62 protein-coding genes, 1 tRNA gene and 1 pseudogene (2 of these 64 cut by a window edge) are annotated in these 56,859 nt (G+C 38.6%); 31 read left to right on the top strand and 33 right to left on the bottom strand.

Features of this window, described 5'->3' with window-relative positions; translation table 11 throughout:
* The 9 genes from CVS84_RS01790 to CVS84_RS09775 all read right to left on the bottom strand — a co-directional run.
* On the bottom strand, positions 1-230 hold the 5' portion of the coding sequence (locus tag CVS84_RS01790; RefSeq protein WP_021090925.1) for a CheR family methyltransferase. 595 nt of this gene lie to the left of the window's left edge; only the first 230 of its 825 coding nucleotides appear in the window; its start codon is at positions 228-230; the stop codon falls past the left edge of the window.
* On the bottom strand, positions 217-786 hold the full coding sequence (locus tag CVS84_RS01785) for a CheB methylesterase domain-containing protein (RefSeq protein ID WP_021090732.1): 570 nt from the start codon (positions 784-786) through the stop codon (positions 217-219). Before CVS84_RS01785 ends, CVS84_RS01790 begins: the two co-directional genes overlap by 14 nt.
* Positions 787-898: 112 nt before the next feature.
* Positions 899-1,159, bottom strand: a complete 261-nt coding sequence (locus tag CVS84_RS01780) for a FlhB-like flagellar biosynthesis protein (protein WP_021090972.1) — start codon at positions 1,157-1,159, stop codon at positions 899-901.
* Positions 1,159-2,790: a flagellar hook-length control protein FliK gene (locus CVS84_RS01775; protein WP_199906092.1), complete on the bottom strand. Its 1,632-nt coding sequence runs from the start codon at positions 2,788-2,790 to the stop codon at positions 1,159-1,161. The genes CVS84_RS01780 and CVS84_RS01775 overlap by 1 nt, the downstream gene beginning before the upstream one ends.
* Before the next feature lie 21 nt (positions 2,791-2,811).
* The gene (locus CVS84_RS01770; protein ID WP_107690908.1) at positions 2,812-4,056 is read right to left on the bottom strand and encodes an MFS transporter; all 1,245 of its coding nucleotides are present in this window, start codon (positions 4,054-4,056) and stop codon (positions 2,812-2,814) included.
* A complete protein-coding gene (locus CVS84_RS01765; protein ID WP_234411882.1) occupies positions 4,046-4,606 on the bottom strand; it encodes a hypothetical protein in 561 nt (186 codons plus the stop codon). Before CVS84_RS01765 ends, CVS84_RS01770 begins: the two co-directional genes overlap by 11 nt.
* Positions 4,557-4,835, bottom strand: coding sequence for an AtpZ/AtpI family protein (locus tag CVS84_RS01760; protein ID WP_084108504.1), 279 nt, complete (start codon positions 4,833-4,835; stop codon positions 4,557-4,559). The genes CVS84_RS01765 and CVS84_RS01760 overlap by 50 nt, the downstream gene beginning before the upstream one ends.
* Entirely contained in the window at positions 4,835-6,118 is a 1,284-nt protein-coding gene (gene hemL / locus CVS84_RS01755; protein WP_107690906.1) for a glutamate-1-semialdehyde 2,1-aminomutase, read from the bottom strand. The genes CVS84_RS01760 and hemL overlap by 1 nt, the downstream gene beginning before the upstream one ends.
* Positions 6,115-6,720 (bottom strand): c-type cytochrome, encoded by a 606-nt coding sequence (locus CVS84_RS09775; protein WP_107690905.1) that lies wholly within the window; start codon positions 6,718-6,720, stop codon positions 6,115-6,117. The genes hemL and CVS84_RS09775 overlap by 4 nt, the downstream gene beginning before the upstream one ends.
* 83 nt (positions 6,721-6,803) lie before the next feature.
* Here CVS84_RS09775 and folD point away from each other — a divergent pair, with 83 nt between their 5' ends.
* From folD to CVS84_RS01735, 3 genes are read left to right on the top strand one after another with little or no spacing between them, the layout of a single operon-like run.
* Positions 6,804-7,664, top strand: coding sequence for a bifunctional methylenetetrahydrofolate dehydrogenase/methenyltetrahydrofolate cyclohydrolase FolD (folD, locus tag CVS84_RS01745; protein WP_107690904.1), 861 nt, complete (start codon positions 6,804-6,806; stop codon positions 7,662-7,664).
* A gap of 2 nt (positions 7,665-7,666) precedes the next feature.
* Positions 7,667-8,572, top strand: coding sequence for a signal peptidase I (lepB, locus tag CVS84_RS01740; RefSeq protein WP_107690903.1), 906 nt, complete (start codon positions 7,667-7,669; stop codon positions 8,570-8,572).
* On the top strand, positions 8,559-9,218 hold the full coding sequence (locus CVS84_RS01735; RefSeq protein WP_107690902.1) for a site-2 protease family protein: 660 nt from the start codon (positions 8,559-8,561) through the stop codon (positions 9,216-9,218). The genes lepB and CVS84_RS01735 overlap by 14 nt, the downstream gene beginning before the upstream one ends.
* Positions 9,219-9,236: 18 nt before the next feature.
* Here CVS84_RS01735 and CVS84_RS01730 read toward each other — a convergent pair whose 3' ends face one another.
* Entirely contained in the window at positions 9,237-10,622 is a 1,386-nt protein-coding gene (locus CVS84_RS01730; RefSeq protein WP_107690901.1) for a DUF4139 domain-containing protein, read from the bottom strand.
* Positions 10,623-10,732: 110 nt separating this feature from the next.
* On the opposite strand from CVS84_RS01730, the gene rpiB reads away from it, so the two are divergent.
* The 6 genes from rpiB to ychF are packed head-to-tail and all read left to right on the top strand — an operon-like array spanning position 10,733 to position 15,216.
* The gene (gene rpiB, locus CVS84_RS01725; protein WP_107690984.1) at positions 10,733-11,176 is read left to right on the top strand and encodes a ribose 5-phosphate isomerase B; all 444 of its coding nucleotides are present in this window, start codon (positions 10,733-10,735) and stop codon (positions 11,174-11,176) included.
* Complete coding sequence (locus CVS84_RS01720) at positions 11,173-11,505, top strand: hypothetical protein (protein WP_002939538.1); 333 nt, start codon at positions 11,173-11,175, stop codon at positions 11,503-11,505. The genes rpiB and CVS84_RS01720 overlap by 4 nt, the downstream gene beginning before the upstream one ends.
* A gap of 20 nt (positions 11,506-11,525) precedes the next feature.
* On the top strand, positions 11,526-12,074 hold the full coding sequence (gene apt, locus CVS84_RS01715) for an adenine phosphoribosyltransferase (RefSeq protein WP_103604695.1): 549 nt from the start codon (positions 11,526-11,528) through the stop codon (positions 12,072-12,074).
* A gap of 1 nt (position 12,075) precedes the next feature.
* Positions 12,076-12,681 (top strand): DedA family protein, encoded by a 606-nt coding sequence (locus tag CVS84_RS01710; RefSeq protein ID WP_021083652.1) that lies wholly within the window; start codon positions 12,076-12,078, stop codon positions 12,679-12,681.
* Complete coding sequence (locus CVS84_RS01705) at positions 12,662-14,113, top strand: leucyl aminopeptidase (protein ID WP_107690900.1); 1,452 nt, start codon at positions 12,662-12,664, stop codon at positions 14,111-14,113. Before CVS84_RS01710 ends, CVS84_RS01705 begins: the two co-directional genes overlap by 20 nt.
* Positions 14,113-15,216 (top strand): redox-regulated ATPase YchF, encoded by a 1,104-nt coding sequence (ychF, locus tag CVS84_RS01700; protein ID WP_107690899.1) that lies wholly within the window; start codon positions 14,113-14,115, stop codon positions 15,214-15,216. Before CVS84_RS01705 ends, ychF begins: the two co-directional genes overlap by 1 nt.
* A 36-nt stretch (positions 15,217-15,252) precedes the next feature.
* Here ychF and CVS84_RS01695 read toward each other — a convergent pair whose 3' ends face one another.
* From CVS84_RS01695 to mscL, 6 genes are all read right to left on the bottom strand, one after another.
* A complete protein-coding gene (locus CVS84_RS01695) occupies positions 15,253-16,050 on the bottom strand; it encodes a phosphatidylserine decarboxylase (protein ID WP_107690898.1) in 798 nt (265 codons plus the stop codon).
* 1 nt (position 16,051) lies between these two features.
* Positions 16,052-17,164: a metallophosphoesterase gene (locus CVS84_RS01690; RefSeq protein ID WP_107690897.1), complete on the bottom strand. Its 1,113-nt coding sequence runs from the start codon at positions 17,162-17,164 to the stop codon at positions 16,052-16,054.
* A 192-nt stretch (positions 17,165-17,356) separates the two neighbouring features.
* The gene (locus CVS84_RS01685) at positions 17,357-18,724 is read right to left on the bottom strand and encodes a multiheme c-type cytochrome (RefSeq protein WP_021090702.1); all 1,368 of its coding nucleotides are present in this window, start codon (positions 18,722-18,724) and stop codon (positions 17,357-17,359) included.
* A 9-nt stretch (positions 18,725-18,733) separates the two neighbouring features.
* Positions 18,734-19,306, bottom strand: coding sequence for a cytochrome c3 family protein (locus tag CVS84_RS01680; protein WP_107690896.1), 573 nt, complete (start codon positions 19,304-19,306; stop codon positions 18,734-18,736).
* Between the two features lie 120 nt (positions 19,307-19,426).
* Positions 19,427-20,065, bottom strand: a complete 639-nt coding sequence (locus tag CVS84_RS01675) for a Crp/Fnr family transcriptional regulator (RefSeq protein ID WP_087585620.1) — start codon at positions 20,063-20,065, stop codon at positions 19,427-19,429.
* Positions 20,066-20,168: 103 nt separating this feature from the next.
* A complete protein-coding gene (mscL, locus tag CVS84_RS01670) occupies positions 20,169-20,570 on the bottom strand; it encodes a large-conductance mechanosensitive channel protein MscL (protein ID WP_107690895.1) in 402 nt (133 codons plus the stop codon).
* A 145-nt stretch (positions 20,571-20,715) separates the two neighbouring features.
* Between mscL and gltX the strand changes: the two genes are divergently transcribed.
* Genes gltX through CVS84_RS01655 form a run of 3 tightly spaced genes read left to right on the top strand, consistent with a single transcriptional unit; the run spans position 20,716 to position 23,928 of the window.
* Complete coding sequence (gltX, locus tag CVS84_RS01665; protein ID WP_107690894.1) at positions 20,716-22,011, top strand: glutamate--tRNA ligase; 1,296 nt, start codon at positions 20,716-20,718, stop codon at positions 22,009-22,011.
* A gap of 8 nt (positions 22,012-22,019) precedes the next feature.
* On the top strand, positions 22,020-22,313 hold the full coding sequence (locus CVS84_RS01660) for a YggT family protein (protein ID WP_103648839.1): 294 nt from the start codon (positions 22,020-22,022) through the stop codon (positions 22,311-22,313).
* Positions 22,291-23,928 carry a lytic transglycosylase domain-containing protein gene (locus CVS84_RS01655; RefSeq protein ID WP_107690893.1) on the top strand — a complete coding sequence of 546 codons (1,638 nt, stop codon included), beginning with the start codon at positions 22,291-22,293 and terminating at the stop codon, positions 23,926-23,928. The genes CVS84_RS01660 and CVS84_RS01655 overlap by 23 nt, the downstream gene beginning before the upstream one ends.
* Here CVS84_RS01655 and CVS84_RS01650 read toward each other — a convergent pair.
* Positions 23,849-24,328 carry a hypothetical protein gene (locus CVS84_RS01650; RefSeq protein ID WP_107690892.1) on the bottom strand — a complete coding sequence of 160 codons (480 nt, stop codon included), beginning with the start codon at positions 24,326-24,328 and terminating at the stop codon, positions 23,849-23,851. The two genes, CVS84_RS01655 and CVS84_RS01650, sit on opposite strands and share 80 nt — an antisense overlap.
* Positions 24,329-24,448: 120 nt before the next feature.
* Between CVS84_RS01650 and mobB the strand changes: the two genes are divergently transcribed.
* From mobB to CVS84_RS01625, 5 genes are read left to right on the top strand one after another with little or no spacing between them, the layout of a single operon-like run.
* Positions 24,449-24,928, top strand: coding sequence for a molybdopterin-guanine dinucleotide biosynthesis protein B (gene mobB, locus CVS84_RS01645; RefSeq protein ID WP_107690891.1), 480 nt, complete (start codon positions 24,449-24,451; stop codon positions 24,926-24,928).
* The gene (locus tag CVS84_RS01640) at positions 24,928-25,791 is read left to right on the top strand and encodes a class 1 fructose-bisphosphatase (RefSeq protein ID WP_234411881.1); all 864 of its coding nucleotides are present in this window, start codon (positions 24,928-24,930) and stop codon (positions 25,789-25,791) included. Before mobB ends, CVS84_RS01640 begins: the two co-directional genes overlap by 1 nt.
* Positions 25,791-26,009: a hypothetical protein gene (locus CVS84_RS01635; protein ID WP_107690889.1), complete on the top strand. Its 219-nt coding sequence runs from the start codon at positions 25,791-25,793 to the stop codon at positions 26,007-26,009. Before CVS84_RS01640 ends, CVS84_RS01635 begins: the two co-directional genes overlap by 1 nt.
* Positions 26,010-26,024: 15 nt before the next feature.
* Entirely contained in the window at positions 26,025-27,950 is a 1,926-nt protein-coding gene (gene metG, locus CVS84_RS01630) for a methionine--tRNA ligase (protein WP_107690888.1), read from the top strand.
* On the top strand, positions 27,951-28,934 hold the full coding sequence (locus CVS84_RS01625; RefSeq protein WP_107690887.1) for a ferrochelatase: 984 nt from the start codon (positions 27,951-27,953) through the stop codon (positions 28,932-28,934).
* Here CVS84_RS01625 and ybeY read toward each other — a convergent pair.
* Positions 28,931-29,374, bottom strand: coding sequence for an rRNA maturation RNase YbeY (ybeY, locus tag CVS84_RS01620; RefSeq protein WP_107690886.1), 444 nt, complete (start codon positions 29,372-29,374; stop codon positions 28,931-28,933). The genes CVS84_RS01625 and ybeY overlap by 4 nt on opposite strands.
* A gap of 24 nt (positions 29,375-29,398) precedes the next feature.
* Between ybeY and queC the strand changes: the two genes are divergently transcribed.
* Positions 29,399-30,112 carry a 7-cyano-7-deazaguanine synthase QueC gene (gene queC, locus CVS84_RS01615; RefSeq protein WP_107690885.1) on the top strand — a complete coding sequence of 238 codons (714 nt, stop codon included), beginning with the start codon at positions 29,399-29,401 and terminating at the stop codon, positions 30,110-30,112.
* 223 nt (positions 30,113-30,335) lie between these two features.
* On the opposite strand, the gene mrdA is transcribed toward queC, so the two are convergent.
* The 13 genes from mrdA to CVS84_RS01550 all read right to left on the bottom strand — a co-directional run bounded on the left by mrdA (position 30,336) and on the right by CVS84_RS01550 (position 41,953).
* A complete protein-coding gene (gene mrdA, locus CVS84_RS01610; RefSeq protein WP_107690884.1) occupies positions 30,336-32,174 on the bottom strand; it encodes a penicillin-binding protein 2 in 1,839 nt (612 codons plus the stop codon).
* Positions 32,171-32,662, bottom strand: a complete 492-nt coding sequence (locus CVS84_RS01605; RefSeq protein WP_103593357.1) for a hypothetical protein — start codon at positions 32,660-32,662, stop codon at positions 32,171-32,173. Before CVS84_RS01605 ends, mrdA begins: the two co-directional genes overlap by 4 nt.
* Position 32,663: 1 nt before the next feature.
* On the bottom strand, positions 32,664-33,278 hold the full coding sequence (yihA, locus tag CVS84_RS01600; protein ID WP_021090939.1) for a ribosome biogenesis GTP-binding protein YihA/YsxC: 615 nt from the start codon (positions 33,276-33,278) through the stop codon (positions 32,664-32,666).
* Entirely contained in the window at positions 33,275-33,751 is a 477-nt protein-coding gene (gene lptA / locus CVS84_RS01595) for a lipopolysaccharide transport periplasmic protein LptA (protein WP_085657638.1), read from the bottom strand. Before lptA ends, yihA begins: the two co-directional genes overlap by 4 nt.
* The gene (locus CVS84_RS01590) at positions 33,724-34,251 is read right to left on the bottom strand and encodes an LPS export ABC transporter periplasmic protein LptC (protein ID WP_085657639.1); all 528 of its coding nucleotides are present in this window, start codon (positions 34,249-34,251) and stop codon (positions 33,724-33,726) included. Before CVS84_RS01590 ends, lptA begins: the two co-directional genes overlap by 28 nt.
* Positions 34,242-34,730, bottom strand: coding sequence for a KdsC family phosphatase (locus CVS84_RS01585; protein ID WP_021090575.1), 489 nt, complete (start codon positions 34,728-34,730; stop codon positions 34,242-34,244). Before CVS84_RS01585 ends, CVS84_RS01590 begins: the two co-directional genes overlap by 10 nt.
* On the bottom strand, positions 34,727-35,302 hold the full coding sequence (gene hisB, locus CVS84_RS01580; protein ID WP_199906095.1) for an imidazoleglycerol-phosphate dehydratase HisB: 576 nt from the start codon (positions 35,300-35,302) through the stop codon (positions 34,727-34,729). The genes CVS84_RS01585 and hisB overlap by 4 nt, the downstream gene beginning before the upstream one ends.
* 15 nt (positions 35,303-35,317) lie before the next feature.
* A complete protein-coding gene (locus tag CVS84_RS01575) occupies positions 35,318-36,175 on the bottom strand; it encodes a septal ring lytic transglycosylase RlpA family protein (RefSeq protein WP_107690882.1) in 858 nt (285 codons plus the stop codon).
* On the bottom strand, positions 36,162-37,373 hold the full coding sequence (locus CVS84_RS01570; RefSeq protein ID WP_107690881.1) for a lytic transglycosylase domain-containing protein: 1,212 nt from the start codon (positions 37,371-37,373) through the stop codon (positions 36,162-36,164). The genes CVS84_RS01575 and CVS84_RS01570 overlap by 14 nt, the downstream gene beginning before the upstream one ends.
* A gap of 64 nt (positions 37,374-37,437) precedes the next feature.
* Positions 37,438-38,223 (bottom strand): TatD family hydrolase, encoded by a 786-nt coding sequence (locus tag CVS84_RS01565; RefSeq protein ID WP_107690880.1) that lies wholly within the window; start codon positions 38,221-38,223, stop codon positions 37,438-37,440.
* Complete coding sequence (locus CVS84_RS01560; protein ID WP_107690879.1) at positions 38,220-39,476, bottom strand: diguanylate cyclase; 1,257 nt, start codon at positions 39,474-39,476, stop codon at positions 38,220-38,222. Before CVS84_RS01560 ends, CVS84_RS01565 begins: the two co-directional genes overlap by 4 nt.
* Before the next feature lie 88 nt (positions 39,477-39,564).
* Positions 39,565-41,085 carry an AAA family ATPase gene (locus CVS84_RS01555; RefSeq protein ID WP_199906090.1) on the bottom strand — a complete coding sequence of 507 codons (1,521 nt, stop codon included), beginning with the start codon at positions 41,083-41,085 and terminating at the stop codon, positions 39,565-39,567.
* Positions 41,078-41,953, bottom strand: coding sequence for an NAD(+) kinase (locus tag CVS84_RS01550; RefSeq protein WP_107690983.1), 876 nt, complete (start codon positions 41,951-41,953; stop codon positions 41,078-41,080). The genes CVS84_RS01555 and CVS84_RS01550 overlap by 8 nt, the downstream gene beginning before the upstream one ends.
* Before the next feature lie 92 nt (positions 41,954-42,045).
* Here CVS84_RS01550 and aspS point away from each other — a divergent pair, with 92 nt between their 5' ends.
* From aspS to CVS84_RS01525, 5 genes are all read left to right on the top strand, one after another.
* On the top strand, positions 42,046-43,803 hold the full coding sequence (gene aspS, locus CVS84_RS01545; protein WP_107690878.1) for an aspartate--tRNA ligase: 1,758 nt from the start codon (positions 42,046-42,048) through the stop codon (positions 43,801-43,803).
* Between the two features lie 188 nt (positions 43,804-43,991).
* Positions 43,992-44,561 (top strand): adenylate kinase, encoded by a 570-nt coding sequence (locus CVS84_RS01540; protein ID WP_107690877.1) that lies wholly within the window; start codon positions 43,992-43,994, stop codon positions 44,559-44,561.
* A 109-nt stretch (positions 44,562-44,670) separates the two neighbouring features.
* Positions 44,671-45,006 (top strand): NirD/YgiW/YdeI family stress tolerance protein, encoded by a 336-nt coding sequence (locus CVS84_RS01535; RefSeq protein WP_107690876.1) that lies wholly within the window; start codon positions 44,671-44,673, stop codon positions 45,004-45,006.
* 70 nt (positions 45,007-45,076) lie between these two features.
* Positions 45,077-45,595: an inorganic diphosphatase gene (gene ppa / locus CVS84_RS01530; RefSeq protein WP_107690875.1), complete on the top strand. Its 519-nt coding sequence runs from the start codon at positions 45,077-45,079 to the stop codon at positions 45,593-45,595.
* Positions 45,596-45,718: 123 nt separating this feature from the next.
* Positions 45,719-45,795: transfer RNA gene (locus tag CVS84_RS01525), tRNA-Ile, on the top strand.
* Between the two features lie 108 nt (positions 45,796-45,903).
* Here CVS84_RS01525 and CVS84_RS01520 read toward each other — a convergent pair.
* Entirely contained in the window at positions 45,904-49,566 is a 3,663-nt protein-coding gene (locus CVS84_RS01520) for a S6 family peptidase (protein ID WP_107690874.1), read from the bottom strand.
* 320 nt (positions 49,567-49,886) lie between these two features.
* On the opposite strand from CVS84_RS01520, the gene CVS84_RS01515 reads away from it, so the two are divergent.
* From CVS84_RS01515 to nifB, 3 genes are read left to right on the top strand one after another with little or no spacing between them, the layout of a single operon-like run.
* The gene (locus CVS84_RS01515; protein WP_107690873.1) at positions 49,887-50,747 is read left to right on the top strand and encodes a substrate-binding domain-containing protein; all 861 of its coding nucleotides are present in this window, start codon (positions 49,887-49,889) and stop codon (positions 50,745-50,747) included.
* The gene (locus CVS84_RS01510; protein WP_107690872.1) at positions 50,740-51,552 is read left to right on the top strand and encodes a 4Fe-4S binding protein; all 813 of its coding nucleotides are present in this window, start codon (positions 50,740-50,742) and stop codon (positions 51,550-51,552) included. Before CVS84_RS01515 ends, CVS84_RS01510 begins: the two co-directional genes overlap by 8 nt.
* The gene (nifB, locus tag CVS84_RS01505; RefSeq protein ID WP_107690871.1) at positions 51,552-52,379 is read left to right on the top strand and encodes a nitrogenase cofactor biosynthesis protein NifB; all 828 of its coding nucleotides are present in this window, start codon (positions 51,552-51,554) and stop codon (positions 52,377-52,379) included. The genes CVS84_RS01510 and nifB overlap by 1 nt, the downstream gene beginning before the upstream one ends.
* Before the next feature lie 512 nt (positions 52,380-52,891).
* Here nifB and CVS84_RS01500 read toward each other — a convergent pair.
* Positions 52,892-53,065 (bottom strand): annotated as a pseudogene (locus tag CVS84_RS01500) (ATP-binding protein); the annotation flags it as partial.
* Between the two features lie 376 nt (positions 53,066-53,441).
* Here CVS84_RS01500 and fdhD point away from each other — a divergent pair.
* From fdhD to CVS84_RS01475, 5 genes are all read left to right on the top strand, one after another.
* Positions 53,442-54,224 (top strand): formate dehydrogenase accessory sulfurtransferase FdhD, encoded by a 783-nt coding sequence (fdhD, locus tag CVS84_RS01495; protein ID WP_107690870.1) that lies wholly within the window; start codon positions 53,442-53,444, stop codon positions 54,222-54,224.
* Positions 54,217-54,984: a winged helix-turn-helix domain-containing protein gene (locus tag CVS84_RS01490; RefSeq protein WP_107690869.1), complete on the top strand. Its 768-nt coding sequence runs from the start codon at positions 54,217-54,219 to the stop codon at positions 54,982-54,984. The genes fdhD and CVS84_RS01490 overlap by 8 nt, the downstream gene beginning before the upstream one ends.
* A gap of 27 nt (positions 54,985-55,011) precedes the next feature.
* Positions 55,012-55,200, top strand: a complete 189-nt coding sequence (locus CVS84_RS01485) for a hypothetical protein (protein WP_002951016.1) — start codon at positions 55,012-55,014, stop codon at positions 55,198-55,200.
* A gap of 182 nt (positions 55,201-55,382) precedes the next feature.
* The gene (locus CVS84_RS01480; protein ID WP_107690868.1) at positions 55,383-56,708 is read left to right on the top strand and encodes an aminotransferase class V-fold PLP-dependent enzyme; all 1,326 of its coding nucleotides are present in this window, start codon (positions 55,383-55,385) and stop codon (positions 56,706-56,708) included.
* Between the two features lie 56 nt (positions 56,709-56,764).
* On the top strand, positions 56,765-56,859 hold the 5' portion of the coding sequence (locus CVS84_RS01475) for a hypothetical protein (RefSeq protein ID WP_107690867.1). The gene runs 1,108 nt beyond the window's last position; 95 of the gene's 1,203 nt are visible here — the first part of the coding sequence; it begins with the start codon at positions 56,765-56,767; its stop codon lies off the right edge, out of view.

The following is a 56,859-nucleotide window of genomic DNA, read 5'->3' as shown; positions in this document are numbered from 1 at the left end:
TGTCGCAAGCTTGAGTTATATCTTATCATTGAAACAAGATCTTTAAAGCTTTTTATCTGGCGATCCCTAATAAAAATGGTAATTCGCTGCAATGTAATATCTCTTTTTGGCTCCAGATCAACTCCGCAAAGAGTTTTGATAACATTCATAAATTCATTAAAACTATCCATATCTTGTGAAGTATTTGTTTGCATTGTTTTTGTATCTTTTGCGTCATTAGTTAATAGCATTTAAAAAATCCTCCAGCTCTTTTTTTATCATAGTTAGATTTAATGATTTTAAGCTTTGATTTAGCTCTTTTGCACGTTTTGGCATACCATAAACTATCGCGCTCTCTTCATTTTCAGCTATACATTTTGCTCCAGCCTTATAAAGCTTATCAAGCCCAGATGCACCATCGTCTCCGATGCCAGTTAGTAAGATAGCTAACACATTTGCGCTCTTACAAATTCCAACTCCAGATTTAAACAACACATCAACATTTGGCGTATATATAGTCTTTTCTTCTGTATTTGGCTTTGCACTGATTGGTAAATTTGGTGATACCACTACATTTTGTTCACAGACATATACGGTATTTTCTTTTAAAATTTTCCTCTCATTTAAAATTTCAACATCCAAGCCACACTCTTTTCCGATTTGCATAGCAAAAGAGTTTATAAACATTTTATTCATGTGCTGGGCTATCACGATAATAGCTCCATTTAGTTTTACGTTTTTTAGTAACTTTTTTAAATGCCCAGGCCCGCCAGTAGACGCCCCTATTAATATTAATTTTTGTGCCACAAATAGCCTTTAAAATTTTAATTTAATATTTAGCTTACGCCATTTTTTTGTATATCGTCAATATCCCAGCCACTCTTTATATGCCTTGCTAATTTTTAAGCAAATTTATAGATCATTTCTTTGTGATCTTATATAAAAAGCTAAAAATTTCAGCAACAGCTTTATATAAATTTGGCGGAATTTCTTGATCAACTTCAACCTTGCTTAAAATTTCAATAAGATCAGGATCCTCTTTGATCGGTATATCATGCTCTTTTGCAAGATCAATTATTCTATTTGCTATCTCTCCAGCGCCACTAGCCAGCACTCTTGGAGCATTGTCTTTAGATCTGTTGTAGCCAAGAGCTACTGCTTTTTTCTTATTTACTTGCATTAAATTTTCTTATCAAAGCCCACATCAAGGCCACCAAATTTTTTAAATCTATCATTTAGCTTTACTTTTGACAAAGTTTTTATATTAAAGTTTGAAACTATAAGTCCAAGCTTTGATATTGCTTGTTTTAATTCGCTAGAGTTTGAGAGGATTAGCTCCTTAAACTCATTTGTTTGCGTAGCTACCGAAAGATCAATGTACCTTTTATCAATAAGTCCAACCATCACATTTATCTGTCCAAATTTCTTAAAATTTAGATCGATCTGAGCGTAAAATTTATCCTTTTTGCCTTGCTTAAATGCGATATTTCCACCCTCAACGCCGTCCCAAATATAAGGCATATAAGTTTGGATCCCGCCTTGAAGACTTGATATCATTTGATGCATCTCGATCTGTGAAATCATCTTATTTGCAGCATTTATGCTTTGTGGGTTTTGACTCTTTTCACTGATATTTAAAAGCGTACTTTTTATATCTTGGCTTAGTACCTTTGAAATTTCGCCACTATTTTTAGTCGTAATGTTATTTATATCGTTTGTGGCGAGATTTAGTTGTTTTAAAAGTGCCTTGCTCTCACTTAGCTCATTTTTAGCCAAACTTGCCTTAGCATCAGTAAGACTTAGGCTATGAGAAAGACGTCTCGCCGCGCTTTGGAGCTTATCTTGCAAGCTGCCATCCTTTGAAACATCGCTCATCTCATTAAACGCTTTTACAAGCCCTGCTTCATCGCCTATGTTATTTAGCGTTTTTAGATCGTTTTTTATGCTATCGAGGATAGTTTTTAGCTCTTTGTGATTTTGACTAAAACCAAAATTTTGATTTAGCTTTTCATTTGCCAGGCTTGCGACTTTTTCACTTAAATTTGAGATGAAATTTTGTATTTTGCCTATTTGATTTTTTACTAGCTCGCCATTTTGATCTTTTGAAAAATTTTTATCTAAAAATTTAACCACATTATCAAGCTTATCAACATCTTTTAAAAGGGTTTTTATATTTGAGTTATCAAGGATGTTTTTTGCGTCACTACTCGCTTTTTCAAGTATAGAAGCAAGTTTTGAAAAAGAGTTTTGATTGTCTAATTTTTCATCATTTAGGGTTAAAATTTGATTTAGCAAATTCCCGCTTGAGAGATTTTTTATATCGCTTAGTAGCTTCTGAACCGAGCTTGGAAGCTTTTCTGGACTAAGTGCATCTTTTAAATTTGCTTCAAGCATTACGCCTGAGTTTTTGATCTGATCATTTAGTGAGCCAGCCTTTAGATCGGCTATTGGTTTTAGAAATTCTTTTAGCTTTAGTGCAAGGCTCTTTATCTCAGGGCTTTCATTTTGCGCTGCTTCAGCCTCTAAGCTTTTTGCAAGGTCCGATAGCTCGCTGGCTAAATTTGGAGCGATTTTTGTATCTTTTGCCTGAGATAAAATTTGTTCAGCCTTGCTAAGACTTGAAGCGCTTTTTAGATCATCAAGCACTCTTGCAACGAGTTTCCCAACATTATCAAGTGTCTCTGAAATACTCTGCTCATTAGGCGTTTGTACGCTTGGCTGATTTTTAAAAAGCGAGCCTTCATTTTTACGAACTGGCACATTTTGAGTAGTATTTTGTCCAGTCTGAACCGAAGTATTTGATATATTCAAAGAATTTCCTATGTCCATTTTTCACTTTTTATTTTTTCTATCGGCAAAATTTCCATTTTGCTCAATAGTAGCGATGCCAGCCGTTCTTGCAACGAGCCTGTCGTTATACTCTTTTCTCATGTGCTGTGGTATTGTCTTTTGCGTTAGTGCAAATAAAATAAGCCCAGTAAAAAGCACCAAATAAACATAGATAAAGCCAAATGCTCCAAAAATTTTCATCGCATAGCTCATAAGAAGCGGTGAGAAAAGCGAAGCCAAAGAGTAGCTAAACAACAAAGCACGTGCGACTTGCACACTCTTTGTCTTGTCTGTGATCTCGTCATTTGCTCTAGCCAGAGAAAGCCCATAGGTGCAAAAAATTCCAGCCCCAAAAAAGAATGAAAGTAGATATTCAACCATTAAATTTTTGCCATTTAGCAAAAACAAAACCGCGCTTATTAAAGCTACGCTGCTACAAAGCAAAATAGCTGGCCTTCTGCCATATCTATCAGAGAAACTACCAATAAAAACTTGAGCTAAAAAGCCACCGATCATCGCAACCGTCATAAAAAATGACGCCTCTTTTGTGCCGTATCCTTGAAGCAAGACAAAAAGGCTTGCCATCGAAAAAAAGCCATTTATTGCTAAGCCCGCAATGAGCGCGCCAACAAGAGCGAGCGGGACGATACCAAAAATTTTTGGGATGTTTATGGGCTGACGCTCTGGGATTTGAGGCTGATTTATACGGATCAAATTTAATGGAATGCTTGAGAGCATGATAAAAGCTGCGCTTATGATGAAAATTTCAAAGGTATTAAGATCAAGCGCTAAGATCAAAATGCCAAGTCCAAAACTCGTGTAAAAAACGCCTTCATAAAAGGCTATCACGCGAGATCTTATTTTATTTGGAATTTTTGCATTTAGCCAGCTTTCTATAACCATCAAAAGCGCGTAGTAGCAATATCCCAAAAATGCACGCAATATCGCCCAAAATACTAAATTTTGATTTACCGCATGAAGCATAGCTGAGACTGCAAAAATGGCTGAAAAGATGGCAAATGCTCTAATGTGGCCAGTAGTTGAGATGACTCTGTGGGCTGTAATAGTGCTAATTAACGCACCCACAAAAAAGCCTGTATTGATTAATCCAATCTCTAGCTCACCCACTCCATTTTGCTTAAGCAGTGCACTACAAGATGCGATGACTAGGCCATTTCCGATAAAAAGCAAACTCATGCCCAAAAATAGCGGTCCCATCGAGCGGATAATCCTAAAGCTACTTGCCATCTGCATTCCTTGTTAAACTATGTTTATTTTGTATTATGCCAAAAATAAACGCTCCAATGGGCATGGGAGCAAGCCCAACTAAAAAGCCAGACACGTTTAGTAAATTTTCATTTCTTAAAAATAAAAATCCAAAGAATAATGCTGCGTAAGCAACCAAGCGGTAAGGCATAAATGCTGCCACATAGCTCTTATCCTTAAATGAAAATTTCTGCTTTTTTAGCCTTGCTTTCTCATCTTTTAGGTTAAATTCTTTTATCTCTTCTTGAGGAGAAATTTCATCCTCCTCATCCTCGTCCTCTTCTTTTATTGTGGCTAAAATTTCATCTCTTGCATTTTCTAGCCTTGAGTTTATGCGGTTTTTATAGGCAAAAAAACTAGCCGTTAAGATAATGAGCGAGGTAAAAAATGAAATTTGCGAGCTTATAAAAAATTGATTTGATATAAATTTGCCAACCGCGCTAAGAGCTAGCCAAAGCGCAAAATAGCAAATCAAAAGCCTACTAATCGTCCTCATCATCGTCTTTTGTGTAGCCTTTGTATCTGCTTTCATCTTTTAGCTCATCTAGGCTTTTTATCTGTGCTTTGTAAGCTTTATAGACATTTAAAATAGCAGCTGCAATGCCAATAGCAAAGCCTATCCAAAGAGCTGGTGTAAAATTTGTAGCCTTTTTTACAAAATACCCTAGCCCAGTGCCAAGCAAGATCGCAACTACGATTGAAACGCCAAGACTTAGTTGCTCAGCACCTGCTACGATATCTTTTATCTTAAATTTTGCCATTAGGCTTTTATCTCCAAAAAAGCCTCTTTAGCTGCGCTTACCGCTAGATCGATATCGGCTTCACTCATCGCATCGCAGACAAATCCAGTCTCAAACTGACTTGGCGCTAGATAAATTCCACGCTTAAGCATCGCTTGGTGAAATTTAGCAAATAGCTTTGTATCGCTCTTTAACGCATCGTCGTAGTTTTTCACGACATGATCTGTAAAAAAGTAGCCAAACATCGAGCCACGAACATCGGTTTGTATAGCGATGCCAGCGCTTTTTGCTGCCTCTTTGAAGCCGTCCATTAGTTTTTTAGCTAGTTTTTCAAGTCTAGCATATAAATTTGGATCGCTATTTATCTTTGAAATCGCCGCTATACCAGCACTCATCGCCACTGGGTTGCCACTTAACGTACCTGCTTGATATACAGCGCCCTCTGGGCTTAAACAGTCCATTATCTCGGCCTTACCACCAAATGCAGCGACGTTCATACCTCCGCCTATAACCTTGCCAAATGTAATGAGATCAGCGCCCACCTCGTGAAATGGATATGAGCCAAGGCGAGAAGCTCTAAAGCCACTCATAACCTCATCAAGGATGAGTACTGCACCAAATTTATCGCACACTACTCTAAGCTCTTCTAAAAATTTCTTATCGCCTGGCACAAGCCCCATATTTCCAGCGATAGGCTCGATTATGACAACGCCGATCTTATCTCTATTATTTTCAAAGATGGCTTTTACGCTTTCTATATCGTTATAAACTGCTAGATAAGTGTTTTTCACAACATCTTGTGGTACGCCGCTGCTTGAAGCGTTGCCGTATGTCGTTGCACCGCTTCCTGCTTTGATAAGAAGTGCGTCGCTGTGTCCGTGGTAGCAGCCTTCAAATTTTATTAGACCATCTTTTTTGGCATATCCTCTAGCCACTCTAATAGCGCTCATGGTAGCCTCTGTGCCAGAGCTTACGAAGCGAATTTTATCTATTTGTTTAAACTCATCACATATTAGCTTTGCTAGAGCTGTCTCTTTTGGAGAGGGAGCGCCGTAAGATACGCCTTGTTTTACAGCAGAGATGATAGCTTCTTCGATATCTTTGTCACAGTGGCCAAATATGAGCGGTCCCCAGCTTTGGATGAAGTCAAGGTATTTTTTACCCTCGACATCGTATAGATAAGCGCCCTTTGCGTGATCTATCATCACAGGCTCGCCACCAACGCTACCAAATGCACGAACTGGTGAATTTACGCCACCTGGGATATATTTTTTAGCTTCGCTAAATGCCTCTTTATTTGTCATTTTTTATCCTTTTGATTTTGTGTTTTTAAATTTGTCTTTTGATTATCTTTTTGATTTATTGCTGGCTTTGCTGGTGACTTTGGTGCTTGTGTAGTGACGGTTTTTGCTGACTCAGATGGTTTTACTGGGGCAGTTTTAGCTAACTCTGCTGGTTTTGTAGCAGGGGCGGCTTTGGAAGATTGCTCTAGCTGTTTTTGCGTCGTATCGGTGGAAACTGGCTTGCTTAAATTTTGCGCTTTTACTGCTTTTGAAGGAGTATTTATCTTATTTGTAATGTACTCATAAAGAATCGTAGTCTCCTCGTCTGTCAAAAAGTAGCTTGGCATGACACCTTTTGGCTTAGTTAGAGCAGCTTTAAAGCTTTCAAAATCTATATCATTTATCTTTGGCGCTCTAAGCTCATCGTCAACCGTTTTGTTTGCCTTTTTGTCAAAGTGTTTGTATTTGGAGATTAGACTGCCCTCGCCCTTTGTGCCGTGACATTTATCGCATCCTATGCCACGTGGATTTAGGTAGAGCATTTTGGCATATTCGGTCTTTGTGATAAAATCAGCACCAAAAATCGCCACACAAAAAAGCAAAAACAAAAAAACAGACTGCATAAACCTCTCTTTAAAAATTTTAATTTAATTTTAGGTATGATACCACCCTTGTGATTAAAAAAGCTTTTAAATAAGGATCCAATATGAAAATTTTAGACGGCAAAGCCGTATCTTTAAAAGTCAAAGAAAGCGTAAAAGTAAGGGCTGATGAGCTAAAGAAATTTGGTGTCGAGCCAACCTTAGCCGTCGTCTTGGTCGGCGAAGATAAGGCATCTCAAACATACGTTAGAGCCAAAGAAAAAGCCTGCAACGAATACGGCATAAAAAGCGTAGCTCACCGTCTAAGCGAAAATACAACTCAAGCAGAGCTTCTAGCACTTATAAATGTGCTAAATTTAGACGATAGTATCCATGGAATTTTAGTGCAGTTGCCACTTCCAAAACATATAGATACGAACACCGTTTTGGCAACGATCGATCCAGCAAAAGACGTAGATGGCTTTCACGCTGTAAATGTTGGCAAACTTGTCAGTGGCCTTGATGGCTTTGTACCTTGCACACCGCTTGGCGTAATGGAAATTTTAAAAGAGTATGGCATTGATGTGGCTGGACTAAACGCGGTTGTTATAGGTAGAAGTAATATCGTTGGCAAGCCTATGGCAAATTTGCTTTTAAACGCTTCAGCAACAGTTACGATCACTCATAGCAAGACTAAAAATTTAAAAGAAATTTGCAAAAACGCTGACCTCATCGTCGCTGCCATTGGCAGGCCATTTTTCTTAAAGGCTGATATGGTAAAAGATGGTGCGGTTGTCGTTGATGTGGGCATAAATAGACTTGATGATGGCAGGCTTGTAGGCGATGTGGATTTTGATGAGGTTGCGCCAAAATGCTCATACATCACACCAGTTCCAGGAGGCGTGGGTCCGATGACGATTGCGATGCTTTTAAATAATACAATCCTTGCAGCCCAAGCCAAGATAGCTAGCCACAAAAGAGCGTAATAATGAAAAAAATTTTTACTAAATTTTATGACTTTTGCTCGAGCTGGACTGGCACGGTTATCATTGTTTTGCTTGTCATTTTCTTTGTGGCTCAAGCCTTTGTGATCCCGTCTGGTTCGATGAAAAACACACTTTTGGTTGGTGATTTTTTATTTGCAAAAAAATTTGTTTATGGTATACCAACACCAAGAATTCCGTGGCTTGAAGTAAAAATTTTACCCGAGTTAAATGACAATGGACATCTCGTAACAGGTGATGGTCCAGCAAGAGGCGATATAGTCGTCTTTCGCTATCCAAACGATGAGAAAACTCACTTTGTAAAGCGCTGCTTTGCCACAAGCGAAGATGAGATAGTATTTACCGAAAAAGCCTTGTATCTACGCCCAAAAGAGGGAGATGATTTTATAAAGGCAAACTGCCATGAAAATTTAAACGGAAAAGAGAGTAAATTTGGCTACTCATGTAGCGATATAGCCGAACTTGATGGCAAACTTTTCATAAAAGAGCCATATAGATTTAGCGGCATCCACTATGACGAAAATGTAAATTTATTTGAGCAGATGGTTTTTATGCTAAATACAAACAAAGATAGTGTTTTTATGAAGCCAGTGCCCATTAGCTCACTACCGCAAAATCCAAATTTTAACTTTAACGCTTTTTACGCCAAAGTGCCAAAAGATGAGTACTTCATGATAGGCGACAACCGCGATCACTCAAACGATAGCCGTTTTTGGGGAAGCGTGGCTTACAAAGATATAGTTGGACAGCCTTGGTTTATTTATTTTAGCTGGGACAATAACTACAATGTGCGCTGGGAGCGTATCGGACGCTTTGTAGATACGATAGAAAATGACGAATTTTTCACTAGCAAAGCTCTAAAAGAAGGTGAAGTAGATGGGCTTCATTGATAACATAGACATAGTCAAAGTCGCCACTATCGTTATCTCTTTAATAATCGCCATCGTTGGTCACGAGATCGCTCACGGATATGTCGCTTATAAATTTGGTGACAACACCGCAAAAAGCCTTGGCAGGCTTAGCATAAATCCAATAAAGCACATCGATCTTGTTGGCACCGTCATCGTACCGCTGGTACTTTACCTAAGCACTGGCATGATGTTTGGCTGGGCAAAACCAGTGCCTGTAAATACCTACACAGTCGTACGAAATGGCGGCTACAAGGCAGCTATCTACGTAAGTCTAGCTGGTATCTGCTACAACATCATCTTGGGCGTCTTATCGCTTTTTGTGCTAAAGGCTTTATTAAATATAGAAGCCTTTGAAATTTTACTTCAGTTTTTATTTACGCTTGCGCTTTTAAATTTGATGTTAGCCATCTTTAACCTCTATCCGATCCCGCCACTTGACGGCTTTCACGCGCTCGAGTACGCACTTAGAAATTTTGGCTTTCATGCACTAGCTGAAAAGCTTGAGGGCATCTCAAGATATGGCTTTGTCATCCTTATCATCATCCTCGTCTCGCCTTTAAAAGATACTATCTTTTATCCAACAAGATATGTTTTAGATATCGCGAGCGCTTTTATAAATGGCTAAATTTAGAGCAAATTTGCTCTAAATTTTTGGCTTTGTGATCTTATAAGAGTACTCTTTTTTAAATTCCTCTTTTGGCGCAAGGCTAAATTTGAGCTCCACCTTGCCATCTTTGCTGATATCTTTTTTATCAAAGCCCTTTACCTCGACCTTTACCGTCTCATCGGCAGACACTGGTACACGATCGACCAAAGTAACATCAACGCTCTTACTTGAATTATTTTTGACACTTATCTCATAGCCCTCTTCGCTTATGCGGTCTTTGCCAAGAAGCGAGCTCTTTTTAAATTTATTCAAGCGCTCTTTTTTAAGCTCGATTAGCTCGTTTTGTCCTAAAAATAGCTGCACTGGCTCATCTTTTGCTTTCATCTCAAACTCGCCAGGACTGCCGACACTCACACCATTAACGTAAAACTGCGTTTTAGCTGGCGTTAGATCGTCATTTAGCTTAAAGCTAGCTACATTATATGCCTTGAGCGAGCCATAAAAATCAGCAAAAACACTAAAATTTGCATCTATTTTTTGCGTGTCATAAGTTATATATTTGCTCTCGCCTTTTGCTAAATTTATCCCATCTATCTTCCAAATTTTAGCAAACTCATTCTCATCTCTTTGCACACGCATATCAGCGACCTCGGCAGTGACTTTCGCAGCTTTTAGTATATTTTTTGAAGCGCCGTAACCATCAGCCTCCGCCTCGTTCTCCTCGTACCAAGAGTAAAACTTACTTGGAGCAAGCGCCTTTTGATATCTGGTCGGATAGATGGCGAGCTTTAAATTTTTAACATCACTCACAAATGGGTTGGTGAGTAAAATTTCTTGTTTTATTAAGATATTTTTGTTTTTTGTATCTGCATAAATTTCATTTAGCGTCTTTGGCGCCTCATCATCCATATATAAAAGCGTCACTTCTTTTGGGTCGCAAGCAAATTTCATATCAAGCTGCAAAAATCCAGCCATCTCGCTTTTTGGCTCATTTTCTTTAAGCGCTTCAAGCTCACTTTTAGTAGCTGAGATTTTCTCGATATTTTCTAGGCTAAATTTATAAAACTCATCAGCTCTTTTTGTCACATCGTTACTTTTGTTTTCTCCTATCAAAGCTTGCTCTATAAACCTGCCTCTTGCTTTTAGTGCCTCAAGCTTGCTACTTAAATTTACAACTTCTTGCTTCCATTTTATGTAACTTGGACTATTTTCTTCGCTGATCTTTTTTAGATTAGCATTTGCGTCACAATCCCCATTTATAGTGATGCTCTCACTCTGCACGCCCTCTGGCACAAAGGCACTAAAAGAGCTATTTGCGTCACTAAATTTTTGAGTGATGATGGTTTGATCAGTGTAGATCTCTATCAAATTTTCATTTGCAAAGGCTAGCGCTGAAGCCATTAAAAAGAGCGTCTTTTTCATATTTTTCCCTTTTAAGAATTTCTAAAATTATAGCCTTTTATCACATGCAAGCAAAATTTTATTTTAATGCAACTTTGACTATAATCTGCAAAAAATTTATTGGATTTTTCATGAAAATAGATAAAATTTTTATCGCTTGCGATCACGCTGGAGTAGAGCTTAAGGCAGAGCTAAAAGAAGTCATAAAAAAGCTTGGACATGAAGTCATTGACCTTGGCACGAATGATAAAAACAGCGTTGATTACCCTGATTATGCGCATTTGCTAGCAAGCAAGCTTGAGCCTAACTGCTACGGCGTGCTCATTTGTGGCACAGGTATTGGCATTTCAATCGCTGCAAACAGGCATGAAAACGTAAGGTGTGCCCTTTGTCACGACGAATTTACCGCTAGACTTGCGAGAGAACATAACGATGCAAATGTTATCGCTTTTGGCGCAAGAGTGATCGGTGCTGGCGTTGCCACAGCAGCACTTGAAACATTTTTAAAGACAGAGTTTGCAGGCGGTAGACACGAAAGAAGAGTCAAAAAAATAGAGATTGAGGCAGACAAATGATAGGCGAGTGGATCGTTTTTACTGCTCTTGTTTGTGCTGCGATCTACCTAACTGTTATGGTTTTTTACTTCAAAACGCTTCTAAAAAAAGAGCGTGCGACAAAAGATTTTATGAAAAATAACCTCCAAGACACCGAGGTCGTCATAAGAAAATTTCAGATCCAACTTCAGCGAAGTCTAGGCAACATCGATATCTTGACAGACGAGCTAAACAAAACTAAAAACGACGTGACCTCGCTTCGCACAAGAAATTCCCAGTACCGCTTAGAAAACGACAAGCTAAGACAACGCATACGTGAGCTTGAAGGCAAAATCGAAGCGCTACTTTAACATCAAATTTAAGGAAATTTATGAAAATTTTAGATCAAAAAGGCAAAGAATTTTTACTAAACTCTATTCGCTGCATAAACGACTTTCCAAAGCCTGGCATAGTCTTTCGCGACATCACGACACTACTAAACAACAAAGAAGCATTTAACTTTTTGATAGATCATTTAGTGGCGAGATATGAGGGTGCAAATATCGACTACATCGCTGGTATTGAGTCTCGCGGCTTCATCTTTGGCGCGGCGCTTGCAGCAAGGCTAAGACTGCCTTTTGTGCCAATACGCAAGCCAAAAAAACTGCCTTTTATCACGCTTTCTCAAAAATATAGCCTAGAGTATGGCGTCGATGAAGTTCAAATTCACATCGATGCTTTTGGAGAAAAAGCGGGCGCTAGAGTGCTTTTGATGGATGATCTCATAGCCACTGGAGGCACTGCAAAGGCCTCAGTTGAGCTTATCAATCAAACTAACGCAACCTGCGTAGAGGCGTGCTTTCTCATAGATCTAGTCGATCTAAAAGGTAGCGAAAAGCTAAAGTCGCTTACTAAAATTTACAGCGTTTTAGAGGTTTAGAATGGAAGAATTTTTTATAGAACTACTCAAAGAGTACGGCTACATCATACTTTTTGTCTGGTGTATCATGGAAGGCGAGATGGCCTTAATAATGGCTGGAATTCTCGCTCACACCACGCATATGCACATCGCACTTGCCATCTTTGTGGCTGGACTTGGGGGCTTTGTAGGAGATCAAATTTACTTTTATTTAGGGCGTTACAATAAAAAATACATCGCAAAAAGGCTTCACACGCAGCGAAGAAAATTTGCAGTGGCGCACATAATGCTGAAAAAATACGGTTGGCCGATCATCTTTTTGCAACGCTATATGTATGGCTTTCGTGTCATCATACCGCTTTGCATAGGACTTACTGGCTATGATGCTAAAAAATACGCCTTTATAAATTTAATCAGCGCTTGGTGCTGGGCGGCGATCACCACCATACCTGCTTGGATACTTGGCGAGCATATACTTGTGCTGCTTCAAAAAGCAAAAGAGCACTGGTATGTCGCTATCCCAGTGGTTGCCATATTTATGGGGCTTTTGATCTATACATTTAAGCGCATCGAAAATAAAATTTTAAACGAAAGGAGAGACAGAAGACATGCAGTTTCAAATAGTTGATAAAAAATTAAAAGATATAAAAGCTGACATTGAAATAATTTTCGTAGTAGATAAGGAGTTAAAACATAAATTTATAGGCGATAAAGAGGCTATTAAATTTAACAATTACAAAGGCGAGAGCGTCCTTATTCTAAGCGAGGCAAAAAGGGCTTACGTGCCACTTTCTAAGCTTGATCTTGACGAGCTAAGACTTGCAGCTGCTAAAGCTTATAACGCGCTAAAATCACTAAATATTAAGAGCATAAAGCTAGCTTCTTACGTAGCAGAGTGCCAAAAACTAAGCTTTGAGGCACTAGCTGAGGGCTTTTTACTTGGAAGTTATGATTTTAACAAGTATAAAGAGAAAAAAGAGAAATACACTCTAAAAGAGATCATCTTCTCGACTGAAGAATTTGCTGGCAAAAAGGTCGATCTAAAAGCTGCAAATGAGGGCTTTAAAGAGGCAGAGATAATAGCAAATGCTACAAATTTCGCAAAAGATATCGTAAATGAAATCCCAGAAATTTATACACCTCAAAAAATGGCTGAGGATGCTTTAAATTTAGCCAAAAGCCATGCAAGTATCAAGTGCGAGGTCTATGACGAGAAATTTCTAGCAAAAGAGAATATGAACGCATTTTTGGCAGTAAACCGTGCAAGTGTGCATAAACCAAGACTCATTCATCTAACCTACAAACCTAAAAAGTCCAAAAAACGCATCATCTTTGTTGGCAAAGGCCTAACATATGATAGCGGCGGCCTTAGCCTGAAGCCAGCTGACTATATGCTAACGATGAAATCAGACAAAAGCGGCGCAGCAGCAGCTCTTGGCATCATAAAAGGTGCTGCGGAGCTAAATTTACCATTTGAAATTCATGCCATTTTAGGTGCAGCTGAAAATATGATCGGCGGAAATGCTTACAAACCTGATGACGTGCTTATTTCAAGAAGTGGTGTTAGCATAGAGGTTAGAAACACTGATGCAGAAGGACGTTTAGTGCTGGCTGACTGCCTAAGTTACGCACAGGACTTTAAGCCAGACATTTTAATAGATATGGCAACACTAACTGGTGCTTGCGTCGTGGGACTTGGTGAGTACACAACAGGCATCATGGGCAACAGCGAGAGTCTAAAAAGCGAGTATAAAAACAAGATAAAAGATAGCGGCGAGCTAGCAACTACGCTTGATTTTAACCCTTATCTTAGCGAGCTTATCAAAAGCCAAATCGCAGATGTGAGTAACTGTGCCTCAAGTAGATATGGCGGCGCGATAACAGCTGGGATGTTTTTGGCTAAATTTATCAAAGATGAGTACAAAGACAAGTGGCTACACCTCGACATTGCAGGCCCAGCATACCGCGAAAAAGCTTGGGGATACAACCAAGCAGGTGCAAGCGGAGCTGGCGTTAGGATGAATTTATACTTTTTACAAGCACTTAGCAAGGAGAATTGATGGGACTTTCAGTTGGAATCGTAGGCCTACCAAATGTGGGCAAATCAACGACATTTAACGCACTTACAAAGGCGCAAAACGCCGAAAGTGCGAACTATCCGTTTTGCACGATCGAGCCAAACAAAGCCATCGTGCCAGTGCCTGATAAACGCCTAAATGAGCTTGCAAAGATAGTTAATCCAAACAAAATTCAATACTCAACCATAGAATTTGTAGATATTGCTGGTCTTGTAAAGGGTGCAAGCTCTGGCGAGGGACTTGGCAATAAATTTTTATCAAACATTAGAGAGACAGAGCTTATCCTTCATATAGTTCGTTGCTTTGAAGATGAAAACATCACACACGTCGAGGGCAGCGTCGATCCAGTAAGAGACATCGAGATCATCCAAACTGAGCTAATACTGGCCGATATCGAGCAGTTAAATAAAAAGATAGAAAAGCTCATAAGAGAAGCAAAAGCAAATGCAAAAGGCGCAAAAGAGGCGCTTGAGATAGCAAATTTACTTTTAGCTCACCTAAATGATGGCAAAAGCGCAAGCAGCTTTGAGCAAAGAGACAGTGAGGCGTTTTTAGCGCTCAACAAAGAGCTAAGGCTTCTGAGCGCTAAAGAGGTAGTTTATGGCGCAAATGTCGATGAAGAGGGGCTTAGCGAAGATAATAAATTTGTAAAAGCACTAAAAGAGTACGCAAAAGCCTCAGACCACGAGGTTATCAAGCTTTGCGCAAAAGTAGAAGAGGAGCTAATAGGTCTAAGCGATGAGGAGGCGCACGAGTTTTTGGCATCTATCGGCACGAGCGAGAGTGGCCTTGAAAAGATCATCAGGACATCTTTTGCAAAGCTAAATTTAATAAGCTATTTCACTGCTGGCGTCGTTGAAGTAAGGGCTTGGACAATCACAAAGGGCTGGAAAGCGCCAAAAGCAGCAAGCGTCATCCATAATGACTTTGAGAGGGGCTTTATCAGAGCTGAAGTGATAGGCTACGAGGACTACATAGCACATGGCGGTGAAAACGGAGCCAAAGAGGCTGGCAAAATGAGGCTTGAAGGAAAAGAGTACATCGTACAAGATGGCGATGTAATGCACTTTAGATTTAATGTCTAAATTTTACAAGGTTTTTACCTTGTAAAATCTTTATGATTATGCTTTTAATATCCCAATAGACTCAGCAAATTTAAGCTCTTTGTTTTCAAAGAGATTGTATTCGATCGCATCTTTTTCGCTAAGTATCACAATAGTTGAGCCAAGTTCGAAATTTCCAAGACGCTCGCCCTTTTTGATATGTAAATTTTCATACTCATAAATTTGCGTGAAATTTGCCATCGCATTTGTCTGAATACGCTCATCAAAGCTAAATTTCATCTTGCCAACATTTAGCGCACCTACAAAAACCAGCCAAAGTTTCTTGCCATTTCTCATCTCGCAAAGTAGTGCCACACGCTCATTTTTAGTGTATAGACTTTTGACCTTGCCAAGCCATTTTACAGCCACACTATAGAGCTTGCCTGGAATATAGATCGCTTTTTTGATGGCGATGTCGCAAGGTGCGTGGTAGTGGTGGTAGTCTTTTGGGCTAAGGTAGATATTGGCAAAGTCATACTCGCCATCAAGCTCATCCTGTCCTAACAGCTCCCTTACACCATAGTTCATACCCTTTATACTAAATGCTTTTAGATCTTTTGTGCTACCAAAACTAAGACATGTACCATCGCTTGGACTAATAAATATCTCATCTGCTGCGTCAAATTCTCTTGATTTTATGAGCTCTCTAGTAAAAAGCTCGTTTAAATTTTTATACTCGCCAACTGGCTTAAACTCACTCATATCAATCTTAAAGAGTTTTATGTAAGATGAGTTTATAAATTCCTGAACCGGCCTAATGAAGCTTATCTTTGCAACCTTGCCAAAAATTTGAGAAAAAAGATTGTCACTATTCATTTTATTCCTTACTTAAATTTAATATCGCGATCTCACTTGGCGCAAATATCCTAACTGGTGGTCCCCAAAATCCGGCACCACTACTAACGTAGGCTTGCATTTTATCATTAATCTTATAAAGCCCATGTAAAAATCCCTGATCAAGTAAAACTAAAATACCAAAAGGAAAAATTTGACCAGCATGCGTGTGTCCACAAAGAACCAAATCGACATCTTTTTGCATGGTTTTTATAAATTTTGGCTGATGCGAGAGTAAAATGGTAGGCAGTGTCTCATCACGTCCCGATAAAGCCTTATCTAAATTTGGCTCTAAATTTTTAAATCTAAAACCAGCCAGATCATAAACTCCAGCCAAATTTATGCCGCCAATTTTTTCATTTTTGTTGCCAAGCACCCTAATGCCAAGCGAGCTTATCTTTTCTAAAATGCCGTCCACTCCGTGGTAATATTCATGATTACCAGGGACGTAAAATGTACCATAAGTGCTTTTTAAATTTCTCAAGGGATCCAAAAAATCACCAATAAACTGTGCGCTCACATCGACAAGGTCTCCGACTATCACAACAATATCTGGTTTTGCCAAATTTATATCGCTAACAAGCTTCGCCATAAAATCTTTTTGCAAAAACTCGCCGATATGTACGTCCGTTATCATAACAATTTTTAAATCATTTTGTAAATTTTTTATTTTTATATCTACTTGTCTGATCTTTGGTGGTGTTAAAGCATTGAAAATACCTTTTAAAAAACAAGCAATTACAAAAATAACAAATGTAATATCAAAACAAAATTTTATAAATTTTCGTCTTGTTGGACTAAAATTACTCTTAGAAAAAATACTACGTAAAATATCGTAAAATAGACCAATAGCAAACAAAAATAGTGAAAATCCTATGAGCGTACCAGCGATCAAATAAAGCTCAATGCTTAAGAATGAAAACCTGATCTGAAGAACAAATATAAACTCAAGAATACAAATAACATATAAAAGTATCCTGATTTTTGCAAGATGTGGTATAAAAAATGAAACCTTTTTTATGAAACGGTTATATGAATAAAAATTTATAAGAAAACTAAATATAAATGCTCCAATAATAATTCTCAAAAGTCCCAAAAATTCTCCTTGTAAAAATAAAAAATTATATTTTATATTTTTAAATTTGTACTATAAAAATTAATATCTTACTTTTAATGTTATTAGTCTTAAAAATTGTATAGTTTTGAACGTATAAAAAATGATTTAAGTTGAGTAAATCTAATAGTTATTTAAGAAAATAAGGTGGGAGAAAACCCACCTTATAAAGAATTATTTAACTTTACCAGTTTCCATTCTTTGTTTGTGTATCTCACGAAGTTTTCTAATATCATTTTTAACTTCGAATACTCCATGCCAGTGTGAGTAGTCAGGACCACCCATTAAAGCACCTTGTCTCATACGACGACCTTCATGGTGCCACATATGATAGTAAACATCTTGGAATTCATCTTCCCAAGCGTCTGCGAGTAGTAAGTTTTTAGCTTTCAACTCTTCAAGCATCTTAGTTGCTTCAGCATTGTAAACGTTATAAAGCTCTACTTGCTTATCACCCATAATGAAGAAGTTATCTGTATGAGTTGATGTATGGCAAGCTTTACAAACTAGCTTCATCTCAGCTCTTGCTGCTTCTGGTCCATTTGGATGACCTGCAAGTGGCGTTCCTATGGTTAGTTTGCCAGTTTTTTCGTAAACAACAGCAGCTTGTTCATCACCAGCTGTTCTTAGCTTACTGCTGACGCCCCATAGGTTCCATTTTAGTCTTCTTGAAACATTGTGAGTTGTTGTTGTTTCACCAACACCACTCATGTGGCAAGCTGCACAAGTTGGAGCTCTAAAGTCTGGTACATCCCATGTATCAGGAGCAGCATCAAAATTCCATTTGTGAGCTTCGCTATTATAGATATGTCCGTGCATTGAGTTGTTAAAGATCTCAATATCTGGGTGATCAGGTCCAAGGTGGCAAGATGCACAAGCAGCTGGTTTTCTAGCTTCAGCTATGCTAAATGTGTGTGCGCTGTGGCATGATTTACATCCGCCTACGCCACCATCAGGATAAACATTACCTATACCGTAGTTTGGCCAAGTCTCTTTTGTAGGTTTGTGATCAGCGTCTAGTTTGATGACGGTTCCGTGGCACTGTGTACAACCAGTAGCGTCTGGAGCCATTTTGTATTCTGGATGATCCATACCTTCATAGTGATACATTAGTTTTACCATCGCAGGGTTAGCATACATTTGCATAGCACCTCTTGCGTGACCACTCTTAACAAATTCTTCAACCTCATTCTCGTGGCACTTAGCACAAGTTTTTGGGCTAACTAGCATTGATACGTGGTTGTTAGAATCTTTTGGATGCACCTTAACTGAAGCCATAGGATTATCTGCATTTACAGAGTGGCAATCCATACAACTTACACCAACGTGAGCGTGGCGACTATTTTTCCAATCGGCAACTATGCCGGGTGTCTCTTTAGCGTGGCACTCAACACAGCTTTTTGATAAGTCTGACATTTTGTGAGCAACTTTAATGTTTTTTACAACATTAAGGTTTAAAGCATCAGATTTATTTGCATCCATGTTTGCGGCAAAGCCAAAAGACATTAGACAGGCTAATAACATTAGCGACTTTTTAAACATCTCTCCTCCTTACTTGGTTTTATTGTTTTCTTGTTTTTTAATTGCTTCAAATTTATCGATTTGTAGTCCTAAATTCTTGTGACCAACGTGCTCGTGGCAGTCAACACATGATTTTTTATTAGGATTTCCAAGAACGAAATAATCTCTATGTGGCAAGAATGATTTACCAGCTTGAATAACATTTTTTAAATTTGAGTGACAAGTCAAACATCCACTATCATAGACAAAGTGAGATGCATGCTCGCGTTTTTTGCGCCAGTCGATCTTGTCAGTATCTGTAAAAAATGTCTTATAACCATCATTTATCGATACTTTAAGTTTTGTAAGTACATAGGTATAGGCACTTGTATGATTTAGGTGACAGGCTGAACATTCAGCTTTTATGCCAAGCTTGTTATTGCCGCCGTGTACATCTTCATGATATGCAGCATTCATAGGATCCATAGTGTGGCAAATGGTACAGATGTAGCCGCTACCAGTTGCATGAAGTGCATCAGCAATACCCATAGATGCTATAAGTCCAATCACGATACCAATTATCACAGATGACCAAACAAAAAATCTCTTCTTAACTTCAGCCAAAACTTCCTCCTAAATTTATCAATATATCGTAAATTTTTACGAAAATTTTAAGTGAATACTATCAAAAAATATATAAATTTTTTCTTTAAGTAAATAAAAATATTTATTTGATATTAACTTTCAATAAGAATAAATTTCTTGCAGTCCACCCACATCTTTTTCCAAAATTTGGTTCTTCTCGTCAAGTTTAACCAAACCATTGGTTTTAAATTTATTTAAAATTCTTGAAAAAGTTTCTGGAGTCATATTAAGTATTGATGAAATTTTTGTATGTTTTAGCTCGTTAAATAAATCTTCATGATCTAAAATAAACTTAGCCACTTTTTCTTCTGAGCTTAAAATTAACTCTTGATGAAGTAGATTTGTTGTGATTCTTATCTTTTCAGACATTGATTTTAAAAATTTCATACAAATTTCTGGTTTTATTAAAAATTCTGCCGCAAATTTTTCATAATTTATCTTTAACACCTCGCCAGATATTGTAAAAATGGCACTAGCTGGGTAGACAATATTTTCAAAATTTACGACTTCAGCTACAAAATTCATAGGTGCTAACTGATGAATAAAAATTTCTTTTCCATTTGCCGTGGTTTTATAAAGCTTAACAGAGCCGCTTATCAAAAATATTAACCATTTTGGCTCCTCGCCTTCTATAAATAAAAATTCACCCTTTTTATACTTTTTTACGACACTTATGGCTTCAAGTTTGGCTAAATCTTCTTCGTTTAAGCCTTGAAAAAACGGGATTTTTTCTATCATATTTTCACTCGCCTTTTTAAAATAAAAAACATTTTAGCATATAAAAATAAGACAAAATTTAACGGATTTTCAAAGGGAATTTTACCCCTTTGATTTTAAAAAGTTATTTTTTAAGAAGATCTCTAATCTCGGTTAGAAGTGCTATATCTGTTGGCGTTTCAGGCTCTGCTGCTGGTGCCTCTTCGACTGGCTTTTTCTTAAGTGAATTTAAGGCTTTAATGACACAAAAAATACAAAAAGCAATGATTAAGAAATCAACCATTGTTTGTATAAATGAGCCATAGTTTATTGTAACAGCAGGTGCACTATCTACTGCTTCTTTTAGCGTTAGCTTAAGATCAGTGAAATTTACACCACCTGTTATAACACCTACAACTGGCATGATAACATCACCAACTAGCGACGAAACGATCTTTCCAAACGCACCACCTATAACAACACCAACTGCCATATCTATGACATTTCCACGCATTGCAAATTCTTTAAATTCGCTTATAAAACTCATTGTTTCTCCTAAAAATGTTAAATTTTTGTTCGGATTTTATTCAAGAAATGCTTTGCTTCGGCTAAAAAAATCAAATTACATAACTTTAAATTTATCAAGCTGGTGTTATAATCCGAACTCAAAATTTAACGTAAGGAATGAGCTTATGTATCGTTTTGCACCCTCTCCAACAGGAGATATGCACATAGGAAATTTACGTGCCGCTATTTTTAATTATATTTGTTCTTTACAAGATAAAAGTGGCTTTATTTTACGCATAGAAGATACCGACAAAGAGCGAAATATCGAGGGAAAAGAGAAAGATATCTTAGAAATTTTAAGCAAATTTGGCATAAAACCAGAGCAAATTTATATCCAAAGTGAAAATTTAAAATTCCACAGGCAGCTAGCTTCAAAGCTCCTTATCGACAAAAAGGCCTTTGCTTGCTTTTGTACCGAAGAAGAACTCGAGGCAAAAAAACAAAAAGCAAAAGAGCAAGGTGTAGCATATAGATATGACGGCACCTGCGAGAGACTAAGTGATGCTGAAGTTTTAAACTGCGAGAAGCCATTTGTCATCCGCATGAAAAAGCCGACACGCACTATGAGTTTTACAGACGCTATAAAAGGCGAGCTGAGCTTCGAGCCAGACGCAGTTGATAGCTTCGTCATCATGAGAGCAGACAAAACACCAACTTACAACTTTGCCTGCGCAGTCGATGATATGCTTGAGGGCGTGACCTTTGTCATACGTGGCGAGGATCACGTGAGCAATACACCAAAGCAAGACCTCATACGCGAAGGTCTTGGCTATACCGGCAAGATGAACTACGCTCATTTACCTATACTTTTAAATATTGAAGGTAAAAAAATGAGCAAGCGCGAGAACGAATCAAGTGTAAAATGGCTCTTTGAGCAGGGATTTTTGCCTGAGGCGATTGCAAACTATTTGATACTTCTTGGAAACAAAACTCCAACTGAAATTTTTACGATCGAAGATGCAGTAAAGTGGTTTGATATAACCAAAATTTCACGCTCTCCGGCTAGATTTGACGTGAAAAAACTTGAGCAGATAAATAGAGAACACATCAAGCTTGCTTCAAAAGAGCGTATAAAAGAAATTTTTGGCGTAGATGAAAATTTGGCTGAGTTAGTTAAATTTTACACTCAAGAAAGCTCACTAGTGCCTGAGATAAAAGCAAAAGTAGAAGCTATATACTCACCAAAAATAGCTCCAGATGAGTACAAAAATGAATTTGATATTATTAAAAAAGCAGCTCGTAATTTAAAAGCGTGCGAAACATTTGATGAGTTTAAAAAAGAGCTTATGAGCGCTACAAATTTAAAAGGTAAAAACTTTTTCATGCCGCTACGTGCGCTTCTTACAAACGATCTTCACGGCCCTGAGCTTAGCGAACTCTATCCACTCATCAAAGATGATCTAGCTAAAATTTTAATCTAGGAATAAAAATGATACTTTCCACCCTATTTTCAGCGATTGCAAACATTTTGCACCTTATTATCACGGTCTATACTTGGGTCATCATCGCAGCAGCTCTGATTAGCTGGGTCAGACCTGATCCTGGCTCGCCAGTCGTGCAGCTACTTTATAGGCTAACTGAGCCGGTTTATAGCTTTATTAGGCGCTACATAAAAACAAATTTTAGTGGTATCGACTTTACTCCGCTTATCGTACTTTTAGCACTTCAATTTTTAGATCAATTTTTAATAAGGCTTTTATTTGGTTTTGCTGCGTCACTTTAGTATTCTCTCTCTTGCCTGTGTTGCTCTTTTGGCCAAAATTTATACCTATGAAGAGCTAAAAAACGAGCCAAAAAGCCTAGCAAAAGACTACTACATCAACCGTCTTATTAACGAGGGAAGCTATACAAAAGATCAGATCGCAGATCTTTCGCGTGATGTATTTAGAAAAGCGGGCCTTGTTCAAAAATCAATCGATAAAATTTTACCTCCGAAAGCAGCTCCTAGCAAATGTCCTGGTATAAATGCAAAAAATATCACCCAGGCAAATCTAACCTGCCAAAATTTGCTAACATCTATTGCTTTTAGCCTAAAGCTTGACAATCATACTCGTGAAATTTTGGCAGCTAATCTTGCAAAGACAAATCCAGAAAAATCAAAAACTTTACTCGCATTAAATGAAGTAAATCCGGCTAAAGCTTTTGCAAATTTAAATGATACAAAGAGCTTTCTAGAGCTATTTAACGCCTCTAGCCCGCAAAATAAAAGTATACTTTTTAGCGAAAGCTTTGATTCAAATTTCATGACCAAGCTATACTCTCAAAAGGGCTTTACAAATTTATTAAACGATATTGTTTTTAATAAAAAATATGAAGGTTTTAGAAGAAATTTGCTAAGCATCGATCCAGCCATCACTGAGAAAAATGATGCTTTTACGCTTGGATTAAATGCCATTTTACTAGGACAAGACGATATCGCTTTTAGTCTTTTTGCAAGAGCTAAAAGTACATTTGAAAGAGCTTGGCAAAGAGACAATGCGACATTTTGGCTCTATCAGATAAGCAAAAACGAAAGCTTTTTAAAAGAGCTAAGTGCCAGCAAGGATGCAAATATCTACTCACTTTACGCAAGAGATTTGATTGGTGGCGAACCACTCGAAGTCATCGTACCAAAACCTAGCAAGCAAAATATCGAAAATTTTGACGTGAGCGATCCGTTTTTATGGAACAAAACTGTAGCTCTTGCAAAGGATATGGACGCCACACAAGCAAGCGAATTTGCGAAGAAATTTTATACAAACGAAAGTATCGGTGCCTATGCATACTTCATGCAAAAGGTACATGGCTGGGAAAAGCAGTACTTTTTAATGCCAACCTCACCAGAGCTTAATGGTATCAGCAACGAGAGAAAATCGATGATCTACGCATTGGCTAGACAAGAGAGTCTTTTTATCCCAAGCGTTGTTTCTACTTCATACGCCCTTGGCATGATGCAGTTTATGCCGTTTCTTGCAAATGCTATTGGTAAAAAAGAGTTAAAAATTCCAAATTTTGATGAGGACGATCTTTTTAAAACAGATATTGCATTTAAATTTGCAAATCACCACCTAAACTATCTTGATAAATTTCTCTACCATCCGCTATTTACAGCCTATGCATATAATGGCGGTATCGGATTTACCAAAAAGCTTATCACAAGAGATGATATGTTTAAAGAGGGAAAATTTGAGCCATTTTTATCACTAGAATTTGTACCTGTGGCAGAAACTAGAAACTACGGCAAAAAGGTACTTGCAAACTACGTTGTTTATATGGCTCTTACTGGTTCCAATATAAAGATTTCGCAACTTTTCGAAAATTTAACAAAACCGGCTTTGACTGATAAATTTCGAAACTAAGCGCAAGATCGTCGCTTTGCTTACTTGGTGCAGTGACTTCATAATAAACCGCCCAAGGCATAGAAAATCCGGCAAATTTTAGCATCTCGTCATTTTCATCCAAGAGCCTTGCATTTGTGGCATTTGAGTCGTTGTTTACCTTAATATTATTTAGCTCACTAGCGTACTCTTTTGGATTTATGGCCACCAAAAAGTGCTCTTTGCTTGCATCTAAATCTGAGTTATAAATAGGATTTAGATAAGTTGCTATAATTAGCGTTCTATCGGTGCCGTCAATGATCTCGCTCTTGCTTGTGTAAGCCAAAAGCTCATTTTTTAACGGCTCATGTACAATTACTTTTTCACCAGCACAGCCAAATATCATCAAAATAAATACAAAAAACGATATAAATTTACTCATAAAAACTCTTAAATTTCTAAAATTTCTGCCATTTTAGCATTTTAATTTTTAAATTTCACTCATAAATTTTAAAGCCAACATAAGTTATAATCGCGAGAAATTTTAACAAAAAAGGTTCTTATGAAAAGACTTGCTATCGCTTTTTCTGGCCCTTCAAATAGCGGAAAAACGACTCTTATTTTAAAGGTAGCAAAAAAATTTATAGATGATGGTTTGAAAGTCGCGATAGTAAAACACGATCCGGGCGACAAGGCTAAATTTGATGTTGAAGGCAAGGATAGCTTTAAATTTTCTCAAACTGGAGCAGATGTGGTGGTGATGAGTCCGACTAGAACAACTTATTTTTCACAAAATCCACAAGAAATTAATGATGTCATTAAAATGCTCGGCGAGTTTGACATGCTCTTGGTTGAAGGACTAAAGACGCTTCCACTACCAAGATTAAGCGTTTTTAAAGATGAAATAGATGAAAAATATCTTAGCTTTTCAGATGCGATCGCAACGTACAAAAAACAAATTCCTTACGAGATAAAAAATATAAATTTAGACGATATAGACGCCATTTGTGCGTGGATAATCAAAAATGCAAAGGCTGTATAATGCAAGAATTAAACCAAATTTTTAACACCATAAAAGAGATCGCAAAAGAGATAAGCGAAGTGATAAAATACGCCGATCTTGGCTACACAACTCACGAAAACGCAACCGGCGACACACAGCTAAAGCTTGATGTCAAAAGCGACGAGATCATCACAGCTAAATTTAAAGAGCTTGCCTGCGTAAAAGCGCTAATTAGCGAAGAGAAAGAGGACGAGCTTGAGATCAATAAAAACGCTAAATTTATCATCGCTTACGATCCACTTGATGGCTCAAGCTTAGTTGATGTAAATTTTGCCGTTGGCTCGATCTTTGGCATCTACGAAGACGAGGTAAAACCAGAAAAATTAATAGCCGCAGCTTACAGCATATATGGCCCAAGGCTTGAGCTTGTAATTGCTGAGAAAAAGGGCACTTTGCCTAAATTTTATAGACTTGGCAAAGATGGCGAGTTTAAATTTGTAAAAGAGCTTGAGCTAAAAGAAAAAGGCAAGCTAAACGCCACGGGAGCCACGCAAAAAGGCTGGAGCCAAACGCATAGAAATTTTATAAACGAGCTATTCAACCAAGGCTACAGACTAAGATACTCAGGTGCGATGGTGAGCGATTTGCATCAAATTTTACTAAAAGGTGGCGGTCTTTTTAGCTACCCAGCAACGAGCGATCATCCAAATGGCAAGCTAAGAGTAGTCTTTGAGGTGTTGCCATTTGCCTTCATATATGAAAACGCAAAGGGCTCAACGACAAACGGCAAAAATCAAACACTTTTTGATATAAAAATAGAAAAAATTCACCAAACAACGCCATGCTTCTTTGGCTCACGTGATGAAATTTCTCTTTTGCATAAATTTTACGAGCAAAAATAATGCAAGAAGCACAAGCAAACGAGCCACTTGACGCATTTGAACTAGTCTTAAAGCAAAAAGCAAAAATTTTGCAAGAGTGCCAAAGCCAAAAAGGGCAAAAAAGCTGCTTTAGCTGCGAAGTATTTTTTGACTGCGAGACAAGAAAAGAGTACGTAAATAGCTGCTACAACTCGATGTCAAAAGGCAATACTGGCAGTGACGGCGGATTTGATTTTTAAAATTAAAGGAAAAATATGAAAGAAAAAGCTTATATAACGACCCCGATATATTACGTAAACGACGTGCCACACATTGGTCATGCATATACGACCATTATTGCTGATACACTTGCTAGATTTAACCGCTTGCAAGGCAAAGAGACTTACTTTATGACAGGCACAGACGAGCACGGACAAAAGATCGAGCAAGCAGCTCGTGCTAGAGGCAAGACTCCAAAAGAGTACGCCGACGAGATCAGTGCGAAATTTAGATCACTTTGGGATGAGTTTGAAATAAGCTACGATCATTTTATAAGAACGACCGACGAAGAGCACAAACAAACCGTGCAAAATGTCTTTGAAAAGATGCAAGCAAATGGCGACATTTACAAAGGCGAATATGAGGGATTTTACTGCGTTAGCTGCGAAACCTTTTTTAATCAAAGAGACCTGCTAGAAGACAATCACTGTCCAGACTGCGGCCGAGTGACGTCTTTAGTCAAAGAAGAGAGCTACTTTTTTAAGCTTTCAAAATATGAAGACGCGCTTTTAAAATGGTACGAAAATGACGAGCTTTGCGTCATCCCAAAAGGTAAGAAAAACGAGGTCGTAAGCTTTGTAAAAGGTGGACTAAAAGATCTTTCAGTAACTAGAACGAGCTTTGACTGGGGCATAAAGCTACCAAAGAGCGCAAACGATGAAAAGCACGTTATGTACGTCTGGCTTGACGCGCTTATAAACTACCTAACAACACTAGGATATTCAAGAGATGACGCTAGAATGGATCTTTGGCCATACACTACTCACATCGTTGGCAAAGATATTTTACGCTTTCACGCAGTTTACTGGCCGGCATTTTTGATGAGTCTTGGCTTGCCATTACCAAAACACGTAGCAGCGCACGGCTGGTGGACCATAAATGGCGAAAAGATGAGCAAAAGTAAGGGTAATGTTATAAACCCAAGAGAGGTTGCAAATGCTTACGGACTTGAAAATTTCAGATACTTTTTGCTTAGAGAGGTGCCGTTTGGGCAAGATGGCGATTACAGCCAAAAGGCTTTGATCGAGCGTATAAATTCAGAACTTGGCAACGGACTTGGTAACTTGCTAAGCCGAATAGTTGGCATGAGTGCAAAGTATAGCGACTATAAAATCGGTTCAAAAGACGTGATCAAATTTCACAAAGCCGAACTTGATGAGGCCAAGGGCTACCTTGATGAGGCTATTAAAAATTTAGAAAATTTAGCGACGAACCGCTATTTAGAGGATCTTTGGAAGATCGTAACGCTAGCAAATGCAGCCGTTGCGAAGTATGAGCCATGGTCACTTGTAAAAGCTGGCAAAACTGACGAGGCAAACGCACTTGTAGCACTTTGCGCAAATTTGCTTGCAAAAGTGGCGATACTACTTAGCCCAGCTATGCCAAAAACTTGTACTAAGATAGCTGACACGCTTGGCTTTAGCATAGACACAGCATCTTATGAAAGCCTTGTTTTGAAAAATGAAATTTCAAATTTTACAGCAAAGGCCACCGAGCCACTTTTCCCAAGGATAGAAAAAGAGCTAATGAGCGAGGCAAATGAGCCGCCAAAGGTTGAGGTAAAAGCTGAGCCAAAAGAGGAGAAAAAAGAGGACGAAATCATTAGCATAGATGACTTTGCAAGGATCGTCATAAAAGTAGGCGAAGTACTCGAGTGCGAGAGAGTTGAAGGTAGTGACAAGCTGCTTAAATTTAAGATAGATCTTGGCGAGGAGCAGCCGCGTCAGATTTTATCTGGTATCGCAAAATACTACGAGCCTAGCTCGCTTATCGGCAAGCAAGTGTGTGTTTTAGCAAATTTAAAAGAGCGAACAATGATGAAAAAATATGTCTCCCAGGGCATGATATTAAGTGCATCTGATGGCTCATTAACTCTACTTGGCACACAAGGCAAAGTAAAAAACGGTGCAATCGTTGGCTAAATGACAATAGAAAATTTAACTCGCCTCATAAATGCCCAGGCTCTAAATGCACCGACAATAACTAGCGTAAGCGAGTTTGTTTTTGAGCTAAAACACGTAAGGCGCGGCTTTGCATATATTTGCTTAAATGCAAACGATAGCGATATAGAAACGGCAATAAAACAAGGTGCATACGCCATAATTAGCGAAGATAATGTTCCAATTATTGACAAAGAAATCGCTTTTTTGAAAGTTAGTAGTTTGCAAACTGCCATGATAAAGCTTATGAGATTTGAGTCAACTCACAAAGATTTGAAATTTTGTGCTGTAAATTCTTATATAAATGACTTTTTGGAAAAATCAAAACTTGGCTCCAATGCACATGTCATGTCAAAAAACATAACTGAGCTTTTTAATCAAATTTTTCATGCAAAGGTCTTTGATGTGTTTTTTGGCGATGACATAAGGACACTCCAGCGCATATCACCTCTTTTTGAGACTATTTACACAGACACGACGATGCACGAGATAAATCCAAGCTCAATCTTTTTTACAAATACGGTTTTTAAGCAAACTTACTATCAAAACTTAAACATACCACGAGTTTTTGCCGGTATGTTTTATGGGCTTTTAAAATTTCTTGATAAAAATAAAATTTCATTTAAGCCATATGAAGGTAGGATTAATGGGCATTTTGATCCGATTTTCATAGACAAAAATTTTTCTCCGACTAGTTTTGGAAATAGCTTTAGAGCCATAATCACCGAAAGTGATGAAGATCTATTTGTAAGTCAAAGTATATTTTTAAATAAAAAATTTAGCCCTGATGAGATAAAAATTTGCTTGCCTGAAGGTTCTTTATTAAAAGTACAAAATGCTATTTATTTTAAAAATTTAGGCGAGATAAAAAAGCTTAAAAATTTTATCTATATATTGATTTTATGCCAAAAAGAAGACCTCCTAGAGGAGCTTCACAAAACAACTGAAGAAAATTCGCTATTTTAATTTAGCTTTTTTTCGTTTATTAGATCAATAAGTCTAATATCCTCGCTTCTTACGATTAGGCTTTTAGGCAGCTCAAATTTATTGATAACCTCGCACTCTTTTTGCCTCATTTCTCCATCATCCTTTTCATGATCGTAGCCCAAGACGTGCAACAAGCCATGCGTAAAAAGTAGTGCAGTCTCAGCATCTTCGCTGTGATTTAGCTCGTTTGCTTTTTGTTTTACCATATCTTTATTTATGACGATTGAGCCAAGCGGTGCATGAATGACAAGCTCAAGTGGAAAACTTAAAACATCTGTAGTTTTATCGATACCTCGCTCGGATCTATTTAGCTCTCTCATTTCATCTTCATCTATGAACACCAGCTCAACTTCCCCTGGTGTCAAATATGAGCAAATTTCATCTAAAATTTCTGGATAACTCTCTTCGCAAAGTATCATTTTTGGCTTGTCCTTAGTAAAATTTTGTATAATTTTAGCAAATTTAAAAGGCAAAATATGAAAAAAGCAGTTTGTATAATGAGTGGCGGCATGGATAGCACGCTTTGTGCGGTTATGGCAAAAAAGGCTGGTTATGAGATAGTGGCACTTCATTTTGACTACGGTCAAAGGACGATGAGGCGTGAGAAACGTGCGTTTGACGAGATATGTAAGCGACTAGGGGTTGCTAAAAAGCTTAGCCTTGATGTTAGCTTTATCGCACAAATAGGTGGAAATTCGTTAACAGATACCAGCATGAAAATAAGAAAAGATGGTGTGGAAAAAGATGCGCCAAATACCTATGTGCCTTTTAGAAATGGCGTGTTTATCTCGGTAGCTGCCGCACTTGCTGAAAAAGAGGGAGCAGAAGCTATCTATATCGGTGTCGTAGAAGAAGATAGCTCAGGATACCCAGACTGCAAAGAGAGCTTCATAAAAAGCATAAATGAGGCGATAAATTTAGGCACATCAGACAGCTTTTCTTGCCAGATCATTACGCCACTTGTAAATTTAAGCAAGGCTGACATTGTATTAAAATCGCTAGAACTTGACTCACCAATAGAGCTAACCTGGAGCTGCTATGAGAGTGAGGACGAGGCATGCGGACTTTGTGATAGCTGTAGGCTAAGGCTAAATGGCTTTAAAAAGGCAAATGCTACTGATAAAATCGTATATAAAAATCAAAAATTTTTCTTATGAGCTCCTAAAAGTGGTAAATTATTAAGCAAGGGTATTTAACTGATTTAAAGATATATCAACGCTTAGACTCTTGCTAGCTACTAAAAACATAAATTCTCAGTCAAACTTACCAAAATTTAATAAAGAGGATTAAAAAGTAGTTGACAAATTTAGCCAAAAACGCACCAAGTACAAGGTAAAAAAATTCTAAGTAAGTGGTCACTGCCACGGCTTTTTAGTGATCTTATTTTTTCTTATTGTCTTGTTTCTTATTTTGATCGCTTTGGATTTTTTCTAAATTTATATATCCCATTTCAACGAGTTTATTATAAATTTGAGCGATTTTTGGCCCAGCCGCACTTCCGCCATGGCCACCATGCTCGATAACCATTGTGATAACGTATTGCGGGTCTTCATAGGGCGCATATGTAGTCATCCACGCATGAGATCTTTGCAAATACGCCATATCCTCTTCTTTCATACGTTTCTTTTCAGTTTGAGAAATTCCAACGACCTGGGCAGTACCTGTCTTTGCAGCAACTTTAACTAGGCTTCCAATAAAATGCCTATTTGCCGTGCCTCTTGGGTGATTTGCCACTTCATACATTGCATGCCTAATGGCTGGTAACTGTGATTTTTCAAACGGTGTAAAAGCATCATCGGTCGGCGTAAAATCAACATCCTTGCCATCAATGCTCTTTAAAAAATGTGGAGTCACGTTTAGCCCAGTTGCAAGGCCAGCTGTATATTTTGCCACTTGCATAGGCGTGACTAAGAAATTTCCCTGTCCGATAGAAGTGATAAGGGTCTCACCTTGAAACCACGCTTTGCCATACTTCCTCATCTTCCACTCTCTACTTGGCAAAGTCCCCACAAACTCATTTGGCAAATCAACCTCGGTTTTTCTACCAAAACCCATACGTTCAAGTATCGGCACAATAGCGTCGATCCCTATCTTTTGACTACCTTTATAAAAATAATCATCACAGCTCTCTCTAATTGCCGTATTCATATTAACATTTCCATGTCCGTGAGAGTTCCAGCAGCGAAATTTACGCCCTCCAAGCTCATACGAGCCACTACAAAAAAAGCTATCGTATTTACTCATGCCATTATCCAAAAACGCAAGTGCCATACCCATTTTTACGACAGATCCTGGCGGATAAAGGCCGTTTATTAGCTTGTTTGTAAAAGGATGATCGACGTTTTTTACAAGCTCTTCCCATTCAGGCTGAGAAATTCCAAGCACAAATGGATTTAGATCATACTCAGGAAAGCTTCCTGCTGCGATGATAGCACCGTCCTTTAGACTCATAACAATAACGCTTCCTGCATCCTTGCCAAAGACATCGGCCACAAACTGCTGAAGCTCAAGATCGACTGCAAGCTTGATATTTTGACTTTGTGGTGCTTGATAGTTTATCTGTTCGATCTCTTCATTTAGGGCATTTACCTTTATCTTTTTAAACCCTTGAATTCCTTGTAAGATCGGATTATAAAACCGCTCCACGCCACTTCTTCCAATGTAATTTGTAAGCTTTGTCAAAGGATCATTATCCATATCTTTTTGATTTGCCCTACCAACGTAGCCGATGATGTGAGAAGCTAGATCGTTATACGGATAGTGGCGTTTTGAAGCGGGCCTTATCTCTAAATTTTCACGCAAAGAAAGTGATGCAAAAAATGGTAAAAATTTATCATAATCAATAAATTCGACCACATTTATAAAATCTTGGTTATAAGCTGAGTCATTTTTTATGTATTCATTTTTAAGCTTTGTAACATTTAGATCGCTAAATAGTGAGCCAATGTAAGCTAGCTCATCATCTAAAATTTTTACCTTTTTATTAGTACTTAAGTGAGGTCTAATGGATACTGAAAAGCCAAGACGATTAACAGCCATTGGCTTATCATGTGCGTCAAAAATAATGCCCCTAACTGGCGGAATATAAATAGTCTTTATCGCGTTTTGCTCCGCGATCTCGTTGTAGTAAGTATTTGAGTTTATGCTTAGGTGATAAATTCGTCCCAAAAGTATAATCCAAAAAAGAGCGATCACACTAAAGACGATGCGCATCCTCATAGCACTTTATCCCTAAAAAGAACGATAGCAAGGATACTTTCAAATGATATAAAAAATAGATATTCAGACGAAAATGCTAAATTTTGCTCATTTAAAACGTAAGCAAATAGATTATTTACAAGAAAGGTTAAAGCATATCCAGCTGCTACAAAGATGATAAGTAGACAATTTCGCCACTTCATCGTGGTATAGAGCCAGTCTAAAATAAAATTATAAAAAAGCAAAAATGCAATAATCGTTGAAAAAAGATGAAATCCATGAATTTGCTCAGCAAATATTATAAAAATTATCGCAAAGTACCAATTGTGCTTAAACTCGTCGTATTGCTTTTGTTTTCTTGAGTACTCCAAAATCATATAAGTAAAAAAAATACCAATGAGTGGCGGCAAAAAGCCAAATTGCGTAGTTGCGATCTCATATGAGAATAAAAAAACAGCCCACCAAAATTCTTTAAAAATTTTAATATCTAAGCTGCTTATGGTTTGCATTTTATCTACCAAGAGCGTTATTTATGATAGCTTCTCTAGCCTTTTCGATACCGCTTTTATTAAGAGTTGAGACCAAGATGCCGCTTGGGTCAAATTTCATTACCGCACTCTTTTGGCTTTGATTTAGCTTATCACTTTTTGTATATAAATTTAAAATTTTCTGGTCAGCTCTTAAAAAGCTTTTTAGATAAGCATCTACATTTACGTCTATATCTAAATCAAAATGCCTAGCATCAATTAGATGTATAAAAAGCCTTATGTCGCTTCTAAATTTCAAAAACTCATCTAAATTTTTACGCCATTCATCATGCTTTGACTTTGCTACTTTTGCATAGCCAAAGCCTGGCAAATCAACCAAAATGAGCTTAAATTTATCTTTTTCTTCCTGCTCGTCTTTTTGCTCACAAAACTCGGCCTCAAAAAAATTTATAAGCTGAGTTTTGCCAGGAGTCGATGAGCTTTTGGCTAGATTTTTTTGATTTACAAGTGTATTTATGAGGCTACTTTTACCAACATTTGATCTACCCAAAAAGACAACTTCGCTTGTTACGAAGCTTGGAGCCTCTTTTATACTTGGACTTGATGTAATAAATTTAGCACCTAGTGGCCTTATCACTTATCTTTTTCCTCTACCTGAAAGATAAATTTAACAGGTTTTTTCTCATCACTATTTACACTATATGTGCCATCTTTTTGATTGACAACGATCTTTTCACCATAAACATTCTTATCAGTTTCTACTTCATGCAAATAGCCATTTCCACTAACAGTATAGATCTGTTTTGCTGGCTCGTATGTAAGAGTATTGCCTTTGCCGTCGTAGTGCTTATCTTTTATAAAAATTTTTGCTCTAGCATTGCCAGTGGCCACATATTTTATAGGCTGGCGTTTTTTGTCAAAATAGACAACCACCTTATCCGCCTTAAGCTCATCAAATGAACCCTTTTTGATATTTACATTACCTACAAATTCACTAGTTTGCTTATTCTCATCTGCAAAAAAATCATTTGATGTGATTTCAACTTGCTCTGCATTTAAAAATGTAAAACCCAATATCACCGCTAAAATCGCTGATTTTCTTCTACCCATGCCCTTAACCCTTTTACCTGCGTTTGTTTTTTGCCAAGATCATAGCTTCCACTCTCACCCAGTGCCTTATCATTATTTCTTATGAGCGTGAAATTTGCTTCAGATCTTACTATCTTTGTTTTTGTTCCATATATCACTTCGTCACTTATAAATCTCAAACTATCGTTGTTTTCGTATTTTGCATTCTTTTGAAAGATGATTTCGTCGTTTTGTGAGATTGCTTTGTCTGAGCTTAGAAAATGTTTTAAATTTCCTCTTAAAATTTTTGCTTTAAAACTCAAAAATTCATCTTTATCATTGTATCTATTTAGCTCGTCAGCCTCGTAGACTCCGCTTATTTTTGTGGAATTTATCTCATAATCTATCACATCATTTATCTGCATATTTGATATCTTTGTGTCGATCTTTAAAACATTTGCAAGGTATGGATCTTGAGCTGCCAAAAATATCATCACGACACTAAAAATTGCCACGACGAAGTAGAAAATTTTTACAACCAACGCTTAGACCACTCGTCATATAAATTTTCTGATTTTATAATAAGCTCGATCATTTCTCTAACCGCGCCATTGCCACCTTTGTGCTTTAGTTTTGTCTTTACATCAAGCTCTTTTATCGCGTCTTTTGGCTTAAAGCTCCAAGCAACTGCATTTAAAATTTTATAGTCATTGTAGTCATCGCCAATAGCTGCTGCGTTTTTAAAGCTAAGCCCTTCAAATTTTAATATCTCACTCGCCACTTCAAATTTATTACCAACACCTTGATAGACGTGATTTATCTTTAGATCTTCAGCCCTTCGCTCAACGATGGCTGACTTTCTACCAGTAATGATAGCTACTTTTTTGCCAAGCTTTAGCCAGCTTTCTATCGCGTAGCCATCTTTTACATCAAAAAATTTAAGCTCTTCACCATTTGCATTGTATATGATCTTGCCATCAGTCAGGCAGCCATCAACATCTAAAAATATAATCTCTATCATAAAACGCCTTTTGTGCTTGGTGTGCCTATCCTTGCGTTTTTAGCAAGCGCTCTACGAAGTGCGACGGCAAATGATTTAAATGTTACTTCGATGATGTGATGAGTATTTTTGCCACGAATTTGATTTAGATGAAGAGTGATGGCTGAATTTATCGCAACTGCTCTAAAAAACTCTTCCACAAGCTCCGTGTCAAACTCGCCAACCTTGGCATTTTCATTAAAATTTTCATATACAAGATAGGCTCTATTGCTAAGATCTAGTGTGCAAAAAACAGCCGCCTCATCCATAACAACGCTTGCCTCGCCAAATCTCTCAACACCACTTAAAGGATACAAGGCCTCTTTTAAAAGCTGACCCAAAACTATGCCTACATCCTCAACGCTGTGGTGAAAATCCACATACGTGTCGCCCTTGCATGAAATTTCAAGATCAAGCAAAGAATGCTTTGTAAAAGCTTCAAGCATATGGTCAAAAAAGCCAATGCCAGTATCTATCTTTGCAATACCAGAGCCATAAATTTTAAGCTTCATTGAGATTTGTGTCTCTTTTGTATTTCTAGTTAGCTCTAAAATTTCTTCTCTCACGCCCTAACCTCTTACTATAAATGCACCTTGGAATTTACCGCTTCTTGCATAATCCCTAGCCTCGTCCTCACTTCTAAAGCCATTTAAAAATACCCTATAAATGGTCGAGCCATCTATAGTAAATGTCCTAACTACCGACTTGTAACCATCTATGCTTTGATGCTCTCTTTGATATCTGTTTGCGCCCTCAAGGTTTTTAAATGAGCCAATTTGCACCATAAAATCTCCACCTACGACTCGTTGCTCTGAAGAAATAATAATACCTCCAGTTGGAGCTGTCGGAGAGACTGGATTTGGCACTTTTATGCCAGTGCTTGTCGGTTTTGCTTGAGTGTTAATGCTTGCAACAGCATTAATATCTTCATTAAAGCCTATGACTTCCATACTGACTGGAGCTGTGCCTGTACCGATAATATCAAGTTTAGTTGCAGCCGCCTTTGAAAGGTCTAAAACTCTATCAGCCACAAAAGGTCCACGATCATTTACGCGAACAATGACGCTTTTTTGATTTCTTAAATTTGTTACTTTAAGGATCGTATTCATCGGCAAAGTTTTGTGTGCTGCAGTCATGTTGTACATATTATAAATTTCGCCGTTTGAGGTTGTTTTGCCATGAAAATTTGGACCATACCAGCTTGCCGTACCGCTTGCCTTATCACCAACGCTTACAACGGTTGGGTAGTATGTTTTGCCATTTATCGTGTAAGGTCTCATTGTTGCTTTTTGGATAGAAGCTGAATTGTTGCCCTTTACATTAGTTGGGCCACTTGGTGTAAATGGTGCCCCGTTCCAAGAGCAACCAGTAACTAGAAGAGTAAAACTTAGTCCTATATAAAATTTTAGGCTCTTATGGTATGACAATATTTGCTCCAACATTTAAATTTGAACTAGCAAAAGAATTTGCATCTTTTAAATCTTTTTCACTCACATTAAATTTTTTAGATAAAGAAGCTATCGTGTCACCAGTTTGGACTATATAGTTTTGAGATTTATTTTGTGCGGAAAATGGAATAATTAGTTTTTGATTATAGCTTACGGCATTTGTACTAAGTTCATTGTAGTCTTTGATCGCTCTATGACTAACACCTGTTTTTTTAGAGATAGAAAGTAGTGTTTCGCCTTTTTTTACAACGTAGGTATAAAAATTATTTTTACCTTTAAATGGCTTGAAATTTTCTGCAAAAAGTTGTTTTTTATTTTCAGGGATATAAACATAATAATCTTTTAGAGTTGGCGGAGTAAATACAAATTTTAAATGCGGGTTGTTATTTTTCATCTTTTTTGTACTAAGGCCGATACTATCGCCTATTTGAGCTAAATTTGTACCGCCAGGTACTTTTACTTTTACAAGCTTTAGTCCTCCGTTTATATTCAATAAAGATGAATCTTTAGACATCAAGAAGTCTGCGTCTTTTGCAGTATATGCTGCTCTTAAAATTTTGATAACAAAATTTCTAGTTTCGGCTGGAAGGTATTTTTTCTCTGCGTCAAGAAGCGTTACAAGGTCATCTGTGCCAGCTTTTTGTATGGCTCTTTTTAAGGCACCATCACCGCAGTTATAGGCCATAGCTGCTAGATACCACTTGCCAAATTGATTTTTAAGCGACTTTAGATAATTTGTTGCTGCAATAGTAGACTCTACTGGATCTTTTCTCTCATCGACATACTGTCCTACCTTTAGTCCATGCAGTCTAGCCGTTTGCTCCATAAACTGCCACATGCCAGTAGCTTTTGCGTTTGAGACTGTGTGATTTGAAAAGCCTGATTCTATCATAGCTAGATAAAAGAATGACTCAGGTACGCCTGATTTTTTGATCTGCTCTTTTACCATCGGTATATACATATAACCATTTTTTAGAGCATCTGTAAATGTTTCAAGTTGTGATTGTTTGATACCTTGCCTCATCTTTGCATAGTGAGAAGTCTTCATAAAGCTAGCATCAATATCTAGCTCTTTTAAAATTTTTACCTGAGTGTCGTATGAGCTTTTTTCAGGTGTATTTGCCAGTAGCAAGGTACTACATGCAAACATTAAAAATATTTTAAGCATTGCTTTCATTTCTATCCTTTTTCGTGTCAAAACTTAAGATGCTAGCATCTTAAACAAGTGCAACGCTCAAAATTTAAGCAAAGCACTTAAACAACCTTTTGGCATTATTTGAAGTTTTTTCACAAACAACTTCAAACTCAAGGTTTAAAATTTCAGCTATCTTTTTAGCAACAAATGTCGTAAACGCCGGCTCATTTCTCTTGCCACGATTTGGTTCTGGCGTGAGATAAGGAGCGTCAGTTTCAATAACTATCCTATCAAATGGGATTTTTGGCAAAATTTCGACTAAATTTTTAGCATTTTTAAATGTTAAAACACCGCCTATGCCAAAGTAAAAATTCCCAAATTTACAAAGCTCTAAAAGAAGTGGCGAAGCATTATAACAGTGCAAAATCGCTCCAGCTTCAAGCTTTGGTGCATACTCTTTTAAGATATTAAAAGAGTCCTCATTAGCCTCCCTAATGTGAAGAATAACGGGTTTTTTTAACTCAACAGCCAAATCAAGTTGAGCTAAAAAAATACGTTTTTGATCCTCTTTTTCTTTTATCTTTTCACTTTCATCTTTTGGTAAGCGAAAGTAGTCCAGACCGCATTCACCCATTGCCACACACTTTTCATCTTTGGCAAAATTTCTTAAAATTTCAATACTAAAACTCTCTTTATCATATGGATGAACTCCAGCGGCAAAGAAAATGTCAGAATTTTCATGCGCTATTTTAGCCGCTTTTGGTAAATCATTGATATCAGCTCCCGGGATAATAAAGCCTTTTAGCCCTAAATTTCTAGCTTCATCTAAAATTTTATCAAGGTCAGGATCATAAACTTTACTATCTAAATGACAATGCGTATCTATAATCATAAAGCTATTTCTACTCTATTTCTACCATTTTCTTTTGCGATGTAAAGTGCTGAATCGCAAGCCTCAAGCATATCGTCTATCTCGCAATGCCCATTGCCAAAAGATACACCTATTGATATAGTAACTTTTACTTTTTCCTTTTTTATAGTTACTTCATTTTCAGCCACTTTGGCTCGTAAATTTACAAAAAATTTGACAGCTTCTTCTTGGCTTATCTTTTTAAGTACAACACAAAACTCTTCGCCACCAAATCTAGCAACGATATCACTTCCTTTTGTATTGTCATTTAAAATTTTTGCGATTGATTTTAGTATCCTATCTCCGCCATCATGGCCATATGTATCATTTATCTTCTTAAAATAATCAATATCAATCATTGCAAAAGCATAAGGCTCATTGGTCTCTTCAGCTGCCTGGACATACTCTTCCACGTCGGAATAAAAAAATCTTCTATTATAAACCCCGGTCAAGAAGTCACGATTTGCAAAATTTGCTATCTTATTTATATTTTCCATCGCTTCAATCGTATTATTAACACGACATATTAGCTCTTCTTTTGAAAATGGTTTTGCTATAAAGTCGCTCGCACCATTTTTTAAGAATATTGACGCATCAGTCTTTTCGCTAGGAGATGTCATAACGATTACGCCAAGACTATTTTTATCTTTTTCTTTTCTAACCTCTTTTAAAACTTCAAGGCCATCTTTTACCGGCATTCTATAATCAGTTATTACAAGATTTATATCAGGATTATCTGCAAAATAACTCATTGCCTCTTCGCCATGAGCCGCAGCCAAAACTTTAAACTGAAGGCTAGTTAATATCTTTTTTATCATATTTCTAAAAGGGAGCGAGTCTTCAACAACCAAAACCTTGTATTGTCTATTTTTGCTCAGTCTATTTATCATTTGAAAGATATAGTTGATATCGTCCATATTTCCTTTATAAACATAATCAACAATATCTTTATTTATAAAATTTTGCCTTGTTTCATCATCAATGCTACCTGTTAAAACAATAGCTGAAAGTCCTTTGGAAAGTGCATAATCAACGATCTCGCCATTTGGAGCATCTGGCAAATTTAAATCCAAAATAGTCATAAAATAATCTTTATCATGCTCGCTAATTAGCGTCTTAGCCTCGGCAAAACTATATGCAACATCAATTGTCATATCATCAATGCTCTTTTCCATTTGCATAACAATCAGCTTTGCTAACGCCTTATTATCATCAACTACAAGGATTCTTTCCATATTATTCCTACAAAAATTTTTATCAAATTAGTGACGATTTTATCAAATAAATTTATTTATAAAGCTTAAATTAATAATTTAAATTAAGCTACTTTAAAAGCCCTTTCGCAAAATTTATCGCTTCTTCGCTTATGTGCTCGCCACTTATCATACGCGCAAGCTCATTTACACGCTCCTCTTTATCAAGCTCTCTTACGACCGAGTTTTCTCCATGACGCTCTACTAAAAAGTGTGAATTTGCCTTTGAGCTAAGCTGTGGCTGATGTGAAATGGCAAAAATTTGATAAAAATTTGCAAGCTTAAGCAAAACATTTGCGATACTCATAGCCTCTTTTCCGCTTAAATTTGCATCTATTTCATCAAGTATGATGACATCACCGCCCGTTTTTGTAATCTCACTAGATGCGGCTATAAAAGCCAGTCTTAGGCGGTTTAGCTCGCCTGAACTTAAATTTTTAAGCGAAGTCTCATTTAAATTTAGACAAACCTCATCAAGTCCTAAAATATCAAGTCTTTTTTCTTCTATTTTTAGCGTAATATCTGGCATATAAAGCTCTTTTAAATATAAATTTATCATACTCTCAAGCTCTTTTAAATTTACGCCCCTTACCCTGCTTAAAACGCTGGCAAGCTCATTTGCCTTTTTGCTTAAAATTTCAAATTTCTTCTCAAGCTCGCTCTTTTCAAAGCTTAAATTTTCATATCTGGCAAGCTCTTTTTCCTTTTTATCAAGTGCCTCTAGCGCCTCTTCCTCACTGCCATATCGCCTAATAATAGCATTTAGCGCCTCTATCCTATCAAGCACGCTCTCAACGTCAATATCATCAAGCTCTTCCATATTTAGGCTATCTCTTGCAACCCTTAGCTCGTTCATTGCATCTTCAAAAAAGCCATTATCAAGATCGCTGATACTTAGCGCCTCATTTACGCTGTGCTCTAGCTCAAATATCCGCTCAGCCCTAGCCCACGCTTCATTTATCTTATCCTTTTTACTAAGCCTTTTTTTAGTCTCCATGAGCTCTTCAAACTCGCCTTTTTTAGGCCCTACACTTCTTATCTTCTCGATCTCAAAGCTAGCAAGCTCCTTTAGCTCCTCGACCTTTTTCTCTTCCTCTTTTATAGTGGCTAGCTCTTTTGAAATTTTAGAAAATTCCAAAAAGGTCTCTTCAAATTCCTGCTTTGTTTCTTTAAATTTCTCATTTTTCGAAATTTCTAGCCTGTCAAGCAAATTTAGAAATTTCTCATTTTCAAACTCGTTTGCCTCTTTTGCCGAGAGATATTTGATATGCTCACGCGCCACTTGAGCTAAATTTTTCTTTGAGATGGCTTGCTGATTTATAAAATATCTCGTGCTTTTATCTTTTAAAAGCTTGAAAATATTGACCTCTTCGTTTTCTATACCAAACTCATCAAGCTCAAATTTATGCTCCACGTCAGCTTCTATTAGCCTTGCCTCGCTATCTTTTAGCCCAAAAACAGCCATTATGGCGCTCATTAGCACCGACTTACCAGCGCCACTAACGCCCGTAAATACGCTAAGCCCCTCTTTGAAATTTAGCTCGACATTTTTAAAATTTAGATAATCTTTAATCAAAATTCGATCAATCATTATAACCCCAGTGAAGTTTCTCTTTTAAAATTTGAAAATAATCCCTGCCGATGTGGCGTATCAGCCTCGCTTTTTTGTTGCTAAGGCTCATGCTAACGGCTGAAATTTTACTCATATCAAATCTATCTTGTCCGTCTATTACTAAAATGGCGTCGCTATTTGTTCTAAATTTAACCGTGTGATTTTTTGTAAGTACAACTGGGCGCTGTGTAAGTGAGTGCGAGCAGATGGGAGTTACTGTAAAAACTTCGCTTAATGGATAGATAATAGGGCCATTTGCGCTCATGTTATATGCCGTTGTTCCAGCAGGTGTCGCTACTATAACGCCGTCACCAAAATATGAATTAAAATATTTTTCATTTAAAAGTGCCTCGATATGCGTCATCGAACCACCATTTTTACTAACGATGACTGCATCGTTAAATGCTATTTTTTGCTCGGTTTTGCCATCATTTTTGTGAAGCGTCACATCAAGCATAAAAGGCGTTTCCACCTCAAATTTATCATCAAAAAAGTCTTTAAAAAATTTCTCACTCTCGCCAATCGTGATATCTGTCAAAAAGCCTAGCTTACCAGCGTGTATGCCAAGGACAAGTGGCGAGATATGAGCTAGTTTTCTACAAGTCGAGATTATAGTGCCATCACCGCCAAGCGTGATTAAAAATTCGCACTCTTTGGCTAATTTTATAAGCTCAAAACCATTTTTTTCTATACGCTTGGCACAATTTTTCTCAAGTAAAATTTCTGCACTATATTTTGATAAAATTTTTTCTAGCTTTTTTAAATCTTGCCTAAACAATGGATAATCTTTGGCAATGAGTCCCACTTTTTTTGTGCAAAAAGTATTAAATTTTTGTTCATTTTCCATGTAAATGATTGTAACATATTTTATTTTAACAAAGCTTTTCAAAAGAAAAAAGCGATTATAATTGCCTAAAAAACATTGCAAAGGAGCATTTTATGCGAAGTCATTATTGCACCGATCTTAGCAAAGCTGATATCAGCAAAGAAGTAATACTTTGTGGCTGGGCAAACACATATAGAGATCATGGTGGCGTCATTTTCATCGACTTAAGAGATGTTAGTGGGCTTATACAGTTAGTTTGTGACCCCGCTGACAGCAAAGAAGCACATGATATTGCTGCAAAAGTAAGAGATGAATATGTCTTAAAAGCAAAAGGAAAAGTAAGAGCTAGAGGCGAAGGGCTAACCAATCCAAAGCTAAAAACTGGCGAGATAGAGGTGATAGTAAGCGAGCTCATCATTGAAAACCCAAGCGAGCCGCTACCATTTATGATAGGCGATGAGAGCGTAAATGAGGACATCAGGCTAAAATACCGCTTTCTAGACCTTAGAAGCGAGCGCTTGCAAAATATATTTAAAATGCGTTCTCGTGCAGCGATCGCAGCTAGAAACAGCCTAGATAAAATGGGCTTTATCGAATTTGAAACTCCGGTTTTAACACGCGCAACTCCAGAAGGTGCGAGAGACTACCTAGTACCGAGCCGCGTGTATCCAGGTCAGTTTTATGCGCTACCACAAAGCCCACAGCTATTTAAGCAGCTTTTGATGTGTTCTGGTTTTGATAAGTATTTTCAGATAGCAAAATGCTTCCGCGACGAAGATCTAAGGGCTGATCGCCAACCAGAATTTACTCAAATAGATATCGAAATGAGCTTTGTAGAGCAAGAAGATATCATAAATATGGCCGAGACGATGCTAAAAGATATCTTTAAAGCCTGCGGGCACGACATCAAAACACCATTTAGACGCATGAGCTACAAAGAGGCTACCGAGACTTACGGTTCAGACAAGCCAGACCTCAGATATGACCTCAAAATGGTTGATGTAATTGATATTTTTGAACGCTCAAGTAATGAAATTTTTAGCGGGATCGCAAAAGATAAGAAGAAAAACCGCATAAAAGCGCTAAAAGTGCCAAATGGCGACAACATCTTTAGTAAACGCGAGATGAATAGATTTGAAGAATTTGTACGTAAATTTGGAGCACAAGGGCTTGGCTACTTCCAAATGAAAGAAGAAGGACTAAAAGGCCCGCTTTGCAAATTTTTCGAGCAAAGCGATCTTGATGAGATCGTCTCAAGATGTGAACTAAAAGTTGGCGACGTTGTATTCTTCGGTGCTGGCAAGAAAAAAGTCGTGCTTGATTATATGGGAAGATTTAGAATTTTTCTAGCAGAACAAATGGGTATAATCGATCAAGACAAGCTTGAGTTTTTATGGGTGCTTGACTTCCCGATGTTTGAGCAAAACGACGATGGCAGCTACTCTGCGATGCACCATCCATTTACTATGCCAAAAAATATAGATGAGCCTGATCTTGAGGATATCCTATCTATCGCTCACGACGTTGTTTTAAACGGCTTTGAGCTTGGCGGCGGAAGTATAAGAATTCACAAAAATGACATCCAACAAAAAGTCTTTAAACTTCTTGGCATAGACGAAGAGGAGCAGCGTGAGAAATTTGGCTTCTTGCTTGATGCCTTGACATTTGGCGCGCCTCCACATGGTGGTATCGCGATCGGATTTGACAGGCTAAATATGCTTGTAAATAAAGCAGGCTCGATCCGTGATGTTATAGCCTTCCCTAAAACACAGCGTGCTCAGTGCCCGCTCACAAAAGCACCAAGCTACGCTAGCAACGAACAGCTTAGGGAGCTAGGACTAAGGATAAGAGAAAAAGAGCAAAAGGCTTAAAATTTTTGCAATAAATTTAGACTTTTTATATGTCTAAATTTGAGTTATTTTATTAAAAGATTAAATTTTTGAGATGAATTTGGATGTTGTGCAGAAAATTTTATCCCAAAGCTAGACATATAGTCTGCTGTAGGGTGAAATTTTCAAACTCATTCAAAGATGCTCAAAAAATATAAAAAAGGGAAAGAATGAAGAATTTATTTTTAATCATAGGCGCTCCAGGCAGCGGCAAAACAACAGACGCATCACTCATTGCACAGCAAGATGAAAAATTTGCACACTTCTCAACTGGCGATCTTTTAAGAGCAGAGGTTGCTAGCGGTAGCGAGCTTGGTAGGCTGATAGATGGCTTTATCTCAAAAGGAAATTTGGTTCCACTTGACGTTGTCGTAAACGCAATCGTATCAGCCATTAAAGGCTCAGAAAAATCAAATATCATAATAGACGGCTACCCAAGAAGCATTGAACAAATGACAGAGCTTGACAAGGTATTAAGCGAGCAAAAAGAAATTTCTCTTAAAGGCGTCATCGAAGTAGACGTTAGCGAAGATGTGGCAAGAGCTAGAGTACTCGGCCGCGCAAGAGGTGCTGATGACAACAACGAAGTATTCAACAACCGCATGAAAGTATATCTTGATCCGATTGTTTCTATCCGTGAATTTTACAGCAAAAAGGAGCTACTTCATGTAGTAAACGGTGAACGCGGTATAGACGAGATCGTAACTGATATCAAAAATTTACTAACTAAACTTCTATAAATTTACAGACCTTGCATCAAAAGGTGCAAGGTTTTAAAACTTACTTTTCATTAATATCAAAAATGTAATATCCTTTTAAATTTTTACAATAAATTCCAAAAGGATAAAAATGAAAAAAATTATAATCGCTTCACTAGCTGCTAGCATCGCAATGGCTGGAGACTTCACATCAAAGCACTCAAGCGAAACGATAAGCGTAAAAGAGGCTTTGAAACTAAAAGACGACGCTAAAGTTGTACTTGAGGGCAAAATAAAATCGCATATAAAATCAGACAAATATGAATTTATTGATAAAAATGGTGATGTCATTATTATTGAGATCGATAACAAAAAATATGGCAACATAACAGCCAACGAAGATACGCCTTTAAGAATAAGAGGCGAAGTGGATAAAGACCTTATGAAAACAGAGATCGATGTCGATAGCGTAGAGGTTATAAAGTAGTTAAATTTTACGCGTATTTAATGCAAAAAATACTAAAATCACGAAAATTTCTAATAAAAAGGACGAATATATGGACGTTTCAAAGATCAAAGCTGGCTCAAACCCAGATAAAATCAGTGCCGTAATCGAAATACCTTATGGCTCAAATATCAAATACGAGATCGACAAAGATAGCGGTGCAGTCGTAGTTGATCGTGTGCTTTACTCAGCTATGTTTTACCCAGCAAACTACGGCTTTGTGCCAAACACACTTGCGGCTGATGGCGATCCAGCTGATATTTTGGTACTAAATGAGTATCCGCTCCAAGCTGGCAGTGTCATCCCTTGCCGCTTGATAGGCGTTTTAGTAATGGAAGATGAGGCTGGCATGGACGAAAAGCTTTTGGCTGTACCGGTTACAAAGATCGATCCAAGATATGATGCGATAAAAAGCTACCAGGATCTGCCAGTTGCAACACTAAATAAGATCAAAAATTTCTTTGAAACTTATAAAATTCTCGAGCCAAACAAATGGGTAAAAGTGAAAGAATTTAAAGATGCAAATGCTGCAAAAGAAATTTTAGATACCGCAATTAAAAATTATAAATGATTATAAGCCCTATTTTTAGGGCTTTTACTTTAAAAATTTCTTAGTTTTATATGCTAGGAAAAAAGAATTATTTTTATATTTAGATAAGCTTTTTCTTGTATAATACGGTTTTCTTTCAACTGTGGGTTCATAGCTCAGTTGGTTAGAGCATCCGGCTCATAACCGGATGGTCCCAGGTTCGAGTCCTGGTGAACCCACCACTTTCTATTTTATTTATAATCTTTAATCTTCTAAAATCTAAATTTTGAGACTATTTTGCTTTTGATTTAAGAATCAAAGTGAACTTTTATTCACCTTGATCTAATATCTTAAAATTTATATTCCAGCTTTATGCCGCCGCTTACGCCGTAGCTTTTGTCGTTATCTAACATTCCACTAAGTTGATAAGAAAGCGCGAAATTTTCGCTAATTTTCGTATCCGCGATCAAATTTAGCTTATAGACCAGTTTGTTATTGTCGAGCTTGTAGTCGACGTATTCGTTTGAGTTATTTAGCGAAACGTAAGATTTATCGTCAGAGTTATAGATATTTTGTTTTACTAAAAATTGTGCCGCAAATGCATTTTTATCGCTATTTAACACATACTCGACGCCGACTCCTAAAGCTACGTTAAAGTCGTTTATATCTTTTTGATCGTATCTGTTGTTTTTAAAGCCCTTTACGCCGTTTGCGCCAAATTCTAGCGCAAGTACGGGCTTGATAGCCTGAGCGTATTCGCCGTTTGAACCGAGTGAAATTTTATATTTATAGTAGTTGCTCGAAAGGATACCCGTGCTTCTTACGCTAGCCTTTTGCGAATCGTTTAAGCTGCGCTTAGAATTTACGAAGGCTAAATTTAGATTGCTCTGTATCTCATGAGCATCTCGCTCAAAAAGTCCATACGCTCCAAAGCTATAAATTTTTGCATCGTCGCTCATGGCGCCAGAGTTAAATTTAGCCTTGCTCATGCCCGCATTCACGCCTAAAATAAACTCGTCATAGCTCCTGTCGTAGCCTATATACGTGCCGTAAAATTTTAAATCACCGCCGCTATCTTTATCTTTAAAATACGCTCCGTTTATGTTTGCCCAGAAATTATTTCTTAGCCTGCTAGCCTCGGCCGCTTCGTAGGCTATTGCGGCGGTCGGCTTAAAATCGCTCTCAAGCCCCGCTAGCCTAAACTGCGAAATATCGGCCTTTGCCCTTAACTGAGTAATTTGAGATAATCTCGAGTTTATTAACTCATTACCGTTTTGTAAGGCTTTGACGCTAACTTTTAAAGACGAACCAGAAATTTCCTTTATATCGGATTCTGCCTTTAACGCCATTTGTCTTAAAGTCTCGGTATCGCCGCTTTGGAGAGCGCTTTCATACTCCGGTCTATTTTTAAACATATTTAAAATTTTATTTTGGCGTTCGCTAAATCCGGTCAACCTTAGCTCCTGCTCAGATCCCGGCGTCGCAGACGGATTCTCGGCTTTTTTATCGCTTAATCTCATCGTAATTTTGCCGTCTTTTATGGCGTAAGTCGTAAAAAGACCGTTGATTTTTTGCTCGGTATTAAATATCGCGCCTTTGTTTACGATACTTTCTGCGCTTATGAGTGTATATGTTTTTTCAGCAGTCATCTCGCCTTTCAAAGCCGCCGCAAAATCGATATTAAATTTCATCCCCGCGCCAAGCGTCAAAACCTTTTTAAAATCCAAAATAGGCTCGTTTGCATTACTAAAATTTTTTATATTTAAATTTTTCGCTACGGTCGTATCGGGGTCAAAGGTTAGTTTGTTTGCTCCGCTAACGTCTAGATTTTCTATTTCTAATTTACCGCTTCCAGCCACTATGCTGCGAGCAGGAGCCGTATTTTTGCCGTTTATTACGAGCTCTTTTAGTTTAGTCTTCGTGCCGCCGACTCTTAGCATGCTGTCGCTATCCATGACGATTCTATTTTTAAAGCTAACGTCTTTAACTAGCAAATTTCCTTTTTCTACGTTTTGGCGGTATTTTAAGCCGTCGTCATAAGTATTTGAGCCGTCGAATTTATCGATATAGTGAGTTAATTCGCCGCTTAAATTTATAACCGAATTTGCAGCCTTTATTTCGCCATTTACGTCAGCTTCCTTGCCTATCGTAAGTTCTGAAGAATTTATTTTTATGCCCTCTTTCGCATTAAATTTTCGCTTCTCCCAATCAGGCTGCGATAGCGTAGAGGGGCGAGTCAAATCCATATACGAAGGTTCGCTTAAACCGGCAGCGGCTATTTTATCCTTTACCGCCTGCGTTAAGACGCTAGCATCTGCCGTAGCATGAGCAGTCGGATGTCCTTGAAGCGTAACCTTGGCGTTATTTAGGCTCAAACTTCCGTCTATATCAAAACCGCCGTCAAATACGAGCTCTCGTCCTTGCCCATCGTGTTTTACGTCTATATTTTTATCTACGTTCGCATGAAATATCGTATCTTTACCGCTTTCGCCGTTTATTTTAAGCGTTGCTTTTTGAGCGGATAAATTCGTGATTTTAGCAGCGTTTGAATTAGCCGAAACGTTACTAAAAGTTTGATCAAATCCGTTTAAATCAAGCTTTCCTCCGCCGTTTCCAAAGAAAATTTTATCGTTTAAACTATCGTCTACGCCGAGTCTTAATAAGCCTCTGCCGCTCGTTAAATAAATTTTTTCAAAAGCATTTACGGCTCTTAGATCCACTATACCGTCGCCTAATCTTAATGTTTTATTACCGCTAGAATTTACGATTAAGCTTCCTTTGCCGACTTTATGTACGCTAGTATCGGCCACTACGTTTAAGCTCAAACTTGCGCCGCCAGCTACGTCAAAGCCCGCAAGTCTAGTTATTTTATTGCTTCCGATACCGTTTAGAAGGGTAAAATTTCCGCTATTTACGACTATTCCGCCGTGACCTAAATCAAGGTTAGAATTTAGTGTAATACTTGAACCGTTTGCGGCGTTAAATATATTGTCTTTATTTCTTACGAGTTGGGCGTTTGAGACGTTTAAACCGCTGACTAAATTTTCATAATTTCTCCTATAGTCGCTAAAATCTCTCATCGTTACGATTGAGACGTGATTGCTATTATCGGCGACCGCCGATAAAACCCCTACTAAAACCCATTTTTGCGCTACCGTATCGTATACGAAAAATCCCGAACCGCTATCGCCGGGCAAAAGCCTGTTTCTAAAGCCGCTACCGGAAGTCATAAACATATAAACGCCGGGCCTATTTATACTCGAGATATGCGTTTTATAATTAGCCGAATAATGCGTGCTTATTTCGTTTATGCTTCCACCCAAAGCCTGATTAACGATATTTTGATCTTCAAATTCTCTTGCGCTTACGACGTCGCTATATCCGTCGGTATCTATTTTCGGTTTTTCCAGCCCAAGCGCTCCGGTGCCCGCCTGATAGGCAAGAACGTTATCGCCTCTAGCCCCGCCGCTATTTTTTATATCCTTTAAATAGTTTTGTATTTTATCTATATTAGCCTCATCAGTCGCCCTACTATCGCCTGAAATATCTAAATTCGGTACGTCTATCGGATCTATTTGTCCCTCTACGATGTATTTAGTCGTTCGCATATAAGCGGTATCGGAATTATATAATCCCTCTGTCGGAGTCGCCGTACGAGAAGTTAGATATTCGTATTTAGTATTGCCAAACCATCCCCTATTTTCGTTAAAATTACTAGCCGCGGCAGCATCTAACGTATGGTTCGCCGTTACGACGAAATTTCGTCCGAGCGAAGTAAAATTTCCTTTATTATTCCTAGCGCCGCTATTTGGGATTTTATCAAACGTAAATTTGTCGCCGTTTCTTTGCGCAAATTCTAGCGGAGTATCTTGCGGGGTAAAAGCACCCTTATTTTGCGCGAAATCAAGATAATCCCTATAATAATTCGTCCCTATATCCATAACCTGCGCATTTGCGCAAGCGCATAAAACGCTTGCCAAAGCGATAGAAATACCGAATTTGTTATTTTTCAAGATAAACCTCCATTTTGTGAATATAATTCCATTTAAAATAAGGGAAGCATTTTACAATATTTTTTATTGTTTAATGACTAAAACCTTAATTACTTTTTAGACATTAAATTTACAATATAAATTTTTATCTTATTAAAATTATCTCGCTTTTTAAAACTACTTTTGGTTATAATTACACCAAATTTGGTCGCAGTTGCGATTTACATTTGCATAAATTTACCTTCAACTACCATTTTTGCAAATTTCAAAAGTCAAATTTTACAAGTTTCGCGTGCCGAAAATATCAAATTTACATTTCTTAAATCCCAAAAGGAGATTTCATGGAATTAAAACAAACCGGTATATCACGCCGTGGCTTTTTAAAAGGTGCTTTAGCCACAGCTGCTGCTGCCACTCCGCAAACGATGCTAGCTGGCTTTACGCCATTTAAGTCTGACTCACTTCAGGTTTGGTCGTGTGGAGGCCTATCTGAAGCATTTAATGAGCTAAATACCATTTACGAGGTAAGAACAGGGCACAATATCCAATACACTGGTGCTTTTGCTGGTGCTCTTGGCAAGTCGCTTTTAGCACTTCAAAGCACGACCGAGCTCTTTGGAGCAAGGGTTTTAGAGCTTTCTAAAAAACTTCGCAAAGCTGGCCTTAGCCTTTACTTTAGGCCACTATGCTTTACCGACTACGTCCTAGTCGTGCCAAAAGGAAACCCTGCTGGCATTCGCGACTTAAAAGACCTTGCTGAGCCAGGAGTTAGAGTGATGCTGCCTCTTAGATCATCGCCCCCTGGCAGTGGCCCAGTCAAAGGGATCTTAAAAAACTCAAACCTCACTGATGCGGTGATGAAAAACATGGTCGCAAACGGATCATGCGTCATAAATATGATGTGCGAGCTAGTTGATGGTAAGGGCGACGCTTCGATCATCGAAAAGCGCCTAACAACACACGATAGGTTCAAAGACAAGATCGAGTATATGCCCATCGATGAAAAGCTCATCCCGCCTGGACCGCTCACTTTTACGCTAAATATAATGAAATATGTAAAAGATGAAAGGCTCGCAAATGACTTTGCAGACTTTGTTTGCGGCACTGAAGGGCAAGAAATTTTTGAAAAACATGGCTTTACCTCCATTTATTCAGCGCGTGGGCTAGAGCTTATAGAAAGGTTTGGTGTAAAAGATGTGTAGTAGCTGTAATAGCGCATGCTCTAATAGTAGTGCATGCGGCAATGTAAATTTAAAAAAGAGAAGCAAAAACTCCCCCACAACAAAGATAAGACGCCTAGTACAGCTCATCTTTATAGCAGGCATCGGACAATGGGCGTATTATGGCATTTTTAGATGCCCCTTTGTAGTGCCTTTTGTAAATTGTCAAAACTGCCCTATCATCACCTGTTGGGGGCGGATCACATCACTATTTTTTGGATTTTGGCTATTTATCCCAGCGCTTGTCATACTCTTTGGCAGGGCATTTTGCGGTTGGGTCTGTCCAGCAGGCTTTGTCAATCAAATGCTTGGTAAATTTGCCTTTTTCAAGCTAAAAATTCGCAGTAAAAAGCTAATAATTGCTCAAATAGGCATGCTAGCTACCATAGCAATCAGCCTTTGGATCTATTTCATCTGGGGCAATCCTCGCATGATGATACCTATAAGAACGAGCGATGAGTACCTAACTGCCCTTACTTTGTCACTTCGCTTTGGTGAATGGGAGTGGGTCACTCGCACAGTGATCATCATCTCAGTCATGCTAGCCTCGCTGATCGTAGCTAACCTTTGGTGCCGTTTCATCTGTCCATCAGGCGGTGTACTTGAAATTTTGCGTAAATTTTCGATATTTCGCGTCTATAAAACAAGTGCCTGTGACGACTGCGACGCATGCTTGCGCAAGTGTGAGATGGGGACAAGACCTGATGAGATAAACTGCACAAACTGCGGTGACTGCCTCAATGTCTGCCATGCAAATGCTATTAAATTTGGAAGGAAAAAGAGCTAATGATCTTTCGCACTAAGGCTGAACTAGACAACCACCCATGCTTTAACAAAAAAGCATCCGCCAACTACGGACGCGTGCATCTGCCAGTTGCCCCTCACTGCAACATCCAGTGCAACTTCTGCAACCGCATATATGACTGCGCTAATGAAAATCGCCCTGGCGTAACGGCAAAGGTGCAAACGCCAGATGAATCGGTGAAATTTTTAGAAAAGCTCTTTAAATTTAGACAAGACATCTCCGTCATCGGCATCGCTGGTCCTGGCGATCCGATGTGTGACGCTGACAAGACGCTAGTAACCTTTGAAAAGTGCAAGTCTCACTTCCCAAACGCCCTACTCTGCCTCTCAACTAATGGCTTAGCGCTGCCTGACCATGTTGATGAGATCGTGCGTCTTGGCGTGAGCCACGTGACAGTGACTGTTAATGCCGTGACGCCAGATGTTGGCTCAAAGGTCTATTCGTGGGTGAGGTATGAGGATAAAAACTACTACGGCGAGGAGGCTGCTAGGATACTGCTAGCACGCCAGGACGAGGGCATCCGCAAGCTAAAAGAGGCTGGCATGCTAGTAAAGATCAACACCGTAGTCATCCCTGGGGTCAATATGGATCACGTCCAAAGCATCTCGGCAAAGGCAAAGCAGTGGGGAGCTGACATAATGAACTGCATGGCGATGATACCGGTGCATGATACGCCTTTTGAAAATTTAAAATCCCCTTCAAGTGATGAAATTCACCGCATCCGAAGATCAATAGGTAGTGACATAAATCAAATGTCGCATTGCAGTAGATGCCGCGCTGATGCATGCGGCAAACTTGGCGAAAGATAGAGATAAAAGGCACTAAATTTAGTGTCTTTTTTGGTTTTTGGTTTTTGGTTTTTGGTTTGTGGTTTGTGGTTTGTGGCCCTCTGCTAAATTTTGTAAATTTTGTTAGATATCAAAGTTATAAAAAGCATAGGAAAGAGTGGTTAACTCGTAGTTAGAGCAAGCTTTGCTCAAAAACAAAGTGGCGAAAATTTCTTTACATTACTTTGAAAAACATCTTTTTACAAACTCTTTTAAAAGCTTTTTAAGTGAGCTTTAAATCACACATCTTAATACCTTACCAACTTATAGAATAAGCGTTGCTATCTTCATCTATCTCGTAGTTTTGATAGTCTTTGTTGAAGCTTATGATATGAGCATGCCCTAAGAGCTCTTTTTGAAGCAACCTAATCATGAAATTTCTATAAAAGTTTATGACTTTAACTTTGTTTTAAAAATAGACGCCGTTTTATGCGGCGTTTAAATTTATACTCGTATTTATTTGCTATTTCATAAATTTTGTCTTAGCAAACTACCTAAATTTTCACTTGCTTTAAATTTACAAGCTCAAATTCTACCCAAAATTCGCTTCCAGCTCCAACTTCACTTTTTACTCCAAGCTTTGCGCCGTGAATTTTAGCGATGTTTGCAGCAATAGCAAGACCAAGACCACTACCTGTGTTTAGGCTTTTGTTTCTTGAGCTATCAGCTTGATAAAAATTAGTTTTTTTGACTTGACTCTATAATATAAATTTCCTTCTCGGTCTTACGTCAGGCTACAAATTATATTTATGATTTTTCAAGATTTAATCTACATATGCGGCAAGTTATGTGCAATCCAATTCTAGCCTTATGCTATTTTTACTATTCTTTTATTTCTTATGCAAATGATAGATAATGATAAAATCTTAGTCAAAAAATATCTTAAGATATATGCTAAATTTGCATATATAAATCATTATCAGATACCGATAAAATCGTACTAAAAATAGTTTAAGTTTTTCCTTGATTTAAGCAAGATTTCACTACAATCAAATCTTGAATTTAGATTTTCAAGCTATCATTTCGCAAAAATTAAGGAAAATCATGCAACCTATTTTTACGACCCAAATCACCAAATTTAAAGGCGCACAAAAAAGCGTCGTTGATGATATTTTGGTGCGCGAGATCAAGCTTGAGATCTACATAAACGGCAAGCGTTTCGGCGCGCTCATGGCAACTCCGACCGATCAGGAGGCACTAGCTGCAGGCTATCTAATCAGCGAAAATTTGATCGCGAGCCCCGAGGATATCGAGAGTATAGAGCTTTCAGAGGATGCTTTAAGCGTGCGGGTAAAGGCCAAAATCAACGAAAAGCGCCTCGAGCAGTTTGACGAGGAAAAGGTGATAATCAGCGGCTGCGGGCGCAGCTCGACGGCAAATATCGATCCAGAGGCCATGGTGGCGCGCTCGATAAAGGGCGAGGTTAAATTTCGCAAAGACGAAATTTTGCGCCAGATGGGGCAGTTTTACACGCAGTGCGAGCTTTACGAGATGACGGGCTGCGTGCACACGGCTAAGCTTTTTGTTAGCGGCGAGCAGTTTTACATCGGCGAGGATATCGCTCAGCACAACACGATAGACAAAGCCGTCGGCAAGGCGGTACTAGCAGGAGTGCAGCTGCAAAATTCATTTTTGATGGTGAGCGGGAGGTTGAGCTCTGAGATGGTGGCAAAAGCCGTCATGCACGGCATCCCGGTGCTCGTCTCGCGCACGGCTCCGACTAGCCTTGGCGTCGTGATAGCGCGTAAATTTAACCTCACGCTGTGCGGCTTTGCGCGCGGCGAAAATATAAATGTATATAGCGGCGCGGAGAGAATCTATGAGTGAGCAAATCCGCGAACTGATAACCAAACTGCTAAATCCAAAGGGCAGGCTAGACTGTGGCGCTGCGTTTAAGATCGCCGCAAAACTAGGCGTAGAGGTCGGTCTGGTTAGCGACGAGGCCGAAAAAATGGGCGTAAAGATCGACAACTGCGAGCTAGGGCAGTTTGGCGGGCTGGAAAACGGACGGGGCAAATACACCGTGATGACGCAGCTAAAGCAGATGACCGACGAAAAAGACAGAATCCTGTGCAAAGACGCTAGAGACGCGGCTGCGGGCGTGGGGCTAAAGACGATCCGATCAACGTTAAAAGACTATAAAATCGACGTAAAATACTGCCAGTTGGGGTGTTTTAAGGAGAAGAAAGGAAAAAAGATGAGAGTAAAAACCAAAACTTGGATAGAAAACGACGAGGGCGAGCTTATCTTTGGCAAGGGTAAAACCGAAGTCCTAGACGTCATCGCCGAGGTCGGCTCAATCTCAAAGGCTGCCGAAATCCTAGGCATGAACTATAAAAAATGCTGGACTCATCTGCAAATTTTGCAAAAAAATCTAAAAGAGGAGCTTTTTACGACTAGGCAGGGCGGCGGAGAAAACGCAGGCACGACGCTAAACGAGCGCGCGCATGAGCTCATAAACGCCTATAGACAGCTTCAAAACGACATCGAGGATTTTGCGGATAAGCGCTTTAAGGAGTTGTTTTTGAAAAAAGACGGCGAGAAAAATGACGCAGCTAAAGACGACAAAAAAGATAAAAATAAATAAAACCACATTAAATTTAAGGGAGAAAAAATGTACGTAAAACTAAACGATAGGGTCTATCTAAACAAAGACAAGATCACTAGAATAAAGGTAGATAGCGTCCAAGACGGTATCAGGATCCGCTTCTACGAGGGGCAAAATCAAGTCGCTAAAAGCGGACGCTTCGAAACTGAGGCAAAAGCTATCGAGTGGCTAGAGAAAAATTTTATAAACAAATAATAAAATGGTCGTGAGCCTCTGTGGCTCGCGCTTCTGTGCTTTATCAAGTTAAATTTGCCGCTTTGCGGTTAAATTTAGCTTGCTCAAATTTAACCTCCAAATTTACTAAATCATTTCCACCGCAAAAGCCCCAAATTTGCGAAAATTTACTATAATTACTGTATCAAATTTAAAGAGTAAAAATGGCAAATTTAGACGAAATAAGAAAAAATATCATCCTAAAACAAGGCGTGCACTATTTTGATTTCGCGGCTTCGGGGCTTGCTTACGAGCCCGTAGAGCGCGAGATAGCGGACGTTTTAAAAACCTATGCCAACACCCACTCCGATAGTAGCTCGAGCGCGATCATCACGCAGAGGCGCTACGAGGGCGCGCGCGAGAGCCTGAAAAAGCTGCTGGGCCTTGACGAGCGGTTTTATCTCATCGCCTGCGGACAGGGTGCGACAGCCGCGATCAAGAAATTTCAGGAGTTGCTTGGCATCTACTTGCCGCCTGCGACCAGAAGCGCGATCGGCGAGGCAAATTTACGCGCCGCACAGCTTCCGCTCGTGCTCGTTTCGCCCTACGAACACCACTCAAACGAGCTTAGCTTTCGCGAGGGGCTTTGCGACTACCTGCGTGTGCCTCTTAGCGAGGGCGGCGAGATCGATCTGCTAGCACTCGAGCGTATCCTAAAGCTAAATGCGGGACGCCGCATCATCGGCTCGTTTAGCGCCGCCTCAAACGTCACGGGCGTCGTTAGCGACTACAAAAAAATCAGCGAGCTAATCAGGGCTGCGGGCGGCATCGTAGCCTTTGACTGCGCGGCGCTGAGCTCGCACGCAAATTTAGACTGCGACCATTTCGATGCGATTTTCCTCTCGCCGCATAAATTGCTCGGAGGGCCTGCTAGCTGCGGGCTTTTGGCGATCAAAAATGAGCTTTTTAACAGCGACGTGCCGACATTTGCCGCGGGCGGTACTGTCGCCTACGCTAACCGCGAGGGCCACGTGTTTTTGAAAAATCCCGAGCAGCTAGAAGAAGGCGGTACGCCGCCTATTATCGGGCTTATGCGGGCAAATTTGGCATATGCGCTGCGAAACGAGGTGGGCTTCGAGCAAATAAAAAGTGCCGAGGACGAGCTAGCGCGGCTTTTTGAGAGCGAGCTAGCGGGCATTGATGAGATCATAAACTACGCTCCAAAGGGCACGCCGCGGCTGCCGATTTTTTCGTTTAACATTCGCGGCGTATCGGCTTATGATTTTGCCGCGAGCCTTAGCAACGACTTTGGTATCCAGACGCGCGCTGGCGTGATGTGCGCAGGCCCGTACGCTCACGATCTGCTGGGTATCAAGGAGGGGCGCATGCCAGAAGCCAAGCCCGGCTTCGTGCGCGTGAGCCTACACTACACGCATACCGAGCAAGACGTGCGTTATCTGGTAGGCGCGATAAAATCCTGCATCAAAAAGCACCGCGAGTTTTGGGGCGAGGAAAAGGCGATGTATGAGATGTTCGGCGGGAAGATTTAGCTTTACAATAGTGGTTAACTAGAAACAAAGTCAACAAATTTAAAGAGGCGCTACAAATGAAAATTCAAATAATATCTTACTCCACAATATTTAAAATAAATGATTCGCACATGTCTTGCACTATTAGCACTTTTGAACATCCTAAGAGTTT

Source organism: Campylobacter concisus (genome assembly GCF_003048575.1).
Classification (GTDB): domain Bacteria; phylum Campylobacterota; class Campylobacteria; order Campylobacterales; family Campylobacteraceae; genus Campylobacter_A; species Campylobacter_A concisus_U.
The sequence above is the reverse complement of the archived record's forward strand: the minus strand, read 5'-3'. Positions and strand labels throughout refer to the sequence as shown.

Excerpts from the sequence above, each read along its gene's own strand:
- CVS84_RS01780 (WP_021090972.1), bottom strand. The coding sequence starts at position 1,159 with ATGCAAGTAAATAAGAAAAAAGCAGTAGCTCTTGGCTACAACAGATCT.
- CVS84_RS01770 (WP_107690908.1), bottom strand. The coding sequence starts at position 4,056 with ATGGCAAGTAGCTTTAGGATTATCCGCTCGATGGGACCGCTATTTTTG.
- CVS84_RS01765 (WP_234411882.1), bottom strand. The coding sequence starts at position 4,606 with ATGAAAGCAGATACAAAGGCTACACAAAAGACGATGATGAGGACGATT.
- CVS84_RS01760 (WP_084108504.1), bottom strand. The coding sequence starts at position 4,835 with ATGGCAAAATTTAAGATAAAAGATATCGTAGCAGGTGCTGAGCAACTA.
- hemL (WP_107690906.1), bottom strand. The coding sequence starts at position 6,118 with ATGACAAATAAAGAGGCATTTAGCGAAGCTAAAAAATATATCCCAGGT.
- CVS84_RS09775 (WP_107690905.1), bottom strand. The coding sequence starts at position 6,720 with ATGCAGTCTGTTTTTTTGTTTTTGCTTTTTTGTGTGGCGATTTTTGGT.
- folD (WP_107690904.1), top strand. The coding sequence starts at position 6,804 with ATGAAAATTTTAGACGGCAAAGCCGTATCTTTAAAAGTCAAAGAAAGC.
- lepB (WP_107690903.1), top strand. The coding sequence starts at position 7,667 with ATGAAAAAAATTTTTACTAAATTTTATGACTTTTGCTCGAGCTGGACT.
- CVS84_RS01735 (WP_107690902.1), top strand. The coding sequence starts at position 8,559 with ATGGGCTTCATTGATAACATAGACATAGTCAAAGTCGCCACTATCGTT.
- CVS84_RS01730 (WP_107690901.1), bottom strand. The coding sequence starts at position 10,622 with ATGAAAAAGACGCTCTTTTTAATGGCTTCAGCGCTAGCCTTTGCAAAT.
- rpiB (WP_107690984.1), top strand. The coding sequence starts at position 10,733 with ATGAAAATAGATAAAATTTTTATCGCTTGCGATCACGCTGGAGTAGAG.
- CVS84_RS01720 (WP_002939538.1), top strand. The coding sequence starts at position 11,173 with ATGATAGGCGAGTGGATCGTTTTTACTGCTCTTGTTTGTGCTGCGATC.
- apt (WP_103604695.1), top strand. The coding sequence starts at position 11,526 with ATGAAAATTTTAGATCAAAAAGGCAAAGAATTTTTACTAAACTCTATT.
- CVS84_RS01710 (WP_021083652.1), top strand. The coding sequence starts at position 12,076 with ATGGAAGAATTTTTTATAGAACTACTCAAAGAGTACGGCTACATCATA.
- CVS84_RS01705 (WP_107690900.1), top strand. The coding sequence starts at position 12,662 with ATGCAGTTTCAAATAGTTGATAAAAAATTAAAAGATATAAAAGCTGAC.
- ychF (WP_107690899.1), top strand. The coding sequence starts at position 14,113 with ATGGGACTTTCAGTTGGAATCGTAGGCCTACCAAATGTGGGCAAATCA.
- CVS84_RS01695 (WP_107690898.1), bottom strand. The coding sequence starts at position 16,050 with ATGAATAGTGACAATCTTTTTTCTCAAATTTTTGGCAAGGTTGCAAAG.
- CVS84_RS01685 (WP_021090702.1), bottom strand. The coding sequence starts at position 18,724 with ATGTTTAAAAAGTCGCTAATGTTATTAGCCTGTCTAATGTCTTTTGGC.
- CVS84_RS01675 (WP_087585620.1), bottom strand. The coding sequence starts at position 20,065 with ATGATAGAAAAAATCCCGTTTTTTCAAGGCTTAAACGAAGAAGATTTA.
- mscL (WP_107690895.1), bottom strand. The coding sequence starts at position 20,570 with ATGAGTTTTATAAGCGAATTTAAAGAATTTGCAATGCGTGGAAATGTC.
- gltX (WP_107690894.1), top strand. The coding sequence starts at position 20,716 with ATGTATCGTTTTGCACCCTCTCCAACAGGAGATATGCACATAGGAAAT.
- CVS84_RS01660 (WP_103648839.1), top strand. The coding sequence starts at position 22,020 with ATGATACTTTCCACCCTATTTTCAGCGATTGCAAACATTTTGCACCTT.
- CVS84_RS01650 (WP_107690892.1), bottom strand. The coding sequence starts at position 24,328 with ATGAGTAAATTTATATCGTTTTTTGTATTTATTTTGATGATATTTGGC.
- mobB (WP_107690891.1), top strand. The coding sequence starts at position 24,449 with ATGAAAAGACTTGCTATCGCTTTTTCTGGCCCTTCAAATAGCGGAAAA.
- CVS84_RS01640 (WP_234411881.1), top strand. The coding sequence starts at position 24,928 with ATGCAAGAATTAAACCAAATTTTTAACACCATAAAAGAGATCGCAAAA.
- CVS84_RS01635 (WP_107690889.1), top strand. The coding sequence starts at position 25,791 with ATGCAAGAAGCACAAGCAAACGAGCCACTTGACGCATTTGAACTAGTC.
- metG (WP_107690888.1), top strand. The coding sequence starts at position 26,025 with ATGAAAGAAAAAGCTTATATAACGACCCCGATATATTACGTAAACGAC.
- CVS84_RS01625 (WP_107690887.1), top strand. The coding sequence starts at position 27,951 with ATGACAATAGAAAATTTAACTCGCCTCATAAATGCCCAGGCTCTAAAT.
- ybeY (WP_107690886.1), bottom strand. The coding sequence starts at position 29,374 with ATGATACTTTGCGAAGAGAGTTATCCAGAAATTTTAGATGAAATTTGC.
- mrdA (WP_107690884.1), bottom strand. The coding sequence starts at position 32,174 with ATGAGGATGCGCATCGTCTTTAGTGTGATCGCTCTTTTTTGGATTATA.
- CVS84_RS01605 (WP_103593357.1), bottom strand. The coding sequence starts at position 32,662 with ATGCAAACCATAAGCAGCTTAGATATTAAAATTTTTAAAGAATTTTGG.
- lptA (WP_085657638.1), bottom strand. The coding sequence starts at position 33,751 with ATGGGTAGAAGAAAATCAGCGATTTTAGCGGTGATATTGGGTTTTACA.
- CVS84_RS01585 (WP_021090575.1), bottom strand. The coding sequence starts at position 34,730 with ATGATAGAGATTATATTTTTAGATGTTGATGGCTGCCTGACTGATGGC.
- CVS84_RS01570 (WP_107690881.1), bottom strand. The coding sequence starts at position 37,373 with ATGAAAGCAATGCTTAAAATATTTTTAATGTTTGCATGTAGTACCTTG.
- CVS84_RS01565 (WP_107690880.1), bottom strand. The coding sequence starts at position 38,223 with ATGATTATAGATACGCATTGTCATTTAGATAGTAAAGTTTATGATCCT.
- CVS84_RS01560 (WP_107690879.1), bottom strand. The coding sequence starts at position 39,476 with ATGGAAAGAATCCTTGTAGTTGATGATAATAAGGCGTTAGCAAAGCTG.
- CVS84_RS01555 (WP_199906090.1), bottom strand. The coding sequence starts at position 41,085 with ATGATTGATCGAATTTTGATTAAAGATTATCTAAATTTTAAAAATGTC.
- CVS84_RS01550 (WP_107690983.1), bottom strand. The coding sequence starts at position 41,953 with ATGGAAAATGAACAAAAATTTAATACTTTTTGCACAAAAAAAGTGGGA.
- aspS (WP_107690878.1), top strand. The coding sequence starts at position 42,046 with ATGCGAAGTCATTATTGCACCGATCTTAGCAAAGCTGATATCAGCAAA.
- CVS84_RS01540 (WP_107690877.1), top strand. The coding sequence starts at position 43,992 with ATGAAGAATTTATTTTTAATCATAGGCGCTCCAGGCAGCGGCAAAACA.
- CVS84_RS01535 (WP_107690876.1), top strand. The coding sequence starts at position 44,671 with ATGAAAAAAATTATAATCGCTTCACTAGCTGCTAGCATCGCAATGGCT.
- ppa (WP_107690875.1), top strand. The coding sequence starts at position 45,077 with ATGGACGTTTCAAAGATCAAAGCTGGCTCAAACCCAGATAAAATCAGT.
- CVS84_RS01515 (WP_107690873.1), top strand. The coding sequence starts at position 49,887 with ATGGAATTAAAACAAACCGGTATATCACGCCGTGGCTTTTTAAAAGGT.
- CVS84_RS01510 (WP_107690872.1), top strand. The coding sequence starts at position 50,740 with ATGTGTAGTAGCTGTAATAGCGCATGCTCTAATAGTAGTGCATGCGGC.
- nifB (WP_107690871.1), top strand. The coding sequence starts at position 51,552 with ATGATCTTTCGCACTAAGGCTGAACTAGACAACCACCCATGCTTTAAC.
- fdhD (WP_107690870.1), top strand. The coding sequence starts at position 53,442 with ATGCAACCTATTTTTACGACCCAAATCACCAAATTTAAAGGCGCACAA.
- CVS84_RS01490 (WP_107690869.1), top strand. The coding sequence starts at position 54,217 with ATGAGTGAGCAAATCCGCGAACTGATAACCAAACTGCTAAATCCAAAG.
- CVS84_RS01485 (WP_002951016.1), top strand. The coding sequence starts at position 55,012 with ATGTACGTAAAACTAAACGATAGGGTCTATCTAAACAAAGACAAGATC.
- CVS84_RS01480 (WP_107690868.1), top strand. The coding sequence starts at position 55,383 with ATGGCAAATTTAGACGAAATAAGAAAAAATATCATCCTAAAACAAGGC.